A 48,181-nucleotide genomic window follows, 5' to 3' on the forward strand; every position below is an offset into this window, starting at 1 on the left:
CCGCCCGCGCGGCCGCCCCGGCCGTCGGACAGCGCCCGGGAGGCGCCCCGGCGGCCGGGGAACCGGGCGAAGCGGGTACCGGGCCGGTAGCGGCGGGGCCGGAACCCGCCTTCCGGGCCCCATGCGCACACCGGGGGCGTCCTGCGTCGCGGAACCGCCGCGTCCGGGGCGGCCGGGCGGCGATCCCACCGCCCGGGATCACCGGAGCCCCCGCCCCGCGCGCCCGTTGTGCCTGATATGCCCCACACCGGCGGGCCCCTCCGCGATGATCTCGACAAGGGTGCTGTCACAACCGCCGGAATGACAGCACCCACGTCGAGATCATCGCCGGTAGGGCCGGCATCCCCGAGATCATCGCGGGAAAGGGCGCACCGGCCCGGCGGCCGCCACGAACGCGGACGACCACCCGCCCACCCCACCGCGCCGCCTCCCGGATCACCAGGGGCCCGGCGGACGGCGGGCGGGGCCGGGGAACCGCCCCGCTTGTGCCGTCGCCGCCCTCTCCGGTGGCCACGCACACGCCGCACGGCCGACAACGCTGTCGGAAGGATCGCCGCCCTCCGTCGTCGCCGCATTCTTTCTTGCGCTCCGATGGCCCGCCGCCCGGCCGGCCGGTGAGTGGGGCACCCGCTCCACCTCCCACCTGGACCACGAGGAACCCGCCACCCGGCAAGTAGGGCCGGGGATCCGCCCCGCTTAGAGCCGGGAACCACCCTGCTCACTCCGTCGCCGCCTATCACGGCGACCGCGCACACGCGCTACAACCGACAGTGCTGCCGGGGGTCGCCGACCTCTCCTCGTCGCTGCTTCGACCTCGTACTGCCGGAGGCCGCGTGTCCGGCCTCGGGTGTCAGTGGGGTTCCTGTCGGCGCCGACTCCGCTGGTCGCCCGGGGGTGACGGCAGGGGCGGGGACCCCGCCCGCCTACTGCTCTAGGGCTCGGTACTCGCCCCGGTAGTACAGCAGAGGCGCGGTTCCGCCCTGGTCGGAGAGGTGGTGGACGCGTGCCACCACGATGAGGTGGTCTCCCGCCGGGTGTTCGGCCTCCACCTCGCATTCCAGCCACGCCTGCGAACCCTCGATCACCGGGGCCCCGGAGGGGGACTCGTGCCAGGCGACGCCGGAGAACTTGTCGCCGCCTCTTGAGGCCATGCGCCGGGACGCCTCCTCCTGGTCGGCGCCCAGGATGCTCACCGCCAGGCGGTGCGCCGAGCGCAGCCCCGGCCAGCTGGTGCTCGTCCGGCCCACGCAGAACCCCACCAGCGGCGGGTCCAGGGACACCGAGGTGAAGGAGTTGGCCGCCAGCCCCGCCGGACGGCCCGTGCGCGGGTCGCGTGCCGCCACCGCCACCACCCCGGTGGGGAAGCGGCCCAGGGCGTCCCGGAACTCCCGGGTGCCGAAGGGGGCCGTTGCGGGGTGGGCCCCGTTCCCGCGGGTTCGGGGCGCCTCGGCCACGGCGCGGTGCGCGCCCCCTCGGTCTCCTGACACGGGCCTGCCCTCCTGTGCTCGGCCGGGGTTGCCCCCTCGTTCTCTCCCAAGCGCTTGCTTGGTTTCCATCGTACCCGCCGCGGCCCGCCCCGTCACCCGTCGCCGTCGACCTCTTGACACCAAGCGTTTGCTCGGTCTTGACTCGGAGGCGAGCGGACCGGGGAGGCGGCGGTGGCGGGAACGGGACTGAGCGGAGCGGCCGCGCTGGCCGGGGTGGGCGCCACCCCGCTCAGCCGCGACTCCGGCGTCAGCACCACCGCCCTCGCCTGCCGTGCGATCCTCGCCGCCCTCGACGACGCGGGGCTGGGCGTCGGCGACGTCGACGGTATCGCCACCCACCGGGTCGGCGACTCCAGCCCCCCGTGGGTCGTGGGCCCCGCGCTCGGGATCACCGACCCCGCCTGGCACCTCGACCAGTTCGGCGGTGGCGGGGTCTCGCACGCCGTCATCGGCCAGGCCGCCCTGGCCGTCGCCGCGGGCGTCGCCGACGTCGTCGTCTGCTACCGCGCCATCAATGCGCGTTCGGAGTTCCGCATGGGCGGGCAGGGCCGCGCCCCCGCGGGCGCGTTCGACCTGCAGTACCAGGCCCCGTACGGACTCCTCGCCCCCGTCCAGCACTACGCCGTCCCCGCCCGCGCCCACATGCAGGCCTACGGCACCACCCACGAGCACCTCGGGGCGATCGCCGTCCGCCAGCGCGCCCACGCCGCCGCCAACCCGCGCGCGCTCAAGCGCGACCCCATCACCCTCGACGACTACCTCGCCTCGCCCTGGATCTCCGAACCGTTCCGCCTGCTGGACTGCTGCCTGGAGACCGACGGCGCCTGCGCCCTGGTCGCCACCTCCGCCGAACGCGCCCGCGACCTGCGCAGGCCGCCCGTGGACATCGCCGCCGCGGCCTGGGCCGGAGGCCACTCGACCTACTCCCCGCCCGCTCCCGGCGGCCTGGGGGACGACCTGACCACCTCGTCCGCCGCGCGCCTGGCCCCGCGCCTGTACGCCATGGCGGGCCTGGGCCCCGACGACGTCGACGTCGCGGAACTCTACGACTGCTTCACCTGGACGGTGGTCGTGCAACTGGAGGACTACGGCTTCTGCCGGAAAGGCGAAGGCGGCCCCTTCGCCGCCTCGGAGGCCCTGGGAATCGGGGGAGAGCTGCCGGTGAACACGCACGGGGGATTCCTGTCCGAGGGGTACGTGCACGGTATCAACCACGTCGCCGAGGCGGTCGGGCAGCTCCGCGGCGACGCGGGCCCCCGCCAGGTCGACGGTGCCGAGGTGGCCCTCTCCACCGGGCAGCCGGGCCACATCCTGGCGGGCACGTCAGCCCTCCTGCTGACCGCGGGGCGGTGACCGCCCACCCGGGCGGTACGCCCCGACGAAGCACACCGCGGAGGTGACCGATGAACGCAACGCAGAGCCTTCGGCAGGACGTCCCCGAACAGGGCGGTCGGCGGCCGGGCGGACACGGGGCCGCGGCGCCGCGCCCCCGCCCCGGCGCGGACCGCGACTCGGCCTACTGGTGGGAGGCGGTCGGGGAGGGGCGCTTCCTCGTCCAGTACTGCGCCGACTGCCGGACCCCGCGCTTCCCCGCGCGGGAGGTGTGCGCCGTGTGCCTGTCCCTGGAATGGGAGTGGCGCGAGGGCACCGGCACCGGGACGGTCGACGGGTGGACCGTCACCCGCCGCACCTTCCACCCGGCGTTCGAGGCCCCCTACACGGTGCTGCGGGTGGCCTTGGACGACGGCCCGGCGCTGTACTGCTGGGGCTGCCTGGTCGGCGCCGACCCCGACGGCCTGCGGCGGGGCCGGCCGGTCGAGGCGGTCTTCACCGACGTGGGCCCGGACCCGGCCGACGGAGGGCCGACCGGCGGCGGCGCGTTCACCAGGGTCGTCGACTGGCGCCTGCGCGAGTGAGGACGGGTGCGGCCGGGTACTCCCGGCGGCGGCCCCACACGTGTTCCGCCGCCGGTGCCCGCCGGGCCGTCCCGTTCACCGGTCCTCCCGGAGGAAGCTCCGTCCTTCAGGGCGGGGAGGAATCCGGCTCCCCGCGTAGCGGGACGGTGGGCGCCGAACCGCCGGGCGGTCCGGTGCCGGATCCCGCCGGTCCCGTGGATGTCGTACCTGCCCGTCAGGTCGTCGGCCATGGAGATGCAGGCGAAGGCGGGGGAAGGCGCCGGGCACGCCCGGTACACCTACCGTCTGCGCCTGTCGAACACCGCACGGCGCTCCCTGCTCAAGGAGTGGGGCGCTGCCGGTGGGTGTGAACCAGTGCGTCGCCGCCTCCAAGGCGGCGCACGAGGCCGGCGAGAAGTGCGGACCGAGAACCAAGCACGCACTCCCCCTTTCCGAGAGGACCTATGCCTGCACCGCGTGCGGGGCCGTGTCCCCCAGGGGCAAGAAATCCGCGCGTGTGATGCTGGTCCGGGCGGGTTGGGCCCCGGACGGTGTCGAGGGCGGAAGTCCGCCCGGGCCGCCGGCCCGGGCGGCTGCCTGAGCCGTGAATCCCCGCGCACGCCATGGAGGCTGGAGTTCCCCCGCCCTTCAGGCAGGGGAGCCGTCAATCCTCCCGCTCTTCGGCCAGGCGCCGCCCCAGAGCCGCCTTGTCCGTCTTGCCGTTCGCGTTGACCGGCAGCGACTCCACGGCCACCACCCTCCGCGGCACCTTGTAGTTCGCCATGTTCTCCCTGGACCAGGCGATGACCCGGGACGCGAGGTCCGCGGCGGAGGCGCCCGTGCCGCCCTTCGCGGGCACCACGAACGCGCACCCCACCTCGCCCAGCCGCGTGTCGGGCACCGGCACCACCGCCGCCCCCGCCACCAGCGGGCACCGCGCCAGCAGCGCCTCGATCTCCGCCGGGTACGCGCTGAACCCGCCCACGGTGAACACGTCCTTCTTCCGGTCCACCACCGACAGGTCCCCCCGCTCGCTCAGCACCCCCACGTCCCCGGTGCGCAGCCGTCCCCGCCCGTCGATCGCCTCGGCCGTGCGCTCCGGGTCCCCCCAGTAGCCGTCCATCACCCCGAACCCGCCGACCAGGATCTCCCCGCGAGCTCCCGGCGGCAGCGGCTCGCCCTTCCCGTCCACCACCTCGACCCGCACCCCCGGCATCGGGCGCCCGGCGGACCCGGCCACCACCTCCACCGGGTCGCCCTCCCGGGTCATGGAGACCACCGTCCCCTCGATCAGCCCGTAGGCGTTGACCATCCGCCGCACCACGCCCTCGTCCAGGAGGCGCCGCACCAGCTCCGGCGGTACCGACGCGGCCCCGCAGATGCCCACCCGCAGCGCCGGGAACCGCTCCCCGGCGGCCCGACGCGCCAGCAGCCCCTGGAACAGGGTCGGCGGCCCCGCCAGCACCGTCGCCCCCTCATCGGCGATGAGCCCGGCCAGCCCGCCGGGGTCGAAGACGGCCTGCGGCAGCAGCCGCGCCCCGCGCATCACCCCCGCCAGCAGCCCCGCGTTCACCCCGAACCCGTGCGAGAACGGCGCGATGACCGGGTAGCGGTCCTCCTCGCCCAGCCCCACCACCGAGGCCCAGTCCCAGTACCCGCGCAACAGCTGCCGGTGCGGGATCATCACCCCCTTGGGCGCGCCCGTGGTCCCCGAGGTCGCCAGCACCTCGGCGAGGTCGCCGCCGTCCACCCCCAGCGCGCGCTCCTCGGCCGCCGCCTCGGGGACCGACTCGGCCCGGTCCAGAAACGCCGCCAAGGCCATCGCGCCCTCGCGCTGCGCCTCCGGGGCGCCAGGGCTGACGTCCAGCAGCACGGCCTCGGCCAGTTCCGGCAGCCCGGCGAAGGGGCGCCCGTCCTCCGGCCCCCCTTCGGCCCGGCCGATGAGCCCGGTCGACGACGTCTCCCGGAACCGTTCCGTGCACATCAGCAGCCGCGCCCCCGTGCGGTGCAGCAGCCCACCCGCCTCCAGTCCCTTGTAGCGGGTCGACAGCGGCACCAGCACCGCCCCCGCCTCCCACACCCCGAACGCGGCCGCGCCCCAGGCGGGGGAGTTGGGCGCCATCAGCGCCACCCGGTCACCCGGCCGCACACCGGAGGCGATCAGCGCCCGGCCGATCCGCCGCGCCCGCGCCGCCAGGTCCGCGGCGGTCAGGTGGTCGCCGCCGGAGGCCAGCAGCACCGACCCGGGGGTGCGGCGCGCCCGGTCGCGCAGCATGCGCGGCAGGGTCGTCCACCCCTCGGGCAGGGGCGGGAAGGCGGTGGGGCCGGGGGCGGGAGCCGACACGGGGGATGCGGGGGAGTGGGGAGGGACAGGGGGTTCGGGGGGCTGGGCCATGGGGGCCTCCTCGCATGCCGCGGGGCGGTGTCAGCCGGCGCGGGCCCGCGCGCCGCCCCGTTCGCGCGCCAGGTGGTGCCCGCGTTCGTCGGTGAGCCGACCCGCGCCGCCCTCGTCCCGCGCCTCCTCCTCCACCGCCACCGCGATCCGCACGGGGGAGAACGACGCCAGCGCCTGATCAATGCGCGCCGTCCACATGCGGTCGCCGATGAGGGAGGCGCGGGCGAAGGCCACGCGCAGCTCGGCCAGGTCGAGCGTCCCGGGCCGGGACACCCGCAGCTCCCAGGCGCCGATCCCGTCGATCCGCGCCAGTTCGCGCTCCAGGCGCGGCAGCGACAGCCACCGCCCCCGGACCAGGACGCGCTCGCCGACGGTCCCGGAGGGGGCGGGAACCGCGGCCGCCCCGGCGGCGGGCGCGGCGGTGAAGCCGGTGCGCACCACCGTCCCGCGCAGCGCCGGGTGCCAGTCGGGCACCGTCACGACCTCCGCGGTCCCGGCCGGGTAGGGGGGTTCGTCCAGGGTGTCGGCGTCCAGCGGTGCCAGCCCGATCATCCCGGGGCGCGCGGGCTCGAACCCCTCGGCGCCCTCGGCCCCGAACGGCCGGTGGGCCACGGGCACCTGCAGCAGCGGGTCGATGAACAGGTCGCCGACCTCGGCCCCGAACTCGGCGGCCAGGCGCCGCCGCAGCGTGTCCGGGGCGACCTCCCCGGCCAGCAGGATCCGCCGCAGCCCCAGGTCCAGCGGGTCGGCCTGGAACTCCATGTGCAGCCGGGCCAGCAGGTCGGCCGCCCCGCACGGGGTGGCCACCAGCGCCGTGGCCCGCATCGCCTCCAGTGCCGCGTGCAGCCGCATCCGCCCGCGCGGCCCGACCACCGCGGCCCGGGCCTCGGCGGCGGTGGCGGCCTCGGCCACGAGGGTGCCGGACTGGTCGCCCTCGGCGCTGAGCGCCACCGCCACGCGGTCGCCCCGTGCCAGGCCGGCCCTCCGCAGCAGGCGGCCGCCCAGCTCGGCGGCGAGCACCCGGTTCTCCCGCCCCAGCGCGGCGCCGGGCGCGCCGTCCGGCCCGAGCAGCAGCAGATCGCCCTCCGGATCGGGGGCCGTCCCCGGGCCGGGGAGGTCGGCCCGCACCCATTCCCGCCCGCTCACCACGGCGCCACCTCCTGGCGGAACAGCTTCAGGCAGTTGCACACGTGCTCGTGGGCCAGCCCGCCCACCTGCGCCTGCAGCAGCAGGTCGGTGGCGCCCGCGTCGGCGATGCGCCGCAGGGCCTCGCGCGACCCGGCCGCGTCGTCGATCACCACCATGTGCTGTTCGCGCAGCACCTCCAGCGCCTCCTCGGGCGGCATGCCCGCGGCGAGCTGCCCGAGCACCCGGTGGGTGGCGTGCCGGGCGTCGTAGTAGCCCGGCGGGGTCACCAGGTTGACCTGGCGGCGGATGTACCAGAGGACCGCGTCGGCGGCGGTCTCCAGCGCCTCGTCCCGGGTGGGGGCCACATGCCAGGGCACCATCAGCGCCACCCGGCGGCTGTCCGGGTCGAACCCGCTCTCGGCCAGTCGGCTCCGGTAGGCGGCGATGTCCTCGGCCACGTCGTCCAGCCCCTTGAGCATGGTCATGCCGAGCAGGTTGTGCCCGCGCCGGGCGGCCGCGAGGTAGCCCTCCAGGCTGGTGGAGGCGACCCACACCGGCGGGTGCGGGTCCTGCACCGGCCGGGGCAGCACCGACACCCCGGGCACCTGGAAGTAGGGGCTGTCCAGGGTGACGGGTTCGCCGTCGGCGCGCCAGATCTCCAGCACGGCGTCCAGGGACTCCTCCCAGATCCGCCGCGACTGCTCGAACGGGCGCTGGAAGGCCTGGTACTCCAGCGGGGAGGCGCCGCGCCCGGTGCCGAACTCCACCCGGCCGCCGGAGAGCACGTCCAGGGTGGCGACCCGCTCGGCGGTGCGCACCGGCGGCTGGAAGGGCAGCAGCACCACCCCCAGCCCCAGGCGCAGGTTCCGGGTGCGCTGGGAGATGGCGGCCAGGACCAGGTCGGGGGCCGAGGAGTGGGAGAAGCCGCGGGTGAAGTGGTGCTCGACGAGCCAGGCGGCCTCATAGCCCAGCTCGTCGGCGAGTTCGGCCTGGGCCAGGGTGTTCTCGAAGGCGCGCCGCTCCACTTCGCGGGTGCGGCCGCGGACCTCCACCTCGTATCCCAGGCTGATGCGCAGGGACGCCATGGCGCCTCCGGGGTCGGTGCCGACAAAAACCAAGCGAACGCTTGGTAGTGTATCAGCGGGGTGACGAGCCCACAACGAATCACCCGGCCGCCGCCGGGCGGGCGCGGCGGCGATGTTTCGCCGGGCCCACGCGCTCCGCTGGCGCTTCACCGGGCCCCGAACGGGAACGGCGAGGCCTTCTCCGAACCGTTACCCGAGGTTCGGGTGCCGTGCGCTGTGCGATCGTCGTGCGCCGTCAACGTGTGCGACCTGCGCATGCGCAGTGAGAACGGAGGAGAGATGCGAGGCTGGTGGAGACGCGCGTTCGCGTCCGCCGCGGCGGCCGCCGCCGTCCTGGCCGGGGTCGCCGCCCCGGCGCAGGCCGAGGCGGGGACCCTCGCCCTGGCCGGACCGGTGGCCGTCGGAGAGCAGGCCCGGTTCGCCTACGGCACCGACGAACCCGACGGCACCAACTGGATCGGGGTCTACCGCGGCGGCGAGGGGCCGGTCGACCAGGAGTACACCGCCCCCTCCCTGGCCTGGGTCTACGCCCCCGACGCCGAGGGGGAGGCCACCGTCGACACCTCCGGGCTGCGCGCGGGCGACTACACCGCCTACCTGCTCGCCGAGGACGGCTACGCCTGGCTGGCCGACCCGGTCGACTTCACCGTGACCGACGACCGCCCCGTCTCCTTCCCCACCGACGGGATCACCCTGCGCAACGCCCGCAAGGGCGAGGCCTACGAGGCCTCGGTCGGCGGCCTGGCCTCCGGCGGGGGAGACGGCGTCACCTTCCGCAAGACCGGCGGCCGCGCCTGGGTCCGGGTCGCCGAGGACGGCACCGTCACCGGCACGCCCAACGGCAACAAGGACGCCGAGGTCGAGATCGAGGCCACCGGCGCCGACGGCTCCACGGCCACCATCACCGCCACCGTCCCGGTCCGCAAGAAGAAGCAGGACCTGGTCGGCGAGCTCAACGTGATGAGCTTCAACACCTGGCACGCGGGCACGCAGGTCGACGGCTACCACGAGAAGCAGCTGCGGTACCTCATCGAGTCCGACGCCGACATCGTCGGCATGCAGGAGACCGAGGGCGAGGCCGCCGAGCGCCTCGCCGAGGCCCTGGGCTGGGACCACTGGCAGACCTCCGGCAGCCTCGGCGTGATCAGCCGCTACCCGATCACCGAGGAGCGCGGCACCGTCAACGCCTCCGGGAGCGTCAAGATCGCCCTGGACGGCACCGACTCCGAGGTCGCCGTCTGGGACGTGCACCTGGGCTACACCCCCTACGGCCCCTACGACGCCTGCGACTCGGGCATGGGCGTCGACCGCATCCTGGAGCGCGAGGCCGAGTCCGGCCGCACCCCGCAGATCACCGACACCGTCGAGGCCATGCAGGAGGACCTGGCCGCCGCCGACGAGGACCCGGTCCTGCTCATGGGCGACTTCAACTCCCCCTCGCACCTGGACTGGACCGAGGAGCTGCGCGAGAAGAACTGCGGCTACGCGGACGTGCCCTGGCCCGCCTCCACCGTGCCCACCGACGCCGGGTTGACCGACTCCTTCCGCGAGGCCCACCCCGACCCGGCGGCCGTCCCCGGTACCACCTGGTCGCCGCTGTTCCCCAAGCGGAACGGCGCCACCGGGGTCGACGAGCCCCAGGACCGCATCGACTTCATCTACTACGCGGGACCGCTCGCGGTGGAGGAGTCGCAGACCCTGGTGGCCGGTGAGCCGAAGGTCTACCCCGACCACGCCGGCAATGAATGGACCTCCGACCACGCCTCGGTCATGACGACCTTCTCCCTGGGAGGCTGACACCTCGCCTCCCCCGGCGCCGCCCGCCCACCCTCTCCCCCGAGGGGCGGGCGGCGCCCCTTTTCCGGCTGCACCCGCCCACCGGGGCCGCTAGCCTGGAGACCCCTCCCTACCGAAGACCGACCCGATTCTCCGTGCACCGGCGTGTGCACCGTCAACCACCGAGGAGTGGCCGTGCTGCTGCGGATGTCGACCCTGTTCCTGCGCACCCTGCGTGAGGACCCGGCGGACGCCGAGGTGCCGAGCCACAAGCTCCTGGTGCGCGGCGGGTTCGTCCGCCGGACCGGCCCCGGCATCTACTCCTGGATGCCCCTGGGCAAGATCGTCCTGGAGAACGTGGCCCGGGTCGTGCGCGAGGAGATGGACGCGATCGGCGGCCAGGAGCTGCTGCTGCCCGCCCTGCTGCCCCGCGACTACTACGAGGCCACCGGGCGGGCCACCGAGTACGGCGACACCCTCTTCGCCCTCAAGGACCGCAAGGGCGCCGACTACGTCCTCGGCCCCACCCACGAGGAGGTCTTCGCCCACCTGGTCAAGGGCGAGTACTCCTCCTACAAGGACTTCCCGGTCACGCTGTACCAGATCCAGGAGAAGTTCCGGGACGAGGCCCGCCCCCGCGCCGGGGTGCTGCGCGGCCGCGAGTTCCACATGAAGGACTCCTACTCCTTCGACATCGACGACGCGGGCCTGCAGGAGTCCTACGAGCGCCACCGCGCCGCCTACGTCCGCATCTTCGACCGCCTCGGCCTGGACTACGTCATCGTCCAGGCCACCTCCGGCGCCATGGGCGGATCGGCCTCCGAGGAGTTCCTGGCCGAGACCCCCGTCGGCGAGGACACCTTCGTCCGCAGCACCGAGTCGGGCTACGCCGCCAACGTCGAGGCGGTGCGCATCGCCGCCCCCGCCGCCCGTCCGCTGGAGGGGCTGCCCGAGGCGGTGGCCCACCACACGCCCGACACCCCCACCATCGAGACCCTGGTCGACCACCTCAACGGCGCCGGGCTCGGCCGCACCTTCACCGCCGCCGACACCCTCAAGAACGTCCTGGTCAAGGTCCGCGAGCCCGGGGCGAGCGAGTGGGAGGTCATCGGCATCGGCGTTCCCGGCGACCGCGAGGTCGACGTCAAGCGCCTGGAGGCGGCCCTGGAGCCCGCCGAGGTCGCCCTGCTCGACGAGGAGGACTTCGCCGCCCGCCCCTTCCTGGTCAAGGGCTACGTCGGGCCGAACGCCCTGCTCGACAACAAGCTGCGCTTCTACGCCGACCCGCGCGTGGTCGAGGGCACCCGCTGGGTCACCGGCGCCGACCGCCCCGACCACCACGTGGTCGACCTGGTCTGCGGCCGCGACTTCACCCCCGACGGCGTGCTCGACGTGGCCGAGGTCCGCGACGGCGACCCCGCCCCCGACGGCCGCGGCACCCTCTACACCGCCCGCGGCATCGAGATCGGCCACGTCTTCCAGCTCGGCCGCAAGTACACCGACGCCATCGAGCTGGACGCGCTGGGCCCCGACGGCAAGCCCAAGCGCGTCACCATGGGCTCCTACGGCATCGGCGTCTCCCGGGTGGTGGCCGCCGTCGTCGAGCAGTCCCACGACGACAAGGGCATCGTGTGGCCGCGCGCCGCCGCCCCCGCCGACGTGCACGTCGTCGGCACCGGAAAGGGCGAGCAGATCGAGGTCGCCCTGCGCCTGGCCGCCGAGCTGGAGGAGCGCGGCCTGCGGGTGCTCGTCGACGACCGCAAGGGCGTCTCCCCGGGCGTGAAGTTCACCGACGCCGAGCTGCTGGGCGTGCCCACGGCGCTCATCGTCGGCAAGGGCCTGGCCGACGGGGTGCTGGAGCTGCGCGACCGCCGTACCGGCGACCGCCGGGAGATCGCCCTGGACGGCGCGGCCGACACGGTCGCCGCCGTGGCCGCCGAGTAGCGCCGAGCGGGAGGACGGGCGGGGACATCCGCCGCGAGGGCGCCGCCCCTGAGGTCGGCGCCCTCGCCGTGCACGCCGCCCCCTGCCGTCGGGGCCGATCATGGACGCCCACCGGCAGAGGGCAGGCCGACGACCGGAGGGCGCTGCGGCGCGGGGTCGGTAGCGCACGGCAGGCCATGGCCCGCGCCGCGGCTGCCGAGCCCTACTCGTCCTCGTCGTTGGGCTCGTCGGGGTCGCCCGTGGCGTAGGCCGGGAACGTGTCCAACTCCCCGCCCCACTCCAGCGCGCGCACCGTCGCCCCTTGCAGCGACTCCGCCGCGAACCCCCGCAGCGGCCCCGACTCGGCGGCCCCCGCCACCTCCAGGTACGCCTGGGACGAGGTGCCCTCCATCCGGCGCGCGAACCCCGCCAGCTCCTCGCGTCCGTCGGAGTCGGGCAGCGGGTAGGCCGCCTCCGCAGGCGCGGGCACCGCGTCCAGCCCGACCAGCTCCGCGCGCACGGTGTCCCGCTGCGCCCGGTGCGCGTCCAGGTGCCGTGCGGCCCGGTCGCGCTCGCCGCCCCGGCTGCGCGCCCCGATGAACCCGTATCCGTACACCGCCGCGTGCTCGGCGCGCAGCGCCTTCTGCAGCGCCTCCACCTCCGCGGTGGCCTCCTGCGAGGGCGACGCCCCGGCCGTCTCGCTCATCCGACCTCCTCACCGAGCATGTGCGCGTGTCCGATCTCGCAGGCCCCGATCGACGCGAGGAGCTGCACCAGCGCCGGGTCCCGGACATCGCCGCACTGGCGCGCCCGGGAGTCGGCCGCCGCCTCCTCGGCCGTACGCAGCCCGGCCGCGTCCACCGGTTCGGCGCCGACCGGCGAGGGGGACGGCGACGGCGAGGCGTGCGCCCCCTCGCGGGCGGGCCGCTCGGTGTCCGGCAGCCGCCCGCGCAGCGTCGCCAGGTGGTCCTCATGGTGGGCCAGGAACGTCTCCAGCAGGTCCGCCGGGCCCTCGTCGGCGCCCAGCGCCGCGCGGTAGCGCGCGATGATCCGCTCCTTGTCGGCGATGGCCCCGCGCAGCACGCGCTCGTCGGGCCCAATATCGCTCGGATACCACTGGGCCCCCTGGCAGCCGCCTGCCGCGGCGACCGTGAACGCCGCGGCGAGCACGGTGCGGCGGGTGACGGAAGTACCGGCGGTGCCGCGCCTCGCGCCCAAATCCGATCTCCTTCGCCGTCGTCGCAGTGCCCCGCCAATCCTTCCATGAGCCGGGGGCGCGGCCGCGCGAAGCGGCGGTGTGGCGGCGTTCCCGCCTGCGCTCCGCCGCCGTCGCCGCGGGCCCGGCCGCGGACCCGCGGGGTCCGGGCACCGCGCGGATTGCCTGGAGAGGCCGCGGTTGTGGATACCCTTGTAGGCCAAACCGCACTCGCAGCGACGTGCGGCCGATTTTCGTGTATAGCTGGACCGCCCCGGCGCCCGACCGCGGGACCGGGCGGAATTCCCGAGGAGGAACGCAGATGGGGGCGCAGGCTCGCCAGGACCGCTTGGCCGCCCTGCTCGAACCGGTGCTGGCCGAGGCCGGGCTGGAGCTGGAGGCCGTCGAGGTCACCCCGGCCGGCAAGCGGCGCCTGCTGCGTGTGGTGGTCGACTCCGGCGACGGCGTCGACCTGGACGCGGTCGGTACGGTCAGCCAGGACATCTCGGCCGCGCTGGACGCGTCCGAGGAGATGGGCAGCGCCCCTTACGTGCTGGAAGTGACCTCCCCCGGTGTGGACCGGCCGCTGACCCTTCCCCGGCACTGGCGCCGCTCCCGCGGCCGCCTCGTACAGGCCCGCCTCGCCGACGGCGGCGAGGTCACCGGGCGCGTCGAGGAGGCCGGCGACGAGGGCGTGGTGCTCGACGTGGACGGCGAGCGGGCCGAGTACCGCTATGCCGACCTCGACCGGGGCAAGGTCCAGGTGGAATTCCGCCGCCCGGCCGACGGCGAAGCCGCGGCGGACTAGAGGGGGAGCCCCGTGGATATCGACATGAGCGTCCTGCGCAGCTTGGAGCGCGAGAAGGACATCTCGGTGGACCTGGTCGTCAAGGCGATCGAGGACGCCCTGCTGATCGCCTACCACCGGCAGGAGGGGACCGAGGCCTCCGCCCGGGTCGAGCTGGACCGCTCCACCGGGCACGTCACCGTGTGGGCCTCCGAGACCGACGAGGAGACCGGGCAGGCCCGCGAGTACGACGCCACGCCCACCGGCTTCGGGCGCATCGCGACCTCCACCGCCAAGCAGGTCATCCTGCAGCGGCTGCGCGACGCCGAGGACGAGCTGACGCTCGGCGAGTACGCCGGGCGCGAGTACGAGGTGGTCTCCGGCATCATCCAGCAGGGCAAGGACCCGCGGAACGTGCTGGTGGACCTGGGCCGGGTGGAGGCCGTGCTGCCCCCGCAGGAGCAGGTCCCCGGCGAGGACTACGGGCACGGCGAGCGGCTGCGCGCCTACGTGGTGCAGGTCCGCAAGGGCCACCGCGGCCCCTCGGTGACCCTCTCGCGCACCCACCCCAACCTGGTGCGCAAGCTCTTCGAGCTGGAGGTCCCCGAGATCGCCGACGGCACCGTGGAGATCGCCGCCATCGCCCGCGAGGCCGGGCACCGCACCAAGATGGCGGTGCGCTCCAACAAGCCCGGGGTCAACGCCAAGGGCGCCTGCATCGGCCCGCTGGGCAGCCGGGTCCGCAACGTCATGGCCGAGCTCAACGGCGAGAAGATCGACATCGTCGACCACTCCGAGGACCCGGCCGTGTTCGTGGGCAACGCGCTGTCCCCGGCCCGGGTGGACCGGGTCGAGGTCGTCGACGCCGCCGCCAAGGTGGCCCGGGTGACCGTGCCCGACTACCAGCAGTCGCTGGCCATCGGCAAGGAGGGGCAGAACGCCCGGCTGGCGGCCCGGCTCACCGGCTGGCGGATCGACATCCGCTCCGACGCCCAGGGCGACGACGAACCGGTGGCCGTGCTCCCGGACGAGCCCGGCGGGGCCGGCACCGACACCGGTCCCGGTGCGCCCGGGGGCCCACAGGACGGCCTGGACGATGCCGGAGCGCGCTAGAATCGGGGGCAGCGGCCGGCGACCCCCCGTACGCACCTGCGTGGGGTGCCGGTCTCGGGCGGCTCAGTCCGACCTGGTACGACTGGTGGCCGACGGCGCCCTGGTGACCCCCGATCCCGAGCGGCGGTCGCCGGGACGGGGCGCCTACCTCCACCCCGACCCCGCATGCTGGGCGTCGGCGGAGCGGCGCGGAGCGTTCCAGCGGGCCCTGCGGGCCCGCGGGCGGCTCGACACCTCGCGTGCGGCCGCCTATTTCTCCGGCGGTCCGCGCGTTGGAGAGGGCGGCCGTTCCGGATAGGGTTGGAATGATCACGTCGGCACCGCGGTTGTACCGAACAGGCGTCGGCGGGTCTTGCCATGCCGGGACACCGGCGCACAGACCCATTGTTGTGTAACGACGAGGAAGCGGGTCGAGATTGCGATGAGCGCTCGATGAGTACGCAGCGATGAGTACGTCAAGCTAGCGACGGTCCGGCACAGCGCATGTCCCGGACCGAGTAGAGGAGAGCAGTGGCGAAGGTCCGGGTGTACGAGCTCGCCAAGGAGCTCGGAGTAGAGAGCAAGGTCGTCATGGCCAAGCTCCGGGAGTTGGGAGAGTTCGTCCGTTCGGCGTCCTCGACGATCGAGGCGCCGGTCGTGCGCAAGCTCACCGACGAGCTGAAGCCGGGCTCCGCAGGTTCCAAGGGCGGCGCCAAGCCGTCCGCGCCGGAGTCCAAGCCGCGTCCGCGCGGCGAATCCGCGCCGGGGGAGGCCGCCAAGCCCGCGGCCCCCAAGCCCGGCCCCAAGCCGGGTCCCAAGCCCGGCCCCAAGCCCGGTGCGCCGAGCGCCGAGGCCCCCAAGCCCGGCGCACCGAGCGCCGAGGCCCCGAAGCCGGGCCCCAAGCCCGCCCCGAAGCCCGCCGCCGCGCAGAGCGGTGAGGGCGGCCAGAACGGCCAGGGCGGCCAGGCGGCCCCCAAGCCCGGCCCCAAGCCGGGCTCCAAGAGCGAGCGCGGCGGCGGCGCGCCCAAGCCCGGCCCCAAGCCGGGTCCGCGCCAGTCCGGCCCGCGCCCCGGCAACAACCCGTTCTCGACCCAGGCCACCGGCATGGGTGCCAAGCCCGGCCCGCGCCAGGGCGGCGGCGGCCAGGGTGCCAAGCCCGGCCCGCGCCCCGGCGGCGGCCAGGGCGGCGGCGCGCGTCCGCAGGCCCCGCGTCCCGGCGGCCAGGGCGGTCCCCGCCCCGGCGGCGGGCAGGGCGGTGCCCCGCGTCCGGGCGGCGGCCAGGGCGGCGCTCCGCGTCCCCAGGCCCCGCGCCCCGGTGGCGGCGGCCAGGGCGGTCCGCGTCCCAAGCCGGGTCCGCCTCCCGGCGGTCCGCGCCCCAGCCCGATGAACATGCCGGCCTCCCGGCCCACCCCGCCCGCGGGTGCGGGCCGAGGTGGCGGCGGCGGCCGCGGGCGTCCCGGCGGCGGTGGCGGCGGTGCGCCGCGCCCCGGCGGTGGCGGCGGCGGTGCCCCGCGTCCGGGCGGCGGCGGCTTCGGCGGCCCGCGCCCCGGCGGCTTCGGTGGCCGTCCGGGCGGCGGCGGTCGCGGCCGCGGCGGCACGGCGGGCGCCTTCGGGCGTCCCGGCGGCCCGCGCGGGCGCTCCCGCAAGTCGAAGAAGATGCGGCGTCAGGAGTTCAACGACCTGGGCGCCCCGTCCTTCGGCGGCGTGAAGATCCCCAGCGGCAACAACAAGACCATCCGTCTGTCCCGCGGCGCCTCGCTCGCCGACTTCGGGGACAAGATCGAGGTCAACCCGGCGTCGCTGGTCCAGGTCATGATGCACTTGGGCGAGATGGTCACCGCCACCCAGTCGCTGCCGGACGAGACCCTGCAGCTCCTCGGCGAGGAGCTGAAGTACCGGGTCGAGGTCGTCAGCCCGGAGGACGAGGACCGCGAGCTGCTGGAGTCCTTCTCCATCGAGTTCGGCGAGGACACCGGCACCGACGAGGACCTGCGTCCGCGTCCGCCGGTGGTCACCGTCATGGGCCACGTCGACCACGGCAAGACCAAGCTGCTGGACACGGTGCGCAACAGCAACGTGATCGGCGGCGAGGCCGGCGGCATCACCCAGCACATCGGCGCCTACCAGGTGGCCACCGAGGTGGACGGCGAAGAGCGCAAGATCACCTTCATCGACACCCCGGGCCACGAGGCGTTCACCGCCATGCGTGCCCGCGGCGCCCAGGCCACCGACATCGCGGTGCTGGTGGTCGCGGCCGACGACGGCGTCAAGCCGCAGACGGCCGAGGCCATCGACCACGCCAAGGCGGCCGAGGTCCCGGTCGTGGTCGCGGTGAACAAGATCGACGTGGAGGGCGCCGACCCGCAGCGCGTCCGGGCCCAGCTCACCGAGTACGGCCTGGTCGCCGAGGAGTTCGGCGGCGACGTGCAGTTCGTCGACATCTCCGCCCTCAAGGGCGAGAACATCGACGCCCTGCTGGAGTCGATCGTGCTGACCTCGGACGCGGCGCTGGACCTGCGGGCCAACCCGGGCATGGAGGCCCAGGGCCTGGCGATCGAGGCCTACCTCGACCGCGGGCGCGGCTCCACCGCCACCGTGCTGGTGCAGCGCGGCACGCTGAACGTGGGCGACTCGATCGTCTGCGGCGACGCCTACGGGCGCGTGCGGGCCATGCTGGACGAGAACGGAGCCAACGTCGAGAGCGCCGAGCCGTCCCGGCCGGTGCAGGTGCTGGGCCTGACCAACGTGCCCAGCGCCGGCGACAACTTCCTGGTCGTCAAGGACGACCGGGTGGCGCGGCAGATCGCCCAGCAGCGCGAGGCGCGCGAGCGCTTCGCCCAGCAGGCCAAGGCCACCCGCAGGGTCACCCTGGACAACTGGCAGAAGACCCTGGAGGAGGGGGAGCGCACCGAGCTGCCCCTGCTCATCAAGGGCGACATGTCCGGTTCCGTGGAGGCCCTGGAGGAGGCGCTGCTCAAGATCGACGCGGGCGGCGACGAGGTCGGCATCCGTATCGTGGGCCGCGGTGTCGGTGCGATCACGCAGAACGACATCAACCTGGCCTCGACGTCGGAGGCGATCATCATCGGCTTCAACGTGCGTCCGGAGGGCAAGAACAGCCAGCTCGCCGACCGCATGGGCGTCGACATCCGCTACTACTCGGTCATCTACTCGGCGATCGAGGAAGTGGAGGCCGCAGTCAAGGGCCTGCTCAAGCCGATCTACGAGGAGGCGACCCTGGGTACCGCGGAGATCCGCGAGATCTTCAAGGTTCCCAAGATCGGCAACGTGGCCGGCTCGATCGTCCGCAGCGGCATCGTGCGGCGCAACGCCAAGGCCCGGCTCGTCCGCGACGGGGTGGTCGTCTCCGACAACCTCACCGTGGACTCCCTGCGCCGGTTCAAGGACGACGCCACCGAGGTCCGCGAGGGCTACGAGTGCGGTATCGGCCTCGGCCACAACGACCTCCGCCTGGAGGACGTGATCGAGGTCTACGAGATGCGCGAGAAGCCGCGCGACTGACGCGGCGGTACGGGGCCCCGCTCCGGCGGGGCCCCGGCCCCCGTCCCCACCCCCTCTCGACGGCCCGCCACTCCGTCATGTGGCATGTGATGACATCCAGATCGCGCAACGCGAGGAACCGCGCCCGGAGCGGCGCCTTCGTCGGGTCCCTGACCCTGGACATCCTGCTGGGCGACGTCCGCTCGCTGAAGCAGAAGCGGTCGGTGGTCCGGCCCATCGTGGCCGAGATCCAGCGGCGCTTCTCCGTCTCGGTCGCAGAGACCGGGGAGCAGGACCTGTACCGCCGCTCCGAGATCGGGATCGCCGTCGTGGCCTCCACGGCCGCGCACTGCACCGAGGTGCTCGACACCTGCGAGCGCCTGGTGGCCGGACGGCCAGAGATCGAGCTGCTCTCCGCGAGGCGGCGGCTCTTCGGTCCAGAGGAGGAATGAGACCATGGTGGACGCCGCACGCGCCCGCAAGCTCGCCGACCGCATCCAGCGGATCGTCGCGGAGATGCTGGAGCGCCGGATCAAAGACCCCCGCCTGGGGTTCGTCACCGTCACCGACGCGCGGCTCACCAACGACCTGCGCGACGCGACGGTGTACTACACCGTCTTCGGCAGCGACGAGGAGAAGGCCGGCACGGCCGCTGCGCTGGAGAGCGCCAAGGGCGTGATCCGCACGGAGGTGGGCCGCCAGACCGGGCTCAGGCACACCCCCAGCCTCACCTTCGAGGCCGACGAGGTGCAGGCCAACGCCCAGCACATCGAGGACCTGCTGACCCAGGCCCGGCAGAGCGACGCCGACGTGGCCCGCGCCGCGGCGGGGGCCAGCCCGGCCGGGGACGCCGACCCCTACAAGACCCCGCGCGAGGACGAGGCCGAATCGGCCGAGTAGCCGACGCGCCGGTGCCCCGGGGCGTGTGCGGCCCCGGGGCACCCGTGCACCGACGCACCGACAGACGAGGAACCACCCGACCCATGACCGACAGCGGCGTCGCGATCGTCGACAAGCCCGCCGACTGGACCTCGCACGACGTGGTCGCCAAGGTCCGGCGGCTGGCCGGTACCCGCAAGGTGGGGCACGCCGGGACCCTGGACCCGATGGCCACCGGGGTGCTCGTGCTCGGCATCGGCAAGGGCACCAAGCTGCTGGGCCACTTGGCGCTCACCGAGAAGGAGTACACGGGCACGGTCCGGCTGGGCGCCACCACCAATACCGACGACGCCGAGGGCGAGGAGACCTCCCGCACGGATGCGGGCGGCGTCGCCGAGGAGGACGCGCGCCGCGCCGCCGCCGCGCTGACCGGGGAGATCATGCAGATCCCCCCGCAGGTCAGTGCGATCAAGGTGAACGGGCGCCGGGCCTACAAGTCGGCGCGGGCCGGGGAGTCGGTGGAGCTGAAGGCGCGTCCGGCCACGGTGTCGGAGTTCGCCGTCGACGCGGTGCGCCGCGAGGGGCCCTTCCTGGACCTGGACGTGCGCGTCACCTGCTCCAGCGGCACCTACATCCGCGCGCTGGCCCGGGACATGGGCGAGGCCCTGGGGGTGGGCGGCCACCTCACCCGGCTGCGCCGTACCCGGGTGGGGCCCTACGGGCTGGAGCGGGCGCGCACCCTGGAACAGCTCGCCGAGGAGTTCACCGCGGTGCCGCTGTCCCAGGCGGTGGCCGCGGCGTTCCCGGTGCGGGTGCTCAGCGAGGACGAGGCGCGGAAGGTCGCCCACGGCAACCGGATCGCGCCCAGTACCCTGGGGTCCGGGCCGATCGGCCTGTTCGCCCCGGACGGGGAGGTCGTGGCCCTGGCCGAGGACCGGCCGGGGTACAGCAAGCCCATCGTGGTGTTCGCGGGCGCCTGACCCGCGCCCGAGCCGCAGAGGCTGGAGCAGAGCCCGTAGAGGAGGGGCACGTGCCGCAGGAGGGGCAGTCCGCAGGGGTGCGGGAGCTCATCGCCCAGGGGAGGGTCGAGGAGGCCGCCGCCGCGCTCGGCCGCCCGCACCGGGTGGAGGGCGTCGTCGTGCACGGCGCCGCCCGGGGCCGGGAGCTGCTCGGGTTCCCCACCGCCAACCTGGACGCGGCGGAGGGCGGCGAGGTCCCCGACGACGGGGTCTACGCCGGGTGGCTGCTGCGCACCGACCCGGACCAGGGCGCCGAGGCGCGCTGGCCCGCGGCGATCTCGGTCGGCACCAACCCGACCTTCGAGGGCACCGAGCGCACGGTCGAGGCCTACGCGCTGGACCGCGACGACCTGGAGCTGTACGGGGAGAAGATGGCGGTGGACTTCGTGCACCGCATCCGCGGCCAGCGCCGGTTCGCGGACGTGGACGAGCTGATCGCGGCGATGAACGCCGACGTCGAGCGGGCCCGTGTGCTGATGCGGGACGCGGACGCCCCGGAGGACTGACGGGCGGCGTGACCTCGAAGGGCGTCGTGGGCCATCGCTTCGGGCGGGGCCAGGAGCGTAAAGTTGTCGGAAACAGTGCTTCGGCGTGAGAGAAGCCCAGGTCACCGAGGACGCGCCCCGCGTGCGCGGGGATGGACCCTCCACCAGCGGAAGCGCCCCCAACGGGTTGGGATGCGCCCCGCGTGCGCGGGGATGGACCCAGCGGGGAGCAGTGGGCGTCGCCCACGATCTGATGCGCCCCGCGTGTGCGGGGAAGCCCTCCACGCGCTCCGGTCCTGGGCAGGCCGGATGTGCGTTAGACTCGCTAGAGGCTGTTCAGCCCTGCCCGTTCCGCGCCGAGCGTGGAACGCGGCCGCCCGCCCGGGGCGCGGCGCCGGTGCGCCGCCCCGAGAGGTGGGCCCACCTGGGACGGTGACTGCTCGTACGCGCGGTCACCGCGGCCGCCGCCCCGACTGCGGAGGCGGCACACGCGTACCGAAACATCGAGAAGGAGCACCTTTGGCGATCGACGCCGAGACCAAGAAGAAGATCGTCGCCGAGTACGGCACGGTCGACGGCGACACCGGCTCGCCCGACGTCCAGGTGGCGCTGCTCACGCACCGCATCACCGAGCTGACCGAGCACCTGAAGACGCACAAGCACGACCACCACAGCCGCCGCGGGCTGCTGCTGATGGTCGGCCGCCGCCGCCGCCTTCTCAAGTACATCCAGAAGAAGGACATCAACCGCTACCGCGAGCTGATCCAGCGCCTGGGTCTGCGCCGCTGAGCGGAAATGGGAGAGGGAGTGGCCCCGGCCACTCCCTCTCTTAGTAGTGTGGATCTACCACATTCGACCGTGGCCAGGCAGTATGGTCCATGGTGGGCCCCGGTGCCGAACCGCGGGCCCGACAACCGAACACAGTGAAGGAAAGCGCTCCCGCGCCCGCACCTCGGCCGCCGCGTCGAGGCCGGTCCTCGGTAGTGGCCTGCGGCCCGCCCAGCCGGGCGTTGCCGCGGGCTTCGATCGAAGGCCGGCCGTCACGGGCCGAACGCGCCGGTCCGACATCCGGCGCGCCTGAGGCCCGAGCATGACCCTCGGCGACGAAAGAGGACCCTCCGGGGCTCGGACGCGGGCGAGCGCACCCGTGACATCCGAACGAGGAGGACGCCCATGGAGGGCGCGTATTCCGCCGAGGCCGTGATCGACAACGGCCGCTTCGGCACCCGGACCATCCGGTTCGAGACGGGCCGACTGGCCCAGCAGGCCGCCGGCTCGGCCGTGGCCTACCTTGACGACGAGACGATGGTGCTCTCCGCCACCAGCGCCTCCAAGCGGCCCAAGGACAACCTCGACTTCTTCCCGCTGACGGTCGACGTCGAGGAGCGCATGTACGCCGCCGGGCGCATCCCCGGCTCGTTCTTCCGCCGCGAGGGGCGCCCGTCCGAGGACGCCGTCCTCACCTGCCGCCTGATCGACCGGCCGCTGCGCCCGTCGTTCAAGAACGGCCTGCGCAACGAGATCCAGGTCGTCGAGACGATCATGGCGCTGCACCCCGACCACCTCTACGACGTGGTCGCCATCAACGCCGCCTCGATGTCCACCCAGCTCGCCGGGCTGCCCTTCTCCGGGCCCATCGGCGGCGTGCGGGTGGCCCTGATCGAGGGCCAGTGGGTGGCCTTCCCGACCCACTCGGAGCTGGAGAACGCCACCTTCGACATGGTCGTGGCCGGCCGGGTGCTCGACGACGGCGACGTCGCGATCATGATGGTCGAGGCCGAGTCCACCCCGCGCACCCTCAAGCTGGTCGCCGACGGCGCGGTCGGCCCCACCGAGCAGACGGTGGCCGAGGGCCTGGAGGCGGCCAAGCCGTTCATCAAGGTCCTGTGCAAGGCCCAGCAGGCGCTGGCCGACCAGGCCGCCAAGCCGGTCGCCGACTTCCCGATCTTCCTCGACTACGAGGACGACGTGCTCGCCGCCGTCGACGGCGCCGTCCGCGAGCCGCTCGCCGAGGCGCTGACCATCGCCGACAAGCAGGACCGCGAGGCCCGGCTGGACGAGGTCAAGGCCGAGGCCGCCGAGAAGCTCGCCGAGGACTTCGAGGGCCGCGAGAAGGAGGTCTCCGCGGCGTTCCGGTCGCTGACCAAGCAGCTCATGCGCGAGCGCGTGCTGCGCGACCAGGTCCGCATCGACGGGCGCGGCCCCAAGGACATCCGCCCGCTCAGCGCCGAGGTCGGCGTGGTGCCGCGGGTGCACGGCTCGGCCCTGTTCGAGCGCGGTGAGACCCAGATCCTGGGTGTGACCACGCTGAACATGCTGCGCATGGAGCAGATGGTCGACACGCTCAACCCCGAGCGGACCAAGCGCTACATGCACAACTACAACTTCCCGCCGTACTCCACCGGTGAGACCGGCCGGGTGGGCTCGCCCAAGCGCCGCGAGATCGGCCACGGCGCGCTCGCCGAGCGGGCGCTGCTGCCGGTGCTGCCCTCGCGCGAGGAGTTCCCCTACGCCATCCGCCAGGTGTCCGAGGCGGTCAGCTCCAACGGGTCGACCTCCATGGGGTCGGTCTGCGCCTCCACCATGTCCCTGATGCAGGCCGGCGTGCCGCTCAAGGAGATGGTCTCGGGCATCGCGATGGGCCTGATCAGCGACGGCGACCGGTTCGTCACGCTGACCGACATCCTCGGCGCCGAGGACGCCTTCGGCGACATGGACTTCAAGGTCGCCGGAACCCGCGACCTCATCACCGCGCTGCAGCTCGACACCAAGCTCGACGGCATCCCCGCCGAGCAGCTGGCCGCCGCGCTGCAGCAGGCCCGCGGCGCCCGCCTGGCCATCCTGGAGGTCATGCAGGAGGCCATCACCCGCCCGGCGGAGATGAGCCCGAACGCGCCGCGCATCCTCACGGTGAAGATCCCGGTGGAGAAGATCGGCGAGGTCATCGGCCCCAAGGGCAAGATGATCAACTCCATCCAGGAGGACACCGGCGCCGACATCACCATCGAGGACGACGGCACGATCTACATCGGCGCCGTGGACGGCCCCTCGGCCGAGGCGGCCCGGGACACCGTCAACAGCATCGCCAACCCGACCATGCCCGAGGTCGGCGACCGCTACCTGGGCACCGTCGTCAAGACGACCGCCTTCGGCGCGTTCGTGTCGCTGCTGCCCGGCAAGGACGGGCTGCTGCACATCTCGCAGATCCGCAAGCTGCACGGCGGCAAGCGGATCGAGAACGTCGAGGACGTGCTCGGCATCGGCGAGAAGATCCAGGTCGAGATCCGCGAGATCGACGACCGCGGCAAGCTCTCGCTGGTCCCGGTCGAGGTCGTGGAGGCCGAGGCCGCCCCGGCCCCCGAGTCCGACGACTCCGAGGAGGACGACGGGCAGGACGAGGCCAAGGGCGAGGGCGACGGCGGGGCTCCGCGCCGCCGGCGCCGCAGCCGCGGTGCGCGCAGCAGCGAGAACACCTGATCCCCGGTGACCGGCGCCGGGGCGGCCGCACCCCAGAGGGGGGCGGCCGCCCCGGCCGTTCGCGTCCGGGCACCGGAACCGACCACCATCGAGAAGGATCCGATTGAGCACTCCTCCCATCGCGGCCGAGCAGGACCCGGGCACCGCGTTGACCCTGTTGGAGGCCTCCGAGGGCTCCGGCCTGGTGCGGCGCACCGTGCTCCCCGGCGGGTTGCGGGTGGTGACCGAGGCGGTCCCCGGCATGCGGTCGGCGGCCTTCGGGATCTCGGCCACCACCGGCTCCCGGGACGAGGACGACGACCATGCGGGCGCCGCGCACTTCCTGGAGCACCTGCTGTTCAAGGGCACCCGGCGGCGCAGCGCGCTGCAGATCTCGGCGCTGCTGGACGGCGTGGGCGCCGACCACAACGCCTACACGACCAAGGAGCACACCAGCTACTACGCCAAGGTGCTCGACCGCGACCTGCCGCTGGCGGTGGACGTGGTCGCGGACATGGTGGCGCACTCGGTGCTGGACCCGGGCGAGGTGGAGACCGAGCGCGGGGTGATCCTCGAAGAGATCGCCATGTACGAGGACGAGCCGGGCGACCTGGTCGATGACGTCTTCGCCGAGCACTTCTACGCGGGCAGCGCGCTGGGCCGTCCCATCCTGGGCACCAACGACACCATCGGGCGCATCCCGCGTGACCGCATCGCCGAGCAGTACGCCCGCGCCTATCGGCCGCCGGAGCTGGTGGTGGCCGCCGCCGGGGGGCTGGAGCACGAGGCCGTGGTGGACCTGGTGCGGGAGGCCTTCGCCGGGGTGCTGGCCGAGGCCCCGGACGCCGCACCGGCGGCGCCGCGCATCGGGGGTGCGCCGGTGCCGGTGCACGGCGGCACGGCGCTGCTGTCCCGCGACACCGAGCAGGCCCACCTCATCCTGGGCTGCGAGGGGGTGAGCCGCACGGACCCGCGCTGGTACGCGGTGCGGGTGCTCGCCTCGGCGCTGGGCGGGGGCATGTCCTCGCGGCTCTTCCAGGAGGTGCGCGAGAAGCGCGGCCTGGCCTACGCGGTCCAGGCGTTCCACAGCGCCTACGCCGAGACCGGGGCGTTCCAGATCTACGCCGGGTGCCTGCCGGAGAAGGTCGACGAGGTGCTGTCGGTGTGCCGGGACGAGCTGGCCGCGGCGGCCGGGGGCGGGCTCGCCCCCGAGGAGGTCGAGCGCGCCAAGGGCCAGATCAAGGGGTCCTGGGTGCTCGGCAGCGAGGGCTCCAGCGCCCGCATGGGACGGCTCACCGCGCACGAGCTGGGCTATGCCAAGCACTACTCGCTGGACGAGGACCTGGCGCTGTTCGACGCGGTGACGACCGAGGAGGTCGCACAGGTGGCCGGGGAGCTGCTCGGCGGGGAGCGCACGCTGGCGGTGATCGGCCCCTACGAGCAGGGCCGGGAGTTCTGAGGCGCGTCCGCGGGGCCCTCGGGCGCCCGCGCACGGGAGCGGGCGCGCGTGGGCCCCGCGGACGCGAAGAAAGGGCCGGTTCCGGGGACGCCCCGGAACCGGCCCTTACTCTGTGGCGGCGGCCGCTAGGAGCGGCGCTTCTTGCTCTGGACGTCGATGCGGGCCGGGCCTTCGGCGTCGGCCCCGTCCTTCACCGTGATCTCCAGGAGGCCGTCGTCGAACTTCGCCTCGATGTCGGACTCGTCGACGCCTTCGGGCAGGGTGATGTCCCGGCGGAAGGCGCCGCGGAACCGCTCCTCGGCGTAGTAGATGACCCCTTCGTCCTCCTTGCGGCGCTCACCGGAGATGGTGAGGTAGCCGTGGGAGAAGGTGACCTCGACGTTCTCGGGGGCGACCCCCGGGAGTTCGCTCCGGAAGACCAGGTCGGTCCCACGGGCGAAGATGTCCGTGGTGGGGCTCCACGCATCGGAGAAGCCGCGGTTGGTGGCGGTCCCCGTCTCCAGGTTGCTCATGGTGTCGGAGATGCGGTTCATCTCGGACATCATGTCCATCACGCCACGGAACGGGTTCCGGGCCCTCTTCTTGGGCGGCATCGTCGACCTCCTCTCACTTCTCGCCGGTGTCGCGGGGTGCGGTGTCCTTGGGCGCGGTGTCGTTCGGCGCCGTGCTGTGGGCGGGCTCGTCGATCGGGATCCGGTCGCCGTCGATCTGGACGGTCGCCGGCCCCTTGCCGTTCTTGGGCGCCACGAGGCCGCTGGGCAGCGTGGACGCCGGGCTCTCCTTGCCGAGTGCCCTCAGCAGGCTGAACGCGATGACGATCAATACGATAGCGAACGGCAGTCCGGTGGACACCGCCGCCGCCTGCAGTGCGGAGATCGCCTCCGCACCGCCCACCACCAGCAGCACGATGGTGATCAGGCCCTCCATGCTGGCCCAGAAGATGCGCTGGGCGCGGACGGGGTGCGGGTCGCCGCCGTTGGTGAGCATGTCGACCACCAGCGAACCGGAGTCCGAGGAGGTGACGAAGAAGATCGTCACCACCGCGACGGTGAGCAGCGCCAGCAGGGACAGGATCGCCGCCGGCAGCGGGAAGGCGTCGATCAGGTTGAAGGTCGCCGCCCCCTCGTTCGCGGAGTTGGAGATCATGTCGTCGCCTTCGAGGCGGAACATGTCGTAGAACATGCCGGTGCCGCCGAAGACGCCGAACCAGATCACCGAGACGCCGACCGGGGCGAACAGGGTGCCCAGGATGAACTGGCGGATCGTGCGGCCGTAGGAGATCCGGGCCAGGAACATGCCGACAAACGGCGACCAGGAGATCCACCAGCCCCAGTAGAAGATGGACCAGTCCTGGGCGAAGCCGCTGGCCGCCTCGTTGCCCTCGGGCGAGATGTAGCTCAGGCTCATCTGCACGAGGTTCTGCAGGTACTCGCCGAGGCCGGTGAACATCATGCTGAGCTGGAACAGCTTGGGGCCGACCAGGAACATGACGACCAGCAGGGCGAAGGCCATCCACAGGTTGATCACCGACAGGCGCCGGATGCCCTTGTCGATCCCGGCCACGACGCTGACCACGGCGATCGAGGTGATCAGGCAGATGATGACCACCTGGACGACGAGGTTGTCCGGGATGCCGAACACGTGGCTCAGACCGGCGCTGACCTGCTGTGTTCCCAGGCCCAGCGAAGTGGCCAGGCCGAACAGGGTGCCGAACACCGCCAGGATGTCGATCAGGTTGCCGATCCACCCGTAGATGCGGTCGCCGATCAGCGGGTACAGCGCCGAGGCGGGCCGCATGGGCAGGCCCTTGCGGAAGCAGAAGTAGCCCAGGGCCAGGCCCAGGACGATGTACACGGCCCACGGGTGGAAGCCCCAGTGGAACAGCGTGTACTGCATCGCCTGGGAGGCCGGGTCGGGGCCGACGCTGTTCACGAACTCGTCCTGCAGGTGCAGGGTGGGCTCGTAGACGCCGTAGAAGACCAGGCCGATGCCCATGCCCGCGGTGAACAGCATCGCGAACCAGGCCATGGTGCTGAACTCCGGACGCGAGGAGTCCGGGCCCAGGCGGATGTTCCCGTAGCGGCTGACCATCAGGAAGATGGACAGCAGCAGGAAGAAGGTGGTGGCCAGGACGTAGAGCCAGCCGAAATACTGGCCGATGCCGACCCGGACGGCGGAGGTGATCTCACCGAACCGCTCCGGAATCGCCACACCGACGATGAGGAACGCCAGGACGACCGCACCTGAGATGAAGAACACCGGTGGGTTCGTGTGCTCCCGGATGTATGCGTTTAAGCGAGAGATGGCGACTACCTCCTCGGGGCCGTCCGGGCCGTGACGGGGTCGGGAACACGCCTACCACCCCATGATCCCGCTGTCGTCGCAGGTGGGGCGGCTTGCTCGCGGTGCCGTGCTGCCCGAGTCCTGTTGCCCGGTGCCTGTTATCCAATTACGTTCCGCCATTAGCGGCAAGCTTTCGGATAAATCATAGACCGGTTCGGCGGCGACGCAGTATATGCGACGCGATCGGTTATCGTAAATTAATCCGAATGTGTGGTTCCCTGTAGCAAGCGGTACCTTCGGAGACGCTCGGTGTCGGTGGTGTCGCCCCGGGTCGCGCCGGGTCCTGGTCATATACCCCGCGGGCGGGGCGGCGAAAAGGGGGCGGGGGTGGTGCGACGCGGTCGCACAAATGCGACATAAACCTCGAAAGGGGCGGCTGTGGCAGGAGTGTGCCGAGACGTGCCGACACGGGGAGGGGTCGCCGGGAAAGGTGCGCCCAAGGTGGCGGCAAAACAACGGTAAAGCAGGTCAGAAGGGTTCTGGGCCGCCATTTCCCGGTGCGGCGGGGCGCGTCTCGATCTCCTGCGGCGTGACCTGGAGGTGCTCCTCCATCGCCGCCGCGGCCCGCGCGGGGTCACCGGACAGGACGGCGGCGAGTACCCCCTCGTGCTCGTCGGCCGACGAGGCGGGGTCCGCGCACACGGCCAGGAAGCGGCGGTGGCTCTGCTCGCGGGGTGAAGTTCGCCCGCGCTCACGCGCGGGTGGCACCGAGGTGCTGAAGCCGTGGACCGTCTCCGGAGTGTTCTTCGCGACGACCTGGGGGCCGACCTCGACTTCCTCCCGTGGGCGGTCTTCAACTGGAGCGGCGTCGTCTTCTCCTCGCCTCCGGTTTCCGGATCCGGCCACCCGGCGCCGATCCCTGCGGGCCGCTCCGGCGCTCTGACGTGGCCGGACGCCGCGGAGGCCGGGGAGTGCGGGCACCGTCGGGGGCCCATCGGCCATCGGCGGGGAATCTCCCCCTGTTAGTCTTTCGCGCCGGTGTGTGACCGACTCGGCGATTCCCCTGAGAGCACGGAGGAGAAATGGCGCGGAATGTGAAGCGGGTCGTGCCCTGGCTCGCGTCGATCAGTGCCGTTCTGCTCGGGCTGACCGGGTGCGGCCTCCTGGGTGGCGACGGCGGCCAGGGCGGCGGTGGTCAGGGCGGCGACGGGAAGGACGGCGGAGGCGGCTCCGGAGCCGGGACCGTCGAGCCGATCACCTCCCGGGCGACCAACGTCTGGGAGATGCCGGGCGGGCGCGCCGAGATGAGCCTGTACCGGGTCGACGACGAGCACATGGTCGCCCGGATGGCCGTGGTGAACGAGGAGGACACCCGGATCCATCTGAGTTCGCATCTGGCCGAGGGGTTCGGCGAGAGCGAGGACTACCCCTGGGACTACTTCTCCGGCGTCGCGTGGCTGGACCCCGACGGGCGGAAGCTGCACCGGCCCTACTACGTGGGCGAGGGGGAGTGCCTGTGCAGCTCCAGCTCCGACTCCGTCCTCGACGAGGGGGAGGAATGGGAGGGCTACGCCGTCCTCGCGGCGCCTCCCGCCGGCGTCGACGCGCTCACCGTCGTCACCCACGTCGCCCTGCCGTTCGTGGACGTGCCGGTCGAGGACGGTGCGCCCGAGGGGCTGGACTACACGCCCCCGAGCGAGGAGCCGGACGCCGAGCCGGAGACCGCCGAACTGGAGTCGGTGATCGAGTCCGACCGGGAGACGGTGATCGAGGACTCCGAGACCACCGACTTCAACCTGTCCACCGACGTGCTGTTCGAGGTCGAGGAGTCCGAGCTCACGTCCGAGGCGGACGAGCTGCTCGACACGACCGCGGCGGACATCGAGGAGCTGGGGCCCACCCGGGTCCGGATCGAGGGGCACGCGGACTCCTCCGGCAGCGACGAGATCAACGACCCCCTCTCCGAGGACCGGGCCGAGGCCGTGCGGACCGCGTTGGAGGAGCGCATCGGCGGTGACATCGAGTACGAGACCGAGGGGTTCGGCTCACGGGAGCCGATCGCGAGCAACGAGACCGAGGACGGCAGGGCGCGCAACCGGCGGGTGACGATCAGCGTGCCGAAGGGGACCCCCGTCGAGGAGGGGGCGGAGGGCGGCGGCGAGGCCGCTGAGGGCGCCTCTCCCGACGAGGACGGCGCCGCCGCACAGGGCGAGGGGATCCCCGCGACGGAGGCCGCCGTCTCCGGACCGGCGGACGACGACGAGGACGCCGCCGAGGTCGACGTCGCGCTCACCGGGCTGCACGCCGTCACCCCGAACACGGCGCTGCTCACCTACGAGCTGCACAACCCCAACGACGACGACGCGAGCGTCGATCTGTACATGTCCTCCGACGACTGGATGGAGTTCCGGTACCACTCCACCCACAACGTGTCCCTGGGGGACGGCGGCGGGGGAAGGACGGCGCGCCCCCTGCGGGTCGACGTCCCCGACGACCGGGAGGACCCGTACTGCTTCTGCTCGTCGGCGGCGGGGATCAACCTGGGGTCGACCATCCTGCCGCCCGGGGGGACGGCCGAGTACTACGCGATGCTCCCGGTCAACGAAGGGACGACGGCCACCGACGTCACGGTCGGCACCATGGGCACCATGGAGGGCGTCGCGATCACCCGCTGAGGAACGGGGCCTGGAGGCGTCTGGCGCGAGGGAGGCGCGGCGGGCATCGTGGGACGGGCGCTGCCGTCGCGACGCCCCCGAACGGAGTCCCTCGTGTCGAACGCATCGCCGCACCCCCCGTCCGCCTCCCGTGAGGACCGCAGGGTCCTCGCGGGGGCGCTTGCCGGAACCACGATCGAGTGGTATGACTTCTTCGTCTACGCCCAGGCCGCGGGCCTGGTGTTCGCCCCGCACTTCTTCGGCCCGGTGAACGAGCGGGCGCCCGGCCTGGCGACGCTCATCTCGCTGGCCACGATCGGCATCAGCTTCCTGTTCCGGCCGCTGGGCGCGGTCGTCGCGGGGCGGTTCGGCGACCGGATCGGCCGCAAGCGCATGCTGGTCCTGACCCTGCTCCTGATGGGGGCGGCCACCACGCTCATCGGCGTGCTGCCGACCTACGGACAGATCGGCCTGGCCGCGCCCGTCGTCCTCATCCTCCTGCGCATCCTGCAGGGGTTCTCCGCCGGAGGCGAGTGGGGCGGCGCCGCCCTGCTCTCGGTGGAGCACGCGCCGCTCGGGCGCCGCGGGCTGTACGGCGCCTTCCCGCAGATCGGCGTGCCGATCGGGCTCATCCTGGCGACCGGCGTGCTGTGGGCCGTGGACGCGGCGACGACCGAGGAGCAGTTCCTGGCGTGGGGGTGGCGGGTGCCGTTCCTGATGTCGGTGACGCTGATCGTGGTCGGCTACCTGATCCGGAGGGCCGTGGAGGAGAGCCCGGTGTTCCGGGAGCTGGAGGAGCGCACCAGGACCTCGTCGGCGCCGCTGCGCGACCTGTTCCGCGGCCAGAGCAGGAACGTGGTGCTCACCGCGCTGGTCTTCATCGGGAACAACGCGGCCGGGTACCTGCTCATCGCCTACTTCATCGGCTACGGGACCGGAGTGCTGGGGCTGCCGAGGTCGTCCGTCCTGCTGGCGACGGTCGCGGGGGCGGCGAGCTGGCTGGTGTTCACGCTCCTGGCGGGGGCACTGTCGGACCGGATCGGCCGGGTGCGCACCTTCCAGATCGGCTATGCGGCGATGTTCGCGTGGATGGTGCCGCTGTTCCTGCTGATGGACACGCGGGACATCCGCCTGTTCACGGTGGCGGTGCTCGTCATGAGCTTCGGGCTGGGGCTGTCGTACGGTCCCATGTCGGCCCTGTACGCCGAGATGTTCCCGGCGTCCGTGCGCTACTCGGGGGTGGCCATCGGCTACGCCCTCGGCGCCGTGCTGGGAGGGGCGTTCGCGCCGACGATCGCCGAGGCGCTGATGCAGTCCACGGGGAGCGGGCTGTCCGTGGGGGCCTACATCATGGTGCTGTGCGTGGTCTCGGGCGCGGCGGTCTCCATGGTGAAGGAGCCCAAGGACACCGAACTGGGGGATACGCGCCAGACGGCCCCGTGACCCGGTGCCGCCGGGGAGGAGGGCCGGGCCGGAGCGGGTGCGCGGCCACGGCGGTGCGGATCCGTCCGCCCGGCCGGGCTCATTCGCGCCGGGCGCCCTCGGGCCAGACGATGTCGACGGCGACGCCGCGGCCGCGTGCGGCTTCGACGGCGTCTCCGGTTCCGCCCCTGCCGCCCGAAGGCCGCCCGTCCCAGACCGCCACGAGCCGGTCGATGCCGCCCAGGACGGCCTCGTTGGCGTCCGCGTAGGCCTGCTCCCCGGCGGTCCGGTGCGGCATGTAGCGGACGGCGGCCGATCGCATCAGCAGGCCGTCGAACGCGTCGCGGTTGTGCGGACCGACCTTGGCCTCGCGGTAGTCGACCGAGGGCAGCACGACTTCGAGGCTCCCTCCGGCCTCCAGCACGACCTCGGCGAAGATCTGGTCGGCTCCGCGTGCCAGGCAGGAGAGGCCCACCAGGCCGCCGTCCCGGTAGGGGGCGATGACTCCGGCCAGTGCCTTGCGCACGAGAGGAACACTGTCGGCCGAGAGGTCGGAGTGGCCGGTGATCCCGATCCGCGTCATGTCCGCTCCCTTGGGTCGGTTCCCCGGTCGGCAGCGTACCGGGCGGCTCCCTGCGGACTCCCGCAGCCTCCTGCGGACCCCGGCGCCCGGTTCCGACGGCGCGATCGGAGACCGGCGGCGCAGGCGGATGGGGGACGGGGGTGGACGGACCGGACCGGGAGGGGCCCGCCTCAGCAGGCCCGTTCCCGTCGGCGTGCGGCTCAGGACGCCCTGATGTTGATCCGCTTCAGCCAGCGGTCGGTCCCGTCGTGGCGCGCGGCGAAGGAATTCCGCTTGTGGGCCACGCGGTGATTGTTCAGGATGACATGGTCACCCGGCTCGAGTGGAAATGCGACCTGGTTCCTGTCCATGCTGTCGTGGGCCGCCCGGAACGCGCGGGCGGACTCGTCGCCGTCGGGTTCCATGTGGGAGGCGTCGAACCGGAGGAAGGGGCGCCTCCTGGATCCGGAGAGGACGGCCGTCGGCTCGCGGTCGCGGAACCGCTTCTCGATATCCTCGAATTCCCGGTCCGGACCGCCGGGGTCCACCGTGTTGTTCTGCGGAAGGTGCGACCCGTCCGGAATGATTCGGAAGCTCTCCAGGAACAGCAGGTCGAGGTCCCGGTCCTCGATATCGGCCGGGCGGGGACGCGAGGCGACCAGCGGGATCCGATCCGGGTTCCTCAGGGACGCCAGGACGAGGTAGTCGGCGCGCCGGGGGTGGAAGGCGTCCTCGGTGTGGAAGGTGAGGGGCAGCTCGCTCCCGTTGCCCAGCCGCTCCTTCTCGTATCCCTTGATCGGGAAGACGTCGTTGACCAGGTTCCCGTTCTGCTGCGTCGGCCAGGCGAAGGGGGTGCCGAGCAGGTGGCCGTAGAGGATGAGGGGGATCTCCTCGGGGAACTCCCGGTTCGGCCTGGGGCGGTCCCTCCAGTCCGCGGGGGTCGGCCCGATGCGGTCCTCGTCGACGACGTGGCCTCTGATCACGCAGTGGTCCGCGCTTTCGCGCTTGAACCCGCCGAGGAAGTCCCGGACACGTCGGGGAATCCGGCGCGCTATTTCCCGTGTTTCGGCGAAGAGCGCCTCACCGAGCATCGAAGAGTGCCGCGTCGCGAGCTCGACGCAAAGGTCGTTGATGCGACCGCTCTCCTCTTCGGTGAGAGTCAGTTCGCTGTGATGGGCACCGTCGTCATTGCTTCCCAAGGCCCTACCCTTCAACGTCTTCCACGATCGGCCGCGGGCAGCCTAGGTCGGTGGCGGTGGTGGGAGGAAGTTTCCCATGGTGACACTGTGCTTTCCTGAGGACCGCGGTAGCCGCCCACCGCCCGCGGCGACCTGCCCCCACTCCCAGCACCCCGGGCAGGGCCCGCAGGCGTGGGGCCGGAGCCGCCGAAAGAGCACCCTCACGGTCGCCCCCTTACGAGACTCGCGGGCTGAAGGATACGGCCGTTACGGGAACGGGTGCGGCTCGGCGTTGACGGCCGCGGCGGGGAGGTCGCCGTCCCGGAATCCCAACAGCCGCGGCACTGTCCGCAGGCGGGGCAGGCCCTCGATCCGGCGGTTGCGGTGGCCGAAGGTCATGGGCAGCGTCCCGGGAACGATGACCTTGACGCAGGACAGGCCGCCGAGTTCGTGCTCCGGAGTCGTCTGATCGACGACGATCACGTCCAATCCGGCGCCGAGGCAGCGGTCGACCGCAGCACGGGCGTGGTCCCGCAGATCGTCGCCGTGAAACCCCGCGGAGTCCCCGATCGAACCCAGTTCGCGGGTATGCGGTGAGTCGATCAGGTATGCCAGGCGCTCGGCGGCGGAGGGATCGGCATAGCACAGCGCATGGTCCTCCATATGGGTGACCAGTTCCGGTTGGCCGGCCATGGTCCTGGCGCGGCCGGGGTCCGTGCGGTACCGCTCGGTGACGTCCCCCAGGATGGGAACGAGTTCACTCAGGGCGTTCTGGGCGGCGCCTGCGGCGGTGGGGTGCGAACCGGCGGCGCAGACGACCGCGGGGCGGTCGTCACCGCCTCCTGCGGGGTTGACCGCCATCGCCCATACGCACGGCAGACCCAGCTCGGTGGTGGTGTCGAACAGCAGCATCCTGTAGCCGGTGCCTGCCTCGGCGGCGGCCATTCGGAGGGCCACGGCCGAGTCGGTGTCCGCTACCCGAATGCGGGGTGCCGGGAGGCGTGCGTACCAGGTCAGCAGGAAGGCATCGCGTTCGGCGACTTCCAGCAGGCCGTACAGGACCGCCTCCGCGAGCGAGCCGCCCAGGGCGCAGCCGTTGGAGATCTCGTAGACGAAGGCCGGGTCTTCCCGGCCGGTGAGGGAACTGTTGTAGAAGGCATAGGAGAGCGGGACCAGGACCGGCTCTCCGCGGGCGAATGAATGGCCCCACACCCAGGAGTACTCGGTCCGCTCGTCGAAGGGGGAGTAGGGGAAGTCCGGTTCGGTGTAGCGCTGCGGGTCGTGCAGGCCGAGTTCGCGGGGGTCGAGCGCCTGGCCCTTGATGTCGGCGTAGGCGGCGGTCACCACGGTGTCGCCGCGTGCCCCCGCCGCCCGGGGGACGCTTCCGTAGCGCTCCAGCGCCTCCATCAGTGCGACCTTGCGGCTCGCGGGGAAGGTGGCGGCGCGGCCGGACCCGGCCTCCTCGATGCCCGCCCCGAGACCGACCCGCGCAGCGGTGACGACCAGGCCGCCCGCGGACACGTAGCTTCGGGGTCGGGCGACGATGCCCGTCGAGTCGTCGACGTACAGTGCCTCGAGCCGATCCAGTTCGGCGCCGATGTCCCGGGACCTGTAGCTGCCCGGAGCGTAGGCGGGGGAGGCGGCCAGCGTGAGCGGCCGGGGCGCGTCGCCGCCTGCGGCGGATCCGCCGCACACCGGGCACAGCGGGTCGGGGAGGAAGGTGTGGCGCGCCAGAGCCAATGTCTCCAGGTCCAATCGCAGCAGCGCGGTGCGCGTCCGGGGCTCGGTGCCGTCGACGAGTGACGCCATCTCGTCGAGCACCAGGTGGGCGGCCACATCGGCGGCCACCGGCGTCAGCCAGTCGGACGGGGTGGTGGACAGCCGTTCGCGGTGCGCCCGCAGCACGGCGTGTCGCTCCGGTTCGTCCGGGGCGATGCGTCGGCGGCGCAGTTCCGCGCAGCGGCCGCAGCCGGGACCGCCCGTACGCTCCGTCGGACCGATCACGACGTCGTTGAGTTCGGCACGGACGCGCAGCCACGGGACACCGAGGCGCGCCGCGGTCGGCCGGGCCTGCGCGGCACGGTCCAGGTTCCAGGAATCGTCGGCCGTGACGAGCGCGTCCCAGACCGGGGCCGCCCCGTCGCCGGTCCCTTCGGGTGAGACCTCGGCGTTGCGTTCCGCGGCCGCGCCGGTGATCGCCTCGGCGAGCAGGCCCGTGCCGTACAGCAGAATCGACCGAGGCCGGGTGGGGGCGGAGTCAGGCATCGAACATCACCACCGAGACGATGTAGGGAAGGATGGCCGCAGTGGCGGGGTCGTGGTCGAGCGGGACGGCAACGGCCACTTTGCCGCGGCGGCGCAGGAGAGCGGCGGTCCGCTGCGGGTCCGGCGAACGGTCGGCGGCGCTGCCCGCCGTGGGGCGGTGGGTGCCGTCGCCCTCGGGGCGGGGGACCGGCTCGGTGCGCGGAGTGCCGAGCGATGCGTGACAGGAACCGCCGCGGGCTTCCGGGGGAAGCTGGTCGCGCATCACCAGGCGCACCAGTCCGGTGCTCAGGGCGGAGGCGGCATCGGCGCCTGTGGCACAGCCGACCAGTGTCGCGCCCTGCCGCAGCGCCAGCACGGTCGGCCCGCGCGCCTCGCTCAGGTCGTCGACCTCGGGGAGCCCGGCGAGGCCGGCCAGGTGGTCCCGGCAGCGAGTCCCGGCGGAGTCCAGCGCGATCCCTGTCGGGTCGATCCGTCGGCCAGGGGCGGCTCGGCCGGGAGCGGCGCTCGCTTCGCGGCACATGTGGTCGAACAGTGCCGTGGTGAGCGCTTGCCGCCAGGAGTGGCCCGCGACTCGGCAAGGAGCGGCCCGCACGGCAGAGGCCGGTACCAGGCGGAGGCGGTCGGGGGCATCGACCTCGAAGCCCCACAGGAAGCCGCCGTGCAGCTCCGCTGCCGCATGCTGCGGATCGGCCGCCGAGTCCTCGCTTAGGGCCGGGTGCGCTGTGCCTTCAGCGGTCAGCATCCGGCGCGGGTCCAGATGGTGGGCGCAGTGGTCGGCCAAGGCTGCCAAGGCGGCGGAGCATCGGGCCTGTTCGGGGTCGAACCCGCCTCCGAAGCGAACCGGGGGCGGCGGGCCGCACTTCGGCGCTTCGGGGATGGCGCGGGCGCGTGCTCGGCAGAGGTTGAGCGGCAGTTGCGGCAGATCGGCTTCGCCCAGCTCGATCGGCCCGAGCTGGGGATCGATGAGGGGGGCGGCTCGCCGGGAGAAGTCGGCCATGCCGATGGGCTCGCCGCGGGCGAGCCGGGCTATGCGCTGTCGGAACTCCGCCTCGGTATCGGCCGCGGCCGACCGGGTGCGGGGATGCGGCAGGCAGGAGGAGCCGTAGGAGGCCAGGGTGGCGCGCTCGATCCGCACCATATCGGGGGTCTTGCGGCGGGTCGCGGCCCCGGTCAGGCCGCGCATGGCGGAATGCACCAGCCGTGACGCCATCACGGTCTCCGCGGTCGTGGTGCTTCCTGCGGCGGCCTTACCGCCGTCGCCGGGGGACCCGGGGCCCTTGGGGTGCGGCCCCCCACTGCGGAGTACGGCGGCGCGGCGCAATTCGAGATCGCGCCACCCCGGGGCTTCGGGCTCGGCGGGCCGCGGCGGCAACAGCCAGGCGTGCTCTGCATCCAGGACGAGCAGCGCCAGCGGGGTTCCGGCCGCCCGGCACGCCCGCTCCAGCCGACCGGCGGCGCGGGTGTCCGCAATCGCCAGGACCGCGCTGAAGCGGTCGGCGATCGCCTCGGCCTCGCGGGGCCCGTCGTACCGGCGCAGGTTCTGGGCCGGTTCGCGGCACCAGCGCCGCCAGGTCTCGCGGCTCCATTCCGGGGCAGGGCCGGCGTCGGACAGGGGGGCCGCGCTGACATCGAGCAATCCGGAACGCAGGGCCGCGCGCACCAGCGGTGTCAGTGTCCGTTGCGGGGCGATCGCCGCCACGGAGGCGGCGCGGTAGGAGGCCCACGCGCCTGCCGCCTCCAGGCCGCCGGTGTGGGAGAGGAACCGGTCCTCCGGCTCGCGGTTCGGGGCGGTGTCCGCGCCGTCTCCCGGAGGGCCGGGCGGCTCGGGGGCCTCGGTAAGGGCGCCATGGCGGCGCAGGCCTGCGAGTACCTCCCGCAGCGCCGGGCGCCGGTCGGGCGGCACCGCGTTGATCAGGTCGGCTTCGGTGTGCGAGTCGTCCAGGTGCGGCAGTAGGCGCGTCGTCCAGGCGGCACCCGGCCCGCTGAGCGTGAGAATGCCGCGGTGGGTCAACAACGCGACTCCCTCGGCGGTGGCCGCGTGATAGGTGTCCGCGCGCAGACGCAGGGGGGCGCTCATCCCCGCACCCCCTTCGTGGGCGGGTGAGTGCCCAGGACGAACTCGCCGACGCTGCCCTCGACCAGAGGGTCCCGGCCGGTGACCCGTTCGAACTGCGCCGTGTCGCCGACGCCCAATGCCCGGGACGCCAGTCCCATGGCAGTGGCGACATTGTGCATCGTCTGGTACAGCGCCCCGAGGTTCTTCAGGATGAGGGCGTAGCAGAGATTCTCATACCGCCACATGATCCGGCCGAAGCGGGCGGCGATGACGAACAGCACCTGCGGTTCGCCGTCGGCTCCGGCCGTGGCCCAGGCCGCCGCACGTACGAGGCGGCGCACCGGCGCCGAGTATTCGCTGACGCGCACCAGGCGGTGCCCCGCAGGGTCGTAGTGGTAGAGGCCCGCATCGAGCCCCTGGACGTGGCGCACGACGGGATAGAGCTCGAGATCGCCCCCGCCGCTTCCTCCGGTGATCGACGGGCGGTGCACGTGCTCGACACCGTCGACGATGTCGGACTGGAGCGTCCGTGCGCTCCGGTACAGGAACTCGCCGAGGGAACGCAGGCCGATCGGCCGGGCGTCGTCGTGGTCGGCGCTGCTGCGGCGCCGTTCGATCACCGAGGTCAAGGTGCGGTCCTCGGTGAGAAGCCGCTCCAGGTCAGGGACGAACAGGTCGACGGCGGGCCCGGGATAGGGTGCGGGACGGGCGGGGACCGGCGCGAATCGGTCCTGTGCCCAGTCGCTGCGCCCCATCCTCAGCCCCGGATGGACGATCCACCGGGTGTTCGTGTGGAACCACAGGTCGTGGGCGGACCACTGCGCCCCGGCAAGGTCGGACTCCTCGCGCGGGTCGGCGAGCAATCCGGCGTTCTCCAGGTCCAGACGCAGGCGCAGGGCGGTGCCGTCGCCGTCGCCCGCATCGCCGTCCCCGTGCTCCAGGTCGGCCAGATGGCGCAGCAGCGCCGGCTCTGTGAACGTGAGGCGGGCACGGCCCCGAGGGGAGTGCGCGACCATGTCCGTGCCGTCCCGCCGGAGCACGGTGAACCGCGAGAGCCGGGGTGGGGAGTCGGCGACCGGAGGCGGCCGCCGATCCGCGATCGCCGCGGTCTCGATCGTATACAGCCGGTGTTCTCCTGCGCAGACGGTGACTACCAGCCAGCCGCGGGTGCGCAGGCGCTGCAGCAGCGCGCGGCACTCCGGGTCGTCCACGCCGGGACCGTCGGCCTCCTCGGAGAGGGGCCGGGGGCGGTCGGCGGGCATCGGCGCCGTCGCCAGTCGGCGCAGCAGATCGTATTGGGCAGCGCTGATCCGGCCGAGCGGCTCATGGTCGAGGCCGCACACCAGGTGGCGCATTCCGTCACTGTCCTTCACGCTGGTCACCCCCGGACGGAGGTGGAGGAGTTCGCGGATCGGCGCGGTTGCACCGCATGCGGCCGCGGCGTGCGATTCCCCCATCACACGGCCTCCTCTGCGGTCTCGGCCTCCTGGCCGCGGCCGCTGTGCCGCAGGGCCAGGTCCATGGCGGACACGCCGTAGGCGTCCTCGATCGCATTGGCGGCCAAGTGGCACAGCAGGAAGCGTTCGGCCGGGGTGACACCGAGCCGCGTCAGGTGGAGGTAGAGGTAGTTGAGCGCCAGCCGCCACGTGGACATCCAAGGGGTGTCCATGATGCGCTGCCAGCGTGGGCTGTCCCATACGGCGCGGTGGTAGGGACTGATGTCGACCAGGTTCATGCCATCGGGAGCGTCCTGGTCCGCCTCCGCAGGCGAGGGCATGGACAGCCGTCCAGCGTTGACGAGCTGATACCCGGTCACCATGGACGCGCCCAGGGACCTCACCCACGAATCGACGAAGGGGATCCGGGGAAGGCCGGCCCCAGGCTGATCCAGTCCGTAGGTCACCTGGTGGACCCGCCTGGCCAGTGACCCGGCGTGGTGTGCGTAGTGCCGGTCCCACGCGGGGCGCTGGCCGCGGCCCTCGGGCCAGCGGTACAAGAACGCCTCGGCATGGGAGCGCAAAGAGCCCAGTCCGGAGATGATGCCTCCGCCGCTCATCCGATGCGCCGTGGCGACCATCAGGTCAAAGGCGAGTGCAAGGCGCCGGCTCTCGGCGGCGGCGACGTGCTCGGTCATGGCCAGGAGCAGGGGCGTGGTCTCGGTGAGGAAGTCGGCCAGGTGCTGAGCCGCCTCGGCGGTCCGCACCGCCTGCACCCGGCCGTCGTAGCGGGCCGGAACCACCGTGTTGTCGGCATGCCAGGGAAACAGCGGTCCCGCTTCGTGCTCCAGTTCGGCGAGCCGCCGGTGGGTATCGGCGAGGGAAGCTTCGTCGCACCCGCCGTGCGAGGGGTGGGCGGCCAGGAAGCGCCCGATGATCCGCTCGGCGGTCGGCAGCACCGTGGTGCGAAACGCGTCGCGGGTCGTCCTGATGTTCAACCTGACGTGCGGCCCGCGCAGCCAGTGCCGGACGAAGTAGACGCCGTCCACCTCGGCAAGGTCCGCGAGACGCTCGGTGCAAGGGCCGATACCCTCGATGATGAGCCGATCCAGACCCGGCTCGTGGTAGTGCACGTGGATGCTGTGCCACTCCATGGTCATTCCTCCGATCGGAGCAGGCCGACAATCCCGGTCAGAGCCGCGGCCCTCAGCTCTCGCTCGATGCGGAGGTCCACACCGAGGCGGTTGCATGCCAGGTGAGCGCAGGCATCGACGATGTCCAGCACGTCGGGATCATCGGACAGTTCACACGTCAGCCGGCGTACCGCCCGCGCCCAGGCCACGAGTACTCCGTTGCCGTCGAGTTCGGGGGCCTGCTCGGCCAGGGTCCGCATCTGGTCGGCGGTGCGGACGAGTTCCTTGCGATTGGGGACACGGCTGCGGTGCCTGTCCGTCGCCGATCCGTCGGCGTTCCGCAGGAGCCGATCGACCAAGGTCGGCGGGTCCCGCTCCACGCAGAACCAGGCGAGCAGGCAGAATGCCATCGCGGCACGGGTTCTGACCGTCATCGGGACGGCGTCGCGGATCACCGGCAGGACGATCCGGCTCGACTCGTGGAAATGCCGCTCGACAACGCGGATGGACGAGTAGCGTGCATACCGGCGAAGTTCGGGCCGGTAGGGGATATATGCCAACGAGTTGTTGGGCTGCAGCCCCGGCAGGGCCGGGTCGACCCCTTCCGCGCGGGACAGTTCCGCGGCCAGCGGCTCATAATCCGCCTGTTCCAAGGAGTCCGGGGCCGGCTGCGCGGCGAAGAAGCCACCGGCGACGGATTCCACACGCTGTGCCACCTCGGGAAGCCACCGGGACGCACACCTGATGCGCAGGCGGACGTGCGGTCCTCCGTCCCAGTAGCGCAGGAAGAAGTATTCGTGGCCGAGGCCGGCGGCTTCGAGTTCGTTCAGGAGCGGATGGACCAGGCCGGTCAGTGGCCGATCCAGGCCGCCGTGGTAGAAGATGTGCACACTCAGCCAGGAATGGTCAGCCACGGCGTGCTCCCCCGCCTCCCGCGGGCGCTCCGTCCTGCGCGTCCAAGGGCACTTCCACCAGGTACTCGGTGACATGCGCGGATCCGCGTTCGGCCCAGTCCGACGGATCAGGCAGGGCCTCCTCGAAGATGACGGTCCGCCATTCCCGTCCGACCATCGCCTCCAGGGCATCGACGAGGAAGACGTTGGCGAAGTCGACGTAGAGGGGTTTGGCGGTGCGCCGCAGGGCGAGGTTCTCACGCAGGGATCGGCGGCGCTGAGAGGAGTCGGAGACCGGCCGGACGAAGCACCGTTCCGGCACGCCGAGGCCGTCGCGCCACTCGGCGAGCCGCAGTAGGAAGACGGCGTCGGACTCGCCCTTCCTGCGGCGTGGGACCTGGGAACCGGCGACCGCCCATTGCGCACGGCTGAGGACGACGCGCCCGGCCTGGAGCCGCGGCCACTGCTCGACCGGAGCCTGTCGCAGCAGGCCGCGACCGTTCCAGGGCATGTCGGGAGGGCGTTCCCCGAACGCCGTCAGCATCAGGCGCGCGGCCGGGGGGAGCATGTTCTCCCCCATCATTCCCAAGTGCACGGGAGTGACTTCGACGTCCAGGCCCTGTGCGACCAGGAACAGGCCGTCGCGCCCAGCGGATGACCGCACCGCCAGGTCGCCCAGGGCGATGCCGGACACGCCCGGCGGGGGCGGCGGTTGGAACGGGTAGGCGATCTCGTAGGGAACGCTGGGCATCCGGTCGTTCAGCGCGATGCCCTGGCTGGTGGCGATCGCGGCCGGCACCGGTGGAGGGCCGTACGCCTCCGCGGCGCCGTCGGCGCGGCCTCCGACCGCAGCGGTGGCATCGCCGCGCAGATACGCCATCCGGCTGTGCCCCCGCCCGAAGCCAGTATCGAGGCGGTTGAGCACCACCGAAACCTGGCGGTCTCCCGGAGCGGACACCGGCTGGGCATACACACCGAGCGAGCGCAGCGGCGCCAGCCACCCCGGAGTCGCTGCGGCGAAGGAGGCCAGCTCGTCCATGTCGACCCGAGCGACGCCGTCGCTGTCGACGGGCCGCTGCACGCAGGACATGGCGCTTCTGTTCAGCGCGGCCGCCTCGGCGGCCGCCGAGCGGTCATCGGACAGGTCGTAGACCGCCGCCGGCAATGCCTGCCACAGCGCGCCCAGCTCTTGGCCGTCCGCGGTCCCGGCCTCGATTTCCGCCATCAGCTCGTAATGGAAGTCAACGAAGGGCATCGAATCGAGGTCGGCGAAGCGGCGGTGCCACCAACTGTCCATGGCGCGGCGAAACCCCCACTCAGGCACCAGCGCCGCCAGCCAGCGGCCGAGAGTCCGCAGGTCGTCGAGGACCGGTTGCCAAGCGGCGGCATCCGGAAAGGCGAGTGGGCGGTCCGCGACGAGGGCGTCCGCCGCAACCGCATGAGCGGCGCCGGAGGCATCCCGGCCATCTTCCGCATCCTCGGCCTCGGCTTGGTCCGAGGCACGATCGTCGGGGCCGTCCTCGGTCAGCCGGGCGACCACCTGCGCGAGTCGGGTCTGCCGGCGCCGATGTTCCATGACATCGTCCACGGGTACGGGGTTGCGGATCTCGTGGGCGAGGATGTCAAGCCGTTCCCGTGTCTCGTCGCCGATGGCCGGAATGTCCTGCACCCAGCGGCTCAGCGCCTCCGGGGCCGTGGGCCGGACACCATCGGGGGGAAGCAACTCCAGTAGGCCGATGTCGCAGAGCCGGTCGAGCAGCAGCGCGGCCCGCCTGGTTCCCGATGATCCAGCGGCGGCCGCCAGCCGATCCCGGACTTCGACCGGCGTCATCGGCGGATTGTCGGCCACGAGGCGCAGGCACGCCGCAATGGCCGGAGCCGTGCCGATGGTGACCACCTGCTCGGTCGGCGGCGGACCGAGGAAGCGCAGCCGGTCTCGGCCCCGGGTCACACTGGGGTTGAGCCGCACCGTCATGGTGTCCTTGACATCGGGCCGCTCGACCAGGGTGTCGAACCACGGGCGCATGGCCGCCTCATAGAGTTCGGACACGCCCCGCGCCCCGCAGCTGCGGGGCGCGGACGGCGGATCGGCGGGGGCGCCGGCCGCGTCGAACACCCATTGGCCGCTTCCCGCGACCATGAAGCCGCTGAAGGGGCTGGTCTTGGCGGCGGCACGGGTCGCGTAGCGGACCAACCGGGATACCGACCTGCGGCGCGGGCGACGGCGCGGGTCGGCGAGCCAGCGGTCCAGCACGCCGCTGAGGACCTGATCGGCCTGAAACAGGCCGCGCCTGAACCACGGATCGCTCAGCTGTCGGCAATAGCGGTCGTCGATGGAGTGCAGTTCGGTGGAGAGTGTGGCCGCAAAGGCATGCTGCTCTTCGTGCCAGAGTTCGCGTTCCTTGATCCACGAGTCCACCCGCTTGGCCAGGCCGCCGGGCAAGGACGTGGCCACCTCGGCGTTCCACACCCGGGCCGACGGACGGCGCAGCCGGTACACGGAACGGCGCAGCGCGACCAATGCGGGCTTCGCAGGCGAGCCGTCGGGAAGGCCGGCGATCGCGTTGTAGAGTTCGCTGCCCAGTTCTCCGGCATTCTCACCGACCCTTCTTCGGATCGAGAGCAGGCTCCGCAAGTGCTCAGCGGTATCGTTGAATGCCAGTTCCGCAAGGCCGACAGCGGGGAGGCCCGCCATCCGCACCGCCATCCGCGGTCCTGGCGGCATTCCGTTCACACACGGTTCGGTCACGCGACGTGCTTTCGTGATACGGGGCGATGGCCGGCGCCACACGGGAGTGACGGCGCCGGCCACGGCGCCGGTGGATGGATCGGCGCGCCATGGTGACCGGTACAGGTCACCTGGCGGGATTCGAATCGGCAGGTCAGGCGTGTGTGCCGGTGTCCGGGACGATCAGCGGTGTACACCGTTCCACTGATGCCGGTGACCGGCCATCGTGCTGCGGGGATTCTCTTCGGTAGGCGACCGGCGCCCAGGGGGATCCGCGGACGCCGAATGCTCTACTCGGCCCGCTCGCGCTGCTTTCCGAATCAGCGAGCAGAATGCGCCTATTCCAATTCGTCCGATCCGTTCTCGAACGCATAAGGAGCAGGGGTGCTGCAGGTTTGGCTGCAGCATGCGCAGCAGCACACGGTGTTGAAGCTGCACGGCATCGAACCGGTCGATGCGGCGTGCTCCTGCATGCCGTGGCCGGTGGTGAGGGTCTCGAGCTCCAGTCCGGTGCTGCCGAGGTCGAACACGTCCATGGGCAGGTCCTGGACGTCAAGGTCGAGCCGATTGTTCATCGTGCTGTCCTTCCGTTCGTTAGTCTCGCCCGCGGTGTATCGCGGCTGACGACGGCCACGCTGGCAGCATCGGCTTGTCGGCGACCTTGAAGAAGTCTGAATCCCTGAGTTGAGCCCCCCTGTGCGCGGCGGCGAAACGCCTCTTCGACGGTGCAACTGTCCGGAACGGGCCGGAGCAGCGCCGCTTCGGCGGGAACCGTCGCTGAGGCGCTCGCGTCCCTGCAAGTGATGAGCCGGGAATCCATGGAGATGGCACCACCGGGAGAGGACCACGGGCAGGGCCGACCTGTGCAGGCGGCGCTGGCCGACGGCGCGGGCCGAATCGTCTCTGACGGCCATGCGGTACCGGGCGATGGAGTGAAGGCCGGTCGGTCCGACGCGCACGCGGGTCGAGAAGTGCGGTTCCGATTGCTGGGCAGCATCGAGGCCTGTGGGAGGGGAGGTCGGCCAATCGACGTCGGGCCGCCGCGGCAGCGGACGGTACTCGCCGCCCTGCTCATGTCCCCGCAGCAGTCGGTACCGGTCGACCAGCTCGTGCAGCGTGTCTGGGGCGGGCACCCGCCGCAGCGGACCAGGGCGACGCTGTACACCTACCTCTCCCGCCTGCGACGGCTCTTGCCCGCGCAGGCGGCCGCCATCTCCCACGCGCACGGCGGATACGTGCTCCAGGCGGACGCACGGTCGGTGGACCTGCACAGATTCCGCGACCTGCTGGCCACCGCGCGTCGCACGGACGACGATGTGCGTGCCGCCGAGTCCTACCGCCGTGCACTGGCGCTCTGGCGCGGTGAGGCCTTCCTCGGCATCGATACACCGTGGTTCAACGAGATCCGCACCGCACTCTGCCGCGAGCGGCAGGCGGCCGAACTGGACTACGCCGACGTGCGGCTTCGGCTCGGTGAGCACGCGGAAGCGCTGTCAGTGCTCGCGGAACTCAGCGCCGCACATCCGCTGGATGAACGTGTGGCCGCCCTGTACATGACCGCGCTGTACCGCTGTGGTCGACAGGCCGATGCCCTCGCCCACTACCGGCAGATGCACACAAGACTCACCGATGAGTTGGGGATCGATCCCGGGCGGGACCTCCAGGATCTCCACCAGGCGGTACTCGGCCGCGACGCACGGCTGAGCGCGGCCGCCACCGGCGTCGCGACGCCGCCCGCCAGGCCGAGCTGGCCCGTGCAGTGCCAACTCCCCTTGGCGATCTCCGGCTTCGTCGGACGCTCCGCGCAGATTGAGGACCTTCAGGCGACACTGACCGGGGGGTCGCCGGTCCCCGTCGTGCTGTCCGGTGCGCCCGGGGTGGGCAAGACCGCCTTGGCGGTGCACATCGGCCATCGGTTGCGCACCGCTTTCCCCGACGGCCAGTGGTACCTCCGACTGCACGGTGTCGGTGAACGGCCGCGCGAACCGAGCGATGCCCTGGCCGAACTCCTCCGCGCCGCCGGGATGGCCCTGGAGGCGATCCCCGAGACACTGGAGGAGCGGGCCGCGGCCTTCCGGAGCCGGGTCGCTGATCGGCGGATGCTGCTGATCCTCGACGACGCGGCCGGAGCCGGACAGGTGCGGCCTCTCCTGCCGGGGACGACGGGGGTCTCCGTACTGGTCACCAGCCGCTCCGACCTCCGCGGCCTGACGGCCAGCCACACGGCCCGGACCGACATGATCGATGTGCTCCGACCGGCGGAGGCGCAGGCGCTGCTCGCCGGTGTCCTGGGGGAACAGCGCACGGGTGCGGAACCTGAAGCATGCGCGAAGGTCGCCCGGCTCTGCGCCTACCTGCCCATGGCGCTCCGCATCGCTGCGGCGAACCTGGCCGCGCAGCGCAGGCGCTCATTGGCGTCGTATGCGGCCGAGCTCGCCAGCCGCGGCCGCCTCGCCGCACTCTCCGTCCCCGGAGACCGCCACACCGCGGTCCGCTCCGTCTTCGACGACACCTGCGCCCGCCTGGACGAGACGAGCGCCCGCTTGTTCGTCCTGCTCGGAGTCCATCCGGGGCCCGACTTCACCGCCGCGGCGGCCGCGGCCCTGCTGGGGTCGACGGAACCCGCCGCCGTCCGCCTGCTGGACACACTCGTCACCTCCGGACTCCTGCAGCGGACCGCCGCGGAACGCTACCGGTTCAACGACCTGCTGCGTCTCTACGCCGCCGAGCGCGCTGAATCCGACCCGGGCATTCCGGCCGCGTGGCAGCGCCTGTGCTCGTGGTACCTGGAAACGACCGAGACCGCTACCGCCGCCGCCTTCGGGCCATCGGACGGCACGTCCCCGCCTTCCGGCCGGAGCGGGGCGCCGACACGCTTCGCACACCGGAGCGAGGCGCTCGCATGGCTGGAGGCCGAGCATGTCAACCTGCTGTCGCTCATCCTTCAGGCCGCCGACAAGGGCCCACACGAGATCTCGTGGCGCTTGGCCGATCGGACCCGACTGTACTTCGCCGAGGGGCGCGAACCCTGACCGCATGAGCGGAGCGCCTCCTAGAGCAGTGCTCCGCATGGTCCGGTGTCGTTCCGTTCCAGGGGTGGGCACGGCTCTCGCGCCTGGGCGGCTTCGCACATGCGTGACGGTGCGGGGCCCCGCCTCGCACGCGCCAAGGTGTGGCGCGGGTTCCACATGGGGGACCAGGGTGCGGCCGACTGCACGGGCGCCCGAAGATCCTCCGCGCGCTGGGTCCCGGATGAAGAGCGAACCCCGAGCCCAAGAGGGGGTGGACCCCGCGTCCTTTGGAGCGCGTGTAGCCGTCTGAACTGGGGTTTTGTTGCGCATCCGGCAGGATTCGGGCCTGCGGACGTCGGATGTGGGTCTGGTTCGGCTCGCAGGACGACGCCGACGAAGGCGCCGTCGTCCGCCTCTGCCCGGAGCCTTGCCGCGTCGCGGCGACCGTGGCCGAGCTGACCGGCCTCACTGCCGGTCGCCGCGCCCACCGGCCCGTCGGCGGGCTGGTGGCGCCTCGCGACCACCGCGCTCTCCGCCAGGACGCGGCAGGCGCGGTGACCGGGGGCGGAAGGAGAATTCGCCGACCGACCAATCCGGATCCGCCGGAGCGCCGAACCCCTGGTGTGAAAAGCACGGGAGAGGCGGACAAGGGGCGGGACGCCCGTTCGGTCGGCGCGGGGGCGGCCACCGGGGTCCTCGCGGCGGCCGCGGCTCTGGGAGCCGGGGAGCTGGCCGCGGGGCTGACGGGGACGGCTTCCCCGGTCATCGCCGTCGGGGACGCCCTGGTGGACAACAGCCCGTCGTGGGCCAAGGAATTCGCGATCGCGGTGTTCGGGATCTACGACAAGATCGCGCTGCTCGCCGGGGTGTACGCCGCGATCGCGCTCTTCGCGGCGGTGCTCGGTGTCCTCTCGCTCCGCCGCTCCGTCGTCGGCTACACCGGGCTGGCCGCGTTCGCTGCGGTCGGCGCCGTGGCAGTGGCGGTGCGCCGCGCCGAC

The 48,181-nt window shown here is 72.7% G+C and carries 36 protein-coding genes and 1 pseudogene; 19 read left to right on the forward strand and 18 right to left on the reverse strand.

Translation table 11 applies throughout. The features are described 5' to 3' along the window. Window positions 1-923: 923 nt before the first annotated feature. Window positions 924-1,487: a flavin reductase family protein gene (locus D476_RS0107650; RefSeq protein ID WP_449289396.1), complete on the reverse strand. Its 564-nt coding sequence runs from the start codon at window positions 1,485-1,487 to the stop codon at window positions 924-926. Window positions 1,488-1,658: 171 nt separating this feature from the next. Between D476_RS0107650 and D476_RS0107655 the strand changes: the two genes are divergently transcribed. Both D476_RS0107655 and D476_RS0107660 read left to right on the forward strand, forming a co-directional pair. After that, the gene (locus tag D476_RS0107655; RefSeq protein WP_017623363.1) at window positions 1,659-2,840 is read left to right on the forward strand and encodes a thiolase C-terminal domain-containing protein; all 1,182 of its coding nucleotides are present in this window, start codon (window positions 1,659-1,661) and stop codon (window positions 2,838-2,840) included. 50 nt (window positions 2,841-2,890) lie between these two features. Continuing rightward, window positions 2,891-3,403 (forward strand): Zn-ribbon domain-containing OB-fold protein, encoded by a 513-nt coding sequence (locus D476_RS0107660; protein ID WP_017623364.1) that lies wholly within the window; start codon window positions 2,891-2,893, stop codon window positions 3,401-3,403. 643 nt (window positions 3,404-4,046) lie between these two features. Here D476_RS0107660 and D476_RS0107665 read toward each other — a convergent pair. From D476_RS0107665 to D476_RS0107675, 3 genes are read right to left on the reverse strand one after another with little or no spacing between them, the layout of a single operon-like run. Further along, window positions 4,047-5,777, reverse strand: coding sequence for an AMP-binding protein (locus D476_RS0107665; RefSeq protein ID WP_083939434.1), 1,731 nt, complete (start codon window positions 5,775-5,777; stop codon window positions 4,047-4,049). 30 nt (window positions 5,778-5,807) lie between these two features. Beyond that, window positions 5,808-6,923, reverse strand: a complete 1,116-nt coding sequence (locus D476_RS0107670; RefSeq protein WP_026123333.1) for a hypothetical protein — start codon at window positions 6,921-6,923, stop codon at window positions 5,808-5,810. Beyond that, the gene (locus tag D476_RS0107675) at window positions 6,920-7,990 is read right to left on the reverse strand and encodes an LLM class flavin-dependent oxidoreductase (protein WP_017623367.1); all 1,071 of its coding nucleotides are present in this window, start codon (window positions 7,988-7,990) and stop codon (window positions 6,920-6,922) included. The genes D476_RS0107670 and D476_RS0107675 overlap by 4 nt, the downstream gene beginning before the upstream one ends. Before the next feature lie 279 nt (window positions 7,991-8,269). On the opposite strand from D476_RS0107675, the gene D476_RS0107680 reads away from it, so the two are divergent. Further along, window positions 8,270-9,787 carry an endonuclease/exonuclease/phosphatase family protein gene (locus tag D476_RS0107680; RefSeq protein WP_017623368.1) on the forward strand — a complete coding sequence of 506 codons (1,518 nt, stop codon included), beginning with the start codon at window positions 8,270-8,272 and terminating at the stop codon, window positions 9,785-9,787. 174 nt (window positions 9,788-9,961) lie between these two features. Then, window positions 9,962-11,710 carry a proline--tRNA ligase gene (locus tag D476_RS0107685; protein WP_017623369.1) on the forward strand — a complete coding sequence of 583 codons (1,749 nt, stop codon included), beginning with the start codon at window positions 9,962-9,964 and terminating at the stop codon, window positions 11,708-11,710. Window positions 11,711-11,912: 202 nt separating this feature from the next. Here D476_RS0107685 and D476_RS0107690 read toward each other — a convergent pair whose 3' ends face one another. Together D476_RS0107690 and D476_RS0107695 are read right to left on the reverse strand one after the other, a co-directional pair. Continuing rightward, window positions 11,913-12,395: a ferritin-like domain-containing protein gene (locus D476_RS0107690; RefSeq protein WP_017623370.1), complete on the reverse strand. Its 483-nt coding sequence runs from the start codon at window positions 12,393-12,395 to the stop codon at window positions 11,913-11,915. After that, the gene (locus D476_RS0107695; protein WP_017623371.1) at window positions 12,392-12,907 is read right to left on the reverse strand and encodes a hypothetical protein; all 516 of its coding nucleotides are present in this window, start codon (window positions 12,905-12,907) and stop codon (window positions 12,392-12,394) included. Before D476_RS0107695 ends, D476_RS0107690 begins: the two co-directional genes overlap by 4 nt. Before the next feature lie 299 nt (window positions 12,908-13,206). Here D476_RS0107695 and rimP point away from each other — a divergent pair, with 299 nt between their 5' ends. The 11 genes from rimP (at window position 13,207) to D476_RS0107745 (ending at window position 25,562) form a co-directional block, all read left to right on the forward strand. After that, window positions 13,207-13,692 (forward strand): ribosome maturation factor RimP, encoded by a 486-nt coding sequence (gene rimP / locus D476_RS0107700; RefSeq protein ID WP_017623372.1) that lies wholly within the window; start codon window positions 13,207-13,209, stop codon window positions 13,690-13,692. 24 nt (window positions 13,693-13,716) lie between these two features. Then, complete coding sequence (gene nusA, locus D476_RS0107705; protein WP_017623373.1) at window positions 13,717-14,784, forward strand: transcription termination factor NusA; 1,068 nt, start codon at window positions 13,717-13,719, stop codon at window positions 14,782-14,784. Beyond that, window positions 14,768-15,082 (forward strand): YlxR family protein, encoded by a 315-nt coding sequence (locus D476_RS36115; RefSeq protein ID WP_083939435.1) that lies wholly within the window; start codon window positions 14,768-14,770, stop codon window positions 15,080-15,082. Before nusA ends, D476_RS36115 begins: the two co-directional genes overlap by 17 nt. Before the next feature lie 212 nt (window positions 15,083-15,294). Next, window positions 15,295-18,285: a translation initiation factor IF-2 gene (gene infB / locus D476_RS0107710; RefSeq protein ID WP_017623374.1), complete on the forward strand. Its 2,991-nt coding sequence runs from the start codon at window positions 15,295-15,297 to the stop codon at window positions 18,283-18,285. A gap of 89 nt (window positions 18,286-18,374) precedes the next feature. Next, complete coding sequence (locus tag D476_RS0107715) at window positions 18,375-18,716, forward strand: DUF503 domain-containing protein (RefSeq protein ID WP_017623375.1); 342 nt, start codon at window positions 18,375-18,377, stop codon at window positions 18,714-18,716. 4 nt (window positions 18,717-18,720) lie between these two features. Then, a complete protein-coding gene (rbfA, locus tag D476_RS0107720) occupies window positions 18,721-19,164 on the forward strand; it encodes a 30S ribosome-binding factor RbfA (RefSeq protein ID WP_017623376.1) in 444 nt (147 codons plus the stop codon). 83 nt (window positions 19,165-19,247) lie between these two features. Continuing rightward, on the forward strand, window positions 19,248-20,123 hold the full coding sequence (gene truB, locus D476_RS0107725; RefSeq protein ID WP_017623377.1) for a tRNA pseudouridine(55) synthase TruB: 876 nt from the start codon (window positions 19,248-19,250) through the stop codon (window positions 20,121-20,123). A gap of 50 nt (window positions 20,124-20,173) precedes the next feature. Next, window positions 20,174-20,668 carry a riboflavin kinase gene (locus D476_RS32415; RefSeq protein ID WP_017623378.1) on the forward strand — a complete coding sequence of 165 codons (495 nt, stop codon included), beginning with the start codon at window positions 20,174-20,176 and terminating at the stop codon, window positions 20,666-20,668. Between the two features lie 498 nt (window positions 20,669-21,166). Next, window positions 21,167-21,436 (forward strand): 30S ribosomal protein S15, encoded by a 270-nt coding sequence (gene rpsO, locus D476_RS0107735; RefSeq protein WP_017623379.1) that lies wholly within the window; start codon window positions 21,167-21,169, stop codon window positions 21,434-21,436. A 384-nt stretch (window positions 21,437-21,820) separates the two neighbouring features. Beyond that, window positions 21,821-24,124, forward strand: coding sequence for a polyribonucleotide nucleotidyltransferase (locus tag D476_RS0107740; RefSeq protein ID WP_017623380.1), 2,304 nt, complete (start codon window positions 21,821-21,823; stop codon window positions 24,122-24,124). Between the two features lie 103 nt (window positions 24,125-24,227). Beyond that, window positions 24,228-25,562, forward strand: coding sequence for a M16 family metallopeptidase (locus tag D476_RS0107745; RefSeq protein WP_017623381.1), 1,335 nt, complete (start codon window positions 24,228-24,230; stop codon window positions 25,560-25,562). A 125-nt stretch (window positions 25,563-25,687) separates the two neighbouring features. On the opposite strand, the gene D476_RS0107750 is transcribed toward D476_RS0107745, so the two are convergent. The 3 genes from D476_RS0107750 to D476_RS38810 all read right to left on the reverse strand — a co-directional run bounded on the left by D476_RS0107750 (window position 25,688) and on the right by D476_RS38810 (window position 28,751). Continuing rightward, complete coding sequence (locus D476_RS0107750; protein ID WP_017623382.1) at window positions 25,688-26,155, reverse strand: Hsp20/alpha crystallin family protein; 468 nt, start codon at window positions 26,153-26,155, stop codon at window positions 25,688-25,690. 13 nt (window positions 26,156-26,168) lie between these two features. Beyond that, window positions 26,169-27,821, reverse strand: coding sequence for a BCCT family transporter (locus tag D476_RS0107755; protein WP_017623383.1), 1,653 nt, complete (start codon window positions 27,819-27,821; stop codon window positions 26,169-26,171). Between the two features lie 552 nt (window positions 27,822-28,373). Further along, complete coding sequence (locus D476_RS38810) at window positions 28,374-28,751, reverse strand: FCD domain-containing protein (RefSeq protein WP_239648627.1); 378 nt, start codon at window positions 28,749-28,751, stop codon at window positions 28,374-28,376. 176 nt (window positions 28,752-28,927) lie between these two features. On the opposite strand from D476_RS38810, the gene D476_RS35485 reads away from it, so the two are divergent. Continuing rightward, complete coding sequence (locus D476_RS35485) at window positions 28,928-30,520, forward strand: OmpA family protein (protein WP_017623385.1); 1,593 nt, start codon at window positions 28,928-28,930, stop codon at window positions 30,518-30,520. A 93-nt stretch (window positions 30,521-30,613) separates the two neighbouring features. Beyond that, window positions 30,614-31,942 (forward strand): MFS transporter, encoded by a 1,329-nt coding sequence (locus D476_RS0107770; RefSeq protein ID WP_017623386.1) that lies wholly within the window; start codon window positions 30,614-30,616, stop codon window positions 31,940-31,942. 79 nt (window positions 31,943-32,021) lie between these two features. Here the strand turns inward: D476_RS0107770 and D476_RS0107775 are convergent, their stop codons facing one another. From D476_RS0107775 to D476_RS37875, 9 genes are all read right to left on the reverse strand, one after another. Further along, window positions 32,022-32,504: a hypothetical protein gene (locus tag D476_RS0107775; RefSeq protein WP_017623387.1), complete on the reverse strand. Its 483-nt coding sequence runs from the start codon at window positions 32,502-32,504 to the stop codon at window positions 32,022-32,024. A 200-nt stretch (window positions 32,505-32,704) separates the two neighbouring features. Continuing rightward, the gene (locus tag D476_RS32425; RefSeq protein WP_152529254.1) at window positions 32,705-33,697 is read right to left on the reverse strand and encodes a TauD/TfdA family dioxygenase; all 993 of its coding nucleotides are present in this window, start codon (window positions 33,695-33,697) and stop codon (window positions 32,705-32,707) included. 231 nt (window positions 33,698-33,928) lie between these two features. After that, window positions 33,929-35,926 (reverse strand): TOMM precursor leader peptide-binding protein, encoded by a 1,998-nt coding sequence (locus D476_RS32430; RefSeq protein WP_017623389.1) that lies wholly within the window; start codon window positions 35,924-35,926, stop codon window positions 33,929-33,931. Next, entirely contained in the window at window positions 35,919-38,003 is a 2,085-nt protein-coding gene (locus D476_RS36985) for a hypothetical protein (protein WP_017623390.1), read from the reverse strand. Before D476_RS36985 ends, D476_RS32430 begins: the two co-directional genes overlap by 8 nt. Next, a complete protein-coding gene (locus tag D476_RS36990) occupies window positions 38,000-39,355 on the reverse strand; it encodes a SagB family peptide dehydrogenase (protein WP_152529255.1) in 1,356 nt (451 codons plus the stop codon). Before D476_RS36990 ends, D476_RS36985 begins: the two co-directional genes overlap by 4 nt. A gap of 83 nt (window positions 39,356-39,438) precedes the next feature. Then, a complete protein-coding gene (locus D476_RS0107800; protein ID WP_160167435.1) occupies window positions 39,439-40,578 on the reverse strand; it encodes a thiopeptide maturation pyridine synthase in 1,140 nt (379 codons plus the stop codon). Further along, on the reverse strand, window positions 40,575-41,465 hold the full coding sequence (locus D476_RS0107805) for a thiopeptide-type bacteriocin biosynthesis protein (protein ID WP_017623393.1): 891 nt from the start codon (window positions 41,463-41,465) through the stop codon (window positions 40,575-40,577). Before D476_RS0107805 ends, D476_RS0107800 begins: the two co-directional genes overlap by 4 nt. Next, window positions 41,458-44,151, reverse strand: a complete 2,694-nt coding sequence (locus D476_RS0107810; protein ID WP_017623394.1) for a lantibiotic dehydratase — start codon at window positions 44,149-44,151, stop codon at window positions 41,458-41,460. Before D476_RS0107810 ends, D476_RS0107805 begins: the two co-directional genes overlap by 8 nt. Before the next feature lie 359 nt (window positions 44,152-44,510). Then, window positions 44,511-44,747 (reverse strand): thiomuracin/GE37468 family thiazolyl RiPP peptide, encoded by a 237-nt coding sequence (locus D476_RS37875; protein WP_017623395.1) that lies wholly within the window; start codon window positions 44,745-44,747, stop codon window positions 44,511-44,513. A gap of 288 nt (window positions 44,748-45,035) precedes the next feature. Between D476_RS37875 and D476_RS32445 the strand changes: the two genes are divergently transcribed. Both D476_RS32445 and D476_RS35490 read left to right on the forward strand, forming a co-directional pair. Then, entirely contained in the window at window positions 45,036-47,204 is a 2,169-nt protein-coding gene (locus D476_RS32445; RefSeq protein WP_017623396.1) for an AfsR/SARP family transcriptional regulator, read from the forward strand. 602 nt (window positions 47,205-47,806) lie between these two features. Then, a pseudogene (locus tag D476_RS35490) lies at window positions 47,807-48,181 on the forward strand (molybdopterin-binding oxidoreductase); the annotation flags it as partial.

It is taken from the genome of Nocardiopsis chromatogenes YIM 90109 (assembly GCF_000341185.1).
Taxonomy (GTDB): Bacteria; Actinomycetota; Actinomycetes; order Streptosporangiales; family Streptosporangiaceae; genus Nocardiopsis_A; species Nocardiopsis_A chromatogenes.

Coding starts and splice junctions, on each gene's coding strand:
- D476_RS0107680 (WP_017623368.1), top strand. CDS start 8,270: ATGCGAGGCTGGTGGAGACGCGCGTTCGCGTCCGCCGCGGCGGCCGCC.
- D476_RS0107690 (WP_017623370.1), bottom strand. CDS start 12,395: ATGAGCGAGACGGCCGGGGCGTCGCCCTCGCAGGAGGCCACCGCGGAG.
- D476_RS0107740 (WP_017623380.1), top strand. CDS start 21,821: ATGGAGGGCGCGTATTCCGCCGAGGCCGTGATCGACAACGGCCGCTTC.
- rbfA (WP_017623376.1), top strand. CDS start 18,721: ATGGTGGACGCCGCACGCGCCCGCAAGCTCGCCGACCGCATCCAGCGG.
- D476_RS37875 (WP_017623395.1), bottom strand. CDS start 44,747: ATGAACAATCGGCTCGACCTTGACGTCCAGGACCTGCCCATGGACGTG.
- D476_RS35485 (WP_017623385.1), top strand. CDS start 28,928: ATGGCGCGGAATGTGAAGCGGGTCGTGCCCTGGCTCGCGTCGATCAGT.
- D476_RS0107660 (WP_017623364.1), top strand. CDS start 2,891: ATGAACGCAACGCAGAGCCTTCGGCAGGACGTCCCCGAACAGGGCGGT.
- D476_RS0107665 (WP_083939434.1), bottom strand. CDS start 5,777: ATGGCCCAGCCCCCCGAACCCCCTGTCCCTCCCCACTCCCCCGCATCC.
- D476_RS0107800 (WP_160167435.1), bottom strand. CDS start 40,578: ATGACCATGGAGTGGCACAGCATCCACGTGCACTACCACGAGCCGGGT.
- truB (WP_017623377.1), top strand. CDS start 19,248: ATGACCGACAGCGGCGTCGCGATCGTCGACAAGCCCGCCGACTGGACC.
- D476_RS0107675 (WP_017623367.1), bottom strand. CDS start 7,990: ATGGCGTCCCTGCGCATCAGCCTGGGATACGAGGTGGAGGTCCGCGGC.
- D476_RS0107810 (WP_017623394.1), bottom strand. CDS start 44,151: ATGGCGGTGCGGATGGCGGGCCTCCCCGCTGTCGGCCTTGCGGAACTG.
- D476_RS0107750 (WP_017623382.1), bottom strand. CDS start 26,155: ATGCCGCCCAAGAAGAGGGCCCGGAACCCGTTCCGTGGCGTGATGGAC.
- D476_RS32430 (WP_017623389.1), bottom strand. CDS start 35,926: ATGCCTGACTCCGCCCCCACCCGGCCTCGGTCGATTCTGCTGTACGGC.
- nusA (WP_017623373.1), top strand. CDS start 13,717: ATGAGCGTCCTGCGCAGCTTGGAGCGCGAGAAGGACATCTCGGTGGAC.
- D476_RS36115 (WP_083939435.1), top strand. CDS start 14,768: ATGCCGGAGCGCGCTAGAATCGGGGGCAGCGGCCGGCGACCCCCCGTA.
- D476_RS0107715 (WP_017623375.1), top strand. CDS start 18,375: ATGACATCCAGATCGCGCAACGCGAGGAACCGCGCCCGGAGCGGCGCC.
- D476_RS36985 (WP_017623390.1), bottom strand. CDS start 38,003: ATGAGCGCCCCCCTGCGTCTGCGCGCGGACACCTATCACGCGGCCACC.
- rimP (WP_017623372.1), top strand. CDS start 13,207: ATGGGGGCGCAGGCTCGCCAGGACCGCTTGGCCGCCCTGCTCGAACCG.
- D476_RS0107775 (WP_017623387.1), bottom strand. CDS start 32,504: ATGACGCGGATCGGGATCACCGGCCACTCCGACCTCTCGGCCGACAGT.